This is a genomic window from Flagellimonas profundi (assembly GCF_017313275.1).
Lineage (GTDB): Bacteria > Bacteroidota > Bacteroidia > Flavobacteriales > Flavobacteriaceae > Flagellimonas > Flagellimonas profundi.
Genome location: NZ_JAFLNM010000003.1, coordinates 219,261 through 276,931 on the forward strand (window position 1 = coordinate 219,261; position 57,671 = coordinate 276,931).

Sequence of the window (57,671 nt, forward strand, 5' to 3'; positions counted from 1 at the left end):
TCCGAGAACGGAACCCCCACAACTTTTGATGCCAAGATCGCAACGGCCGTGGACAACACGGACGGAACATTCACCATCACAGACGACTTCGGGACTCAGGTCGACATCGACACCAACGAGACCGTGACAACCCTGACCGACGGGAACGACGGAACATTCACCTATTCGTCCGAGAACGGAACCCCCACAACTTTTGATGCCAAGATCGCAACGGCCGTGGACAACACGGACGGAACATTCACCATCACAGACGACTTCGGGACTCAGGTCGACATCGACACCAACGAGACAATTGTCAGTACAGATTCTGAAAATTCTATTACACAAGGGTCAGACGGGGGAGCTTATCTTAACACCACAGTAAAACCAATAACTTCGGTTATCACAGATACAACACCTGATAATTCAAATTATACAATCATATTAAATTCCGGAACATATCCTACTGGTGTAACATTATTGACAGATGGAACCTTACCAATTGGAAAAATAATTATCCTTAGAAATAATAGTGGAGGAGCAATTAATATTTCAGGATCTACAGCCGCATCTATTGCTAATGGTCAATCTCTTTGGGTACAATTTGATGGAACTATATGGCAGCAAATCAACTAATGAAAACCCTCCTCCACATAGCGTTTTTATTGTGGGTCAACTTTGCTGTGGCCCAAACGGGGCTCTTCAACAATGGTAACCTGCAAATGCACAACAATGCCAACTTGGGGCTGCACACCGACTTTATCAACAATGCCAGTTTTGAACAGACCTCGGGATTGGTCGGATTTTACGGTAACGGTGTCATAATCGTCTCCGGAAGTTTTTCACCGACCTTGTGGGATACGGAAATCATGAACAGCAGCAATGTGTTTTTACAAAACCCTGTACTGGTCCAGAACAACGTAAATTTTATCGATGGTGATTTTTTGACCCCAGCAAACAACCAAGCAGTATACCTTAACTTTATGGGCCAAGGCTTTTTCACCGGCGAAAGCAACGCATCCAAGATCACGGGGTTTGCTGCAGTGAACGACCGGGATGTGTTTTCGTTTCCCGTGGGGGACCAACAACAACTGAGGCCTTTGACATTGCTTTCGCAAAGCACCACACCATTGGCCATCTGCGCCTATTTTTTTGAGGACCCATCCAATCCATCTTCCATCTTGGAAGGTTTTGATACGGACGAGAAAGAACAAGAGATCGGTTCGGTATCCGATCGTGAATTTTGGATTATTCAGAGCGATGTACCAGCCCAAGTTACCATATCCTGGAACCCGCGCAGCGGTCTGGCCGCCATACCCAATGCTACGCCCGAATCCATTATTGTGGTCGGATGGAGCAAAACAGACAACGAATGGGTAATTATTGGCAATTCGGCCTTTAGCGGCGACCTTACCCAAGGATTTATTACTTCGGAAACTTTTTTACCAAGCGATTATGCTGCCATTACCTTTGGTACCATCCCGCTGCCTAGTGATACCTTTGCCGTGAACAATCCCACTTTGGGCAATTATTTTTTGAGTCCGAATGGGGATGGAACCAACGATTTTTGGATTATTGACGGCTTGGAAGAATCGCCCAACAACAGTGTCCGCATTTTTAACCGTTATGGACAAAAGGTGTTTGAGCAGGTCAATTACACCAACGAGTTTAGGGGAATCGCCAACACCGGAACCCTGATCACAAACCAAAGTGCGGGATTACCCGAGGGGGTCTACTTTTACCTTGTTACCATGGACGACCTGGAGCTGGAATATTCCGGTTTTTTGTTCTTGGACCGATAGCATTAAGTGGAGTTCTTCCCTAAATTTTCAAATTCAAGAATTAAAAATACTTCTTAACTTGGGACAAAAATTTGTTTCATGAAAAGAAGGACTTTTATCAAAACTGCTTCTGTGTCGGGCCTGGCCTGTACCATCCCCCCTATTTTCCCCAACCTTTACGATCTTGATTATTCAACAGCCGAACTTATGGGCAAAGCTGATATCGAACTTTTTGGGGAAGGCATCAATCTGAGGGAAGAAGCATACGAATCCTTCTTGGCCATGAAAAAAGCAGCCTATTCAGATGGTTTTGATATTAAACTGGTATCCAGTTTCCGTGATTTTTATCATCAGGAACGCATTTGGGAGCGCAAATACCTAAGTTTTACGGAGGATGAAGGACTGACTCCTTTAGAGGCCATAGATAAAATCATTGAATATTCCACGATACCCGGAACGAGCAGACATCATTGGGGCACCGACATTGATATTATCGATGCAAACCCAAAAGTCTCCGGAGATGTGCTTGAGGCCGAAAAATTTGAAGCAGGCGGTCCTTATGAAGGTTTAAAACTGTGGTTGGATGAAAATTCCGAGAAGTACGGGTTTTATTTGGTTTATACCGATAACTCTAGACGCAGAGGCTTTAAATACGAACCATGGCACTACAGCTATGCGCCAATCTCCATTCCCATGTTAACCGCATACCGAAAGCTCAATATGCTAAAGCTTTTACAAAAGGAACAATTTTTAGGGATTGAATACTTTACCAATGGCTTTGTAAAGACCTACTTGCAAGACAATATTTTGGATATCAACCCGGTACTGCTATAGCGTTATTTTGTATCTTCAACTATATAGAACACTAACCCATGAGACGAGGAAGTTGGAGAGTACGTATCCTTATAGGTTTGGCCATCGTTGCCTTCGCTTTTGTTCGTAGGTGCAGTAACCAAGAGGAAAATCCATATACGGGCAGGACCCAAAACATAAACATGACCGCGGAACAGGAAATTGCCATTGGGTTGCAAAGCGCACCCGAAATGGCACAACAACACGGTGGTCTGTATCCCGACGAACGCATGCAAGCATTGGTGGATGCCGTGGGCAATAAATTGGTGCAAAAAAGTTTAGCTCGGGAGACTCCTTATCCATATGAATTTCATTTATTGGCCGATGACAAAACCATCAACGCATTTGCTTTGCCTGGAGGTCAAATCTTTATAACCTATGCACTCTTCTCCCAGCTGAACGAACCACAACTGGCCGGGGTTTTGGGCCACGAAATTGGTCATGTGATCGGTCGACACTCCGCGGAACGGATTGCAGAGAGTAATTTTTGGCAAACCCTTGCAACAGGGGCCTCCGTAGGAGGAGATATGGGAAATTTAGTCGCTGGAATAGGTCAGAACACCCTGCTTAAAAATGGCAGGGGCGACGAATTGGAAAGTGATGAATTAGGGGTTTTATTTATGATTCAGTCCGGGTACGACCCCTATGAAATGATAGCGGTGATGGAAATTCTAAAGGCCGCAGCAGGCCCGAACAGAGTTCCCGAGTTTCAGAGCACACACCCCGACCCTGAGAACAGAATAGATAAAATCAAAGAAGCCATCCAACAATATTCAGGTCGATAGAATTGACTGTTTATCGATTAAACAAGGCATTTGACTTTATTTCTGTACCTTTGGACTAACCCCGAATCCTACTAGTTCCCTTAATCTTTTTATGCGGTAAAAAGAGAGAACATATGGGAACACTATTACATTTTAAAAATCTCTATTTAGAGGCATTTGACGATTGCAAACCTAGCTTTGTAGTACTCTTTTTAAAAGGGTATTCCATATTTTGTGCGGTTATGTTTTTTATGGCCGTATATGGATTTTTATACAGAGCTTTTACGGGCTTTGAATTCTAAGCTACGAGACACACTCTTTTGCAAGGACACTAAATATGTAAATGAGCAAAAAGGCCCATCCTTTCGGATGGGCCTTTTTCGTTAGACGAATAAACTCCTTTCTATTTTTTCATAGCTGATTTTAGCACCGCCATTGCATCTTTGGCATGGGAAAGTTCGGCATATTTCATCGCCGTCATACCGCCATCACAACGTTTTTTAAGGTCCGCACCATTATCGATAAGTACTTTCAAGACCTCGGCCTTGTTATATCGTGCGGCATAATGGATAGGTGCCTTACCTAGGGATTTTTGGTTGACATCCTCTCCAAGTTCAATGAATTTTTTAACGGTATCCACATCGCCCTGCATTACTGCTTTACAAAAAGCGCTAAGGTCATCCGGTGAAACCATTTCAATGGTTGCTTCTGTTTCGATGGTTTTCAGCTCGTTTGCAGAAATACCGCTTAGGGCCAACATGGATACAGCGGCCACTGTGAAGATTGTTTTTTTCATGATGATTGTTTTTGATTAATGAAATTACTTGTTATAAAAATAGACTTCTTAAAACAGTCAATGTTACATTATTAACAGTTAAATAACTAAATTTTAACAAGTATTCAATTTTAACTTAAAATTATTAACAACTTCATAATTAGAATTTTAACAAAAAACTAGGGCATCCAACCAGATCACTTTATTTTTGTAGTACAATATGTTACTATGAGCAAAAAGGTTATTCTTATGATTTTGGATGGCTGGGGAAAATCTCCAGATCCAAATGTTTCGGCAATTGAAAAAGCCAATACCCCATTTATTGATTCACTTTACACCAAATATCCCGATGCAGATTTGCACACCGATGGCATGAACGTTGGTCTGCCGGAAGGGCAAATGGGAAACAGTGAGGTCGGCCATATGAACCTTGGCGCCGGTAGAATTGTATACCAAGACCTTGCTAAAATCAATAAAGCCGTAAAAGAAGACACCTTAAAGAACGAGAAAGTACTCCAAGAGGCATTTGAATATGCCAAAGCCAATAACAAACCTGTCCACTTTTTGGGATTGGTCAGTGATGGTGGGGTGCACAGTCACATAGATCATCTCAAGGCATTGATCAAAGCCGCTGATGATAGTGGCGTGGAAAATTCTTTTGTGCACGCCTTTACCGACGGTCGTGATGTGGACCCTAAAAGTGGAAAAGGCTTTTTGGTAGATCTGGACAACTACTGTACGGACAAAAAGACCCAATTGGCCACTGTAATCGGCAGATACTACGCCATGGATCGTGACAAAAGATGGGAGCGTGTTAAGATGGCATACGATGTCATCGTGAACGCCGAAGGTGATAAAACCCAAAATATCGGCGAGGCGATGCAAAAAAGTTATGATGACGGCGTTACCGACGAGTTCATTAAACCATTGGTATTGACTGATTCGAACAATGAGCCCGTTGCCAAGGTCAAGGATGGTGACGTCATTATATTTTTCAATTTCAGGACCGACCGTGGCCGTGAATTGACCCAAGCTCTGAGCCAACAGGACTTTCATGAGCAGAATATGCACAAACTGGATCTGTACTATGTTACCATGACCAATTATGATGATTCCTTCAAGGGCATCAAAATCATATTCAACAAAGAAAATATAAAAGATACATTGGGCGAGACCCTTGCCAAAAACGGTAAAAAGCAAATACGAATCGCAGAAACCGAAAAATATCCGCACGTTACCTTTTTCTTTAATGGAGGTCGAGAGGAACCTTTTGAAGGAGAACAGCGCATTCTGTGCCCATCGCCCAAAGTGGCCACTTACGATCTTCAGCCAGAGATGAGCGCTTACGATATCCGGGATGCCATTATTCCCGAATTGAAAAAAGGAGATGCCGACTTTGTATGCCTCAATTTTGCAAACCCCGATATGGTTGGACATACCGGTGTCATGGAAGCCGCAATCAAAGCTTGTGAAACCGTCGATGAATGCGCAAAAGATGTCATCACCGCTGGATTGGAAAATGGATATTCCACCATTGTAATTGCAGACCATGGCAACTGCGACACCATGATAAACCCCGATGGCAGCCCTAACACAGCGCATACCACCAACCCCGTTCCACTTATTTTGGTTGACAATGATATCAAGGAGGTAAAAAGTGGTGTTTTAGGAGATATTGCACCTACCATTCTTAAATTATTGGGTGTTCCACAACCTGATCTTATGACGCAAAAACCATTGGTTTAAGCCAAATGTGCCTAAATCCATAGAATCAATTTATCTTTGCAGCTATGATTAAAGTAAAGACAGCTGAGGAAATTGAGTTGATGCGTGAAAGCGCTTTGGTTGTATCCAAAACTTTGGGAATGTTGGCCAAAGAAATCAAGCCTGGGGCCAATCCATTGAAGTTGGATAAGATGGCCGAGGAATTTATTCGTGAACAAGGAGCAGTACCTGGCTTTTTGGGTATGTACGACTTTCCAAATACTTTAAACTGGAGTCCGAACGCACAAGTGGTGCACGGTATACCTGGGAACGAACCTTTAAAGGACGGTGATATTGTTTCAGTCGATTGCGGGGCCATTAAAAATGGATTCCATGGTGACCATGCTTACACCTTTGAAGTTGGTGAAGTGGCAGAAGAAACCAAACAATTGCTTAAGGTGACCAAAGAATCGCTTTATATAGGTATTCGAGAGTTCAAATTGGGCAATCGTGTGGGTGATGTCGGCTATGCCATTCAAAAATACACAGAAGACCATGGATATGGCGTGGTACGTGAATTGGTGGGCCACGGTTTGGGCAGGGAACTTCATGAAGACCCTCAAATGCCCAATTATGGTAAAAGAGGCCGAGGCAAAAAGTTTGTCAACGGTATGGTGGTAGCTATTGAGCCCATGATCAATATGGGCACCAAACGAATAAAACAGCTAAGGGATGGCTGGACCATACTCACTGCCGATGGCAAGCCAAGCGCCCACTTTGAGCACGATGTGGCACTTGTGGACGGAAAACCCGAACTCTTGTCCACTTTCCAATATATTTATGAGGCTTTGGGAATCAAAAGCGACGAAGAAGATGAGTTCCGTAGCAAGAAGTTGGTGCTTTAGTGATCAGTAATTTTTATATTGACACAAATTTCACCAATTACTCAGATAAATGTCCCAAATCATTTATAAAAATGAGTCCTACTTTGTTATCGGTTTATGCATGGATATCCATAATGAACTTGGTAAAGGATTCAGCGAAGTAGTGTATAGCGATGCTCTAGAAATTGAACTAAAATCAAATGGCGTTCCATTTAAAAAAGAAGTCAAATTCGATATCATCTACAAAGGAAAGAAATTAAAGCATCATTATTATGCTGATTATTTAGTGGATGACAAAATTATCCTAGAACTTAAGGCAGTTGAAAAAATCAGTAGCAGTCATGTGAAACAAACATTGAACTACTTGGCCGCATCAAAGATGAAGTTAGGATTAATCATAAATTTTGGCGAAGATAGTTTATCCTATAAAAGAGTAATATTGTAGATCAATTGGTAAATATTCGTGTAATCCGTGTCAAAAATATTCAAATTCTTTCTTAATCTAATCCCCCGACCTATACTGATCCGATTAAGTTATTGGGTAAGACCTGCGATTGCCTTTTCCCTAAAAGGAAACAAATTTACGGACCCGATAGATGGAAAATCCTTTAGAAGCTTTTTACCCTACGGTTATGAGGATCCAAGAGAGAACGTACTCTCCCCCTCTACCCTATCACTGGAACGGCACCGGCTGTTGTGGCTATATTTAAAAAATGAAACCGGGTTCTTTGAACAGCCTTTAAAATTGCTCCACTTTGCCCCGGAACAGGCCTTCTACAATCGTTTTAAAAAGTTGGACAATTTGGAATACACCACCACCGACCTCAATTCGCCCTTGGCAGATGTAAAAGCGGATATTTGTAAACTACCCTTTCAGGACAATACATTTGACGTGATTTTGTGCAACCATGTTTTGGAACATATCCCCAATGACACCAAGGCCATGCAAGAGCTTTATCGAGTAATGAAACCAGGTGGATGGGGCATATTTCAGATACCACAGGATTTGAAAAGGGGAAAAACATTCGAGGATGACTCCATTACCGACAGAAAGGAACGCGCCCGCATTTTTGGTCAGTACGACCATGTCCGCATTTATGGCAGGGATTATTTTGACAAGCTTCGCAGTGTTGGCTTTACGGTTGAAGAAGTAGATTACACCAACACACTTTCAAAGGAAATGGTGGAAAAATATCGCTTGGCCCAAGGTGAAATCATCCCCTTGGCAAAAAAAATGATCAGTTTTTGATCAAAGCTTCAAAACCTGGCGTAAAAAACTCTTGGGTCGCCCCATTTTCATCCAAATAAATAATATAGGCTTCCAGCTCATCATGGTCCTGAAGCACTTGTTTGGAATCCTCCAAATCCATCGCCATAAAGGTTGTTGCAAAAGCATCGGCCACGGCACAAGTTTTTGCTACTACACTTGTTGCCAAAACATTGGAATTTTTGGTGTACCCCGTTTTGGGGTTGATGGTATGGACATACTTCTCTCCTGTTTCTGGATCTACCCTAAATTTTCTGTAGTTTCCTGATGAGGCCATGGCCATATCCTTCAAGGTAACAATCTGTTTGAGTTGGCGACCTGTTTCCACTTGGGGATCGTCAATTCCAACGGTCCATTGCTTTCCAGAATCCAGATTGGTGCCTTTGGCCAATACTTCGCCTCCCACTTCCACCAAGTAGTTTTGAATCCCCTTTGCGTCCAACATTGCACCTAATCGGTCTATGGCATAACCTTTGGCTACGGCATTAAAATCAAATCGGATAGATGGGTATGCTTTAGATATTGTATGATCAGCATTCAGTTGTACTTTTTCCCATCCCACATAACGCAACAAACTATCAACACGAAGGCTATCGAGCTCAATTTGTTCTCCCGGTCCAAACCCCCATGCATTGGCCAAAACGCCAATAGTGGGATCAAAATAACCCTTAGAGGCTTTATGAACTTCACTTGAAACATCAAATACCTCTTTGAACATATCATCCACCACAACGGTAGAATCCCCCTCGTTGATCTTGGAGATATCGGAAGAAGGAATATAAGTGGACATGGACTGGTTGAGCACTTGAAAAACGGAATCTATTTCTTTTTGGTAGTCCAACTCCTCATCGGCAATGTAAATAATGGAATATGTGGTACCCAGGGCATTGCCCCATGTTTGGTTTTTAACTTGTTCTTTCGGAGCACAGTGCAAAAACAATACAACCAATCCCAACAATAATGCTTTGTTATTCATTTATATTTCTATTAAACCTTGATAATCCACTACGTATTCTTCATCCAGGTACAATGGCTCTGTTCTATCCGCCACATTGGAAAGACCGACTCCAGCAAAATAGGTCCGAGCCTCAAATTTCTCGGCATGATTCTTTACAGTTCGCATTAATTCTTCATCGTACTCTCTTGGATTTAGGGGAAATTCCACATTCCGCACCACAATAAAGTGGAGCACTTTTTCCTTGAGACATACATACTGTGGGTTTTTTTTGAGCTTGCTGTTGATGGCCATAAACTCAAAACCATCGGCCTCCAGCTCGCGACCCACAATATTCATGGCCAAGTTGTGCAGTTCCTGTTCTGTTAGTTCTCTTCGCATAAGTAACAAAAAAACCGATGCAGGAGCATCGGTTTGGTTTTATTGATACCTCTCGACACTGCTCGAGGTGATTTTATTTTTGGTTTTTATCCTCCAAAGTCATCAAACCTGATGTTCTCATCTGGAATACCAAAGTCTTCTCCCATTTTTTGAACCGCCTTGTTCATCAATGGTGGACCACAAAAATAGAGTTCAATATCCTCTGGCGTTTCGTGATGGTTCAAATAGTTGTCGATTACACAATTGTGAATAAAACCAACAAAACCATCACCCTCTTCATCATTGATATCTTTCTTCACCTTCCAATTGTCCTCTTCCAATGGCTCGGAAAGTGCCATGTAGAACTTAAAGTTAGGGAATTCCTTCTCCAATTGTTTAAAGTGGTCAATATAGAAGAGCTCTCTCTTGGAACGTCCACCGTACCAATAAGTAACTTTTCTATCGGTCTTCAATGTTTTGAACAAGTGGTACAAGTGGGAACGCATCGGGGCCATTCCGGCACCACCACCTACGTAAAGCATTTCTGCATCGGACTCGTTGATAAAGAATTCACCGAATGGTCCAGAAATAGTTACCGGGTCACCTTCTTTTAAACTAAAAATATAGGAAGAAGCAATACCTGGATTTACGTCCATCCATCCATTTTTGGAACGATCCCATGGTGGGGTCGCAATACGAACGTTCAACATAATCTCTCTTCCTTCTGCTGGGTAAGAGGCCATCGAATAGGCTCTTTCAACAGTTTCAGGGTTTTTCATGACCAATGGCCACAAGTTGAATTTATCCCACTCCGCTTGGAACTTGTCAGGGGTTTCGTGCTCTTCTGGGTGAGCGGTAATATCAATATCGGAATATTTTATCTCGCAAGGTGGAATCTCAATTTGGATATAACCACCTGCCTTATAGTTCATTTCTTCTGGAATTTCCACCACAAACTCTTTAATAAAAGAGGCGACGTTGTAATTACGCACCACTTTGGCATCCCATTTTTTGATACCAAACACCTCTTCTGGAATGGTGATTTCCATATCCTGTTTTACCTTAACCTGACAGGCCAAGCGTGCCCCTTCTTGCAGTTCCTTTTTTGAGAAGTGGGGAGTTTCTGTAGGCAATGCCTCTCCTCCTCCGGATAGTACGTGGCATTCACATTGGATACAGGTTCCACCACCACCACAAGCGGATGGCAAGAATATTTTTTGATTACCTAACGTTGACAACAAAGACCCTCCGGAACCAACTTCCAATTCCTTTTCACCATTAATAGTGATGGTTACAGGTCCTGATGGGGACAGTTTTTCTTTAGTGAACAGCAATAATGCCACCAACACTAACAACAAAACAAGAAATGCAACTACAGTAATTAAGATAGTACCTCCGGTACTTGCGGCTAATATCATCTTCTTCTATTTGTTTATGGCTTCGTTATAAGAGATTGCCTTTTCCTTATCCTCAATCTCTTTCTTGATTTCTTTTTCTTCCTGGTTTTCAACGGTAGTGTTCTGAGTATCCTCTGGTGGTTCGTTGTCTCCTGTGAGCATACCACCAAAACTTTGGAACCCGATTCCCATTAAACCTGTGATTATAAAAGTAATTCCCAGACCACGCAATGGTGCGGGAACATTGGAATATCTGATTTTCTCCCTAATGGCAGCTATGGCCAAAATGGCCAAGAACCATCCTATACCAGAGCTAATCCCATAATTTAAGGCCAGTCCAATGTTTGGGATTTCCCTTGTCTGCATAAATAGCGAACCACCAAGGATTGCACAGTTTACCGCGATCAAAGGCAAGAAAATACCCAATGAGTTGTATAGGGATGGGGAAAATTTTTCAACTACGATTTCTACCAATTGTACCATTGTTGCAATGGTGGCAATAAATAGAATAAAGGATAGGAAGCTAAGGTCGTAATCTGCATACTCCGGCCCTAACCAAACCAAAGCTCCATCTTGTAATAAATACTTATCCAATAACCAGTTCAACGGCACGGTAACACCCAAAACGAATATTACGGCAGCTCCCAAACCTACAGCGGTAGAAACTTTTTTGGATACGGCCAAATAGGAACACATTCCCAAAAAGACCGCAAACACCATATTGTCTACGAAGATTGATCTAAAAAATAGTTCTAAATGCTCTAACATGCTTCCTTAGTTTATGCTTCTTCAATTAATGCTCTGTTTCTGGAGCGTTGTACCCAAATGATGATTCCCACAACGATCAATGCTGCTGGAGGAATAATCATAAAGCCATTGTTCTCATATCCGATGGAGTACAATCCTGTTTTGCTTACAGGGTCTCCCAATACTTTCATTCCGAAAAGAGTACCTGAACCCAATAGTTCCCTAAAGAAACCTACAATTACAAGGATTACTCCATATCCCAATGCATTACCTATACCATCCAAGAAAGATTTCCAAGGACCATTGCCCAAGGCAAAAGCTTCAAATCGTCCCATGATGATACAGTTTGTAATGATCAATCCAACGAATACCGAAAGCGTTTTACTTAATTCATAAGCAAAGGCCTTCAATACTTGATCCACAATAATTACCAAAGAGGCAACGACGACCAACTGTACAATAATTCGGATCTTAGCGGGTATAATATTACGTATAAGCGATATGACCACGTTACCCACACCCAACACGAACAATACAGATATTGCCATAACCACAGAGGCTTTAAGCTCTGCAGTAATCGCCAATGCCGAACAGATACCCAATACCTGAATGGTAATAGGGTTGTTGTCCGCTAACGGGTCTTTTATCAGATTTGCATCTTTTTTTGATAGTAGCGCCATATTAATTGGATCTAATAGTTTGTAAATAAGGTTTGTAGAGTTTCAGGCTTTCTTTAATCATTGCGGTAACACCGTTACCTGTAATTGTAGCTCCTGCCAAAGCATCTACTTGATTATCTTCTTTATCGCTGTTCAAAGGATCATTGTTTCCTTTTGCCACCTCTACCCCTACATAAGAATTATCGTCCATAATGGATTCTCCTTTAAAGTCATCCATAAAAAAACGTTGCTTGATGTTGGCTCCCAGACCGGGAGTTTCTCCACGGTGATCAAAATAAACTCCTTTGATCTCCATGTTCTCGCCTACGGACATATATCCCCAAATAGCATCCCAAAGACCTTTACCGTACATTGGAATGATGTAGAATTTTTCACCGTCCTTTTCCCCGATCAACAATGGAAGCTCTGCTTTTTCACCACTTTTGGCCTTGGCCAATGCCTTTTCCACATTGATCAAGTAAGCATTCTCCTTCTCAACCGCCTCAGTTCCTTCCAAGACCAACTGTTGCGTTATATATTGAGAGAATTCATCCTCTACTTGGGTAGTGGGAACAAAGGAAACATCTCCATCCCCTTCATTTTCGTTTACTCCCATGGCATAAAGAATATTCTGTTGCTTTTCAAAGCGTTCATTCTCATCAATCATTGGCTTAAGGCCAGATGCAACGAATGCCAATAACGACCCTACAACAATAACCATAAGGACTGCAAAGATTACAGTGTAGCTATTTTTTTCTGTATTGACTGCCATAATTAAGCTGTTTCCGTTTTTAATTCAACCTCATCCGAAGATTTTGGATAGATGGTTGCTGTCTTAAATCGTTTCAATCTCTTTTTGATGTTACCTCTCACTACGTAGTGGTCAATGGTAGGTGCAAATACGTTCATTAGCAAGATTGCCAAGAAAACACCTTCTGGATATCCCGGGTTGAACACCCTGATCATTACCGAAAGGAATCCGATAAAGAAACCGTAGTACCATTTACCTTTATTGGTCTGGGAACCTGTTACAGGGTCAGTGGCCATAAATACGATACCGAAGGCCAAACCTCCCACCAACAAGTGCTGCCAGTAAGGGAAACTCATTAACGCATAGAACTTACTGTATTCCGGCAACCAACCAGCATCTATTATACCATTGAATATGAGTCCCATGGCCAATGCACCAATAACGGCGCTCACCATAATTCTCCAAGAGGCTATTTTTGAGAAAATCAAGAAGAGTCCTCCCAATATAATTAACAAGGTAGATGTTTCGCCAACAGAGCCTGGAATAAACCCAAAGAACATATCGGCCAGTGAATAACTGTAATCTGAACCCTGAGCCAGTGAACCTAGCACAGTTTCACCAGAAATGGCATCTGCAGTTCCAGCTCTTTCCACCGCTTCGTGCACCCATACCTTATCTCCACTCATCCAGGTAGGGTAAGCAAAGAACAAGAATGCACGGATTGTCAGTGCTGGATTCAATATATTCATTCCCGTACCACCAAAAACTTCTTTACCGATCACAACACCAAAGGCTACAGCTATTGCCAACATCCAAAGTGGCGTATCTACAGGGATGATCAAGGGAACCAACATTCCCGTCACCAAATATCCTTCCTCGACCTCATGGCCTTTGATCACGGCGAACAAGAATTCGATACCCAATCCAATTCCATAAGAAACAATGACCAATGGCAGTACCGTTGTAATCCCCACCAAGAAGTTATCCCAAGTCAAGAAATCATTGAAAAGGGAAAAACTCTCAGGAAATCCATTGATTGCAGAGTAATGCTGATAACCTGCATTGAACATACCGAACAACAAACATGGCACCAAGGCCAAAATTACCGTGTTCATGGTACGCTTAAGATCATCCGCACCCCTCACATGCGAACCTGAGTGCGTTGTTTCATTAGGTGTATAAAGAAAAGTATGCAGCGCATTGAAGGCCGGAGCCATTTTTTTGCCCTGATACTTAAGTTTTAACTGATGTAATTTTTCTTTCATGCCCATATTATCCAAGTTCTTTTTGCAACAAATCCAATCCTTCCCTGATTATTTGTTGGTGTGGTTGTTTTGATATGCATATGAATTCTGTCAATGAGAAATCCTCGGGAGCCACTTCATAAAGACCCAATTGCTCCATTTCATCCAAATCTTTTACCATACATGCCTTCAACAATTGAAGCGGGTAAATATCCATTGGAAAAACCTCTTCGTATTGACCGGTTACCACAAATGCTCTATGTTCACCATTGGTATTGGTATCGAGGTCGTATTTCTTTTTAGGCTGCAACCAAGAAAACGTCAATGCCCTGGTTGTTGAAATTTTATTGAATACAGGTTTGTTCCATCCGAAGAACTCATAATCGTCGCCCTCTGGAATGGCAGTAACCGTATTGTTATAAAAACCAAGATGTCCTTCAGTGTTCGTCTTGGTCCCAGTAAGCACATCTCCATTGATTAATCTAAACCTATCCACTTTTACGCCACTTGCATACAAAAAAGTAGAGATTTCGGCACCGATTTTGGTCTTGTAATACTTTGGATCCTTTATCACCGAACCGGCCAATGCAACAATTCTTTCTGCATTGAACTTACCTGTCAACAACAGCTCACCCAACATTACAAGGTCCTGTGGAGACAAGGTCCATACCACTTCACCCTTATTTACAGGATCGATCTTGTTGATCTGGGTGCCCACCAAACCGGCTGGATGCGGACCAGATATCCTGTGAAGCTCAACCCCCTTAAGGTCCCTAAGCGGAGACATACTCGATTTCTCGATTGTCACATGGATTTTACCGGGTGTCATTTTACCCAATGCGATTACAGCCGCTTGAATCTCCTGCTCCTTATCCTTTAAAATAAAGTCAGGGTCTGCTGCCAAAGGTGCTGTAGCATAGCCCGAAATAAAAATAGCTTTTGGGGTTGCATTTGGGTCAGCGATCACATCATAAGGTCTTTGCTTGATGAAAGGCCATCCACCACACTGCAAGAGGTAGGATTTAATGGCTTCTCCATCTGCCGTATCCAAATCCGGCACCTTATTTATTGCGTAATCTTGTTCTTTATCCGCAAGGATCTTTAACGTTAAAATTTTTCTTCTTGCCCCCCTAACAATTTCGACAAGTTCGCCACTCACAGGAGAAACAAAGTGCATAGCCTCATTGTTCTTGTTATAAAAGAGAGCTTCGCCCGCTTTTACCTCTTCCCCTTGTTTTATCAACATTTTTGGAGTGATTCCGTGGAAATCATCTAGGTTCAGGGCATACACGTTACTGGTAACGGCTTTGGAAATAGTCTGCTCTGCAGCCCCTACGAGGTTGATGTTCAACCCCTTTCTAATCCGGATGTCTTTAGACATATTGTTGTAGACCTTTTGTTATCAAAATCGGACGCAAAAATAGCACTAAAAGGATTGTTTTCATAATAATTAACCATAAAATTGGGATTATGGCGAGCTTAATTCAATAGGCATACTTTTTGTTTACCTTTACCTTAAATTTATACTATTGACGCGCTTTACCTACATTCTGCTCTCATTAAGTTTCGTTGCCACCTCATCTTTTGGACAGGTTTTGCAAGAAGTAAACCCTCCCAATAATATAAAAACAGTGGTTTTTAAAGGTCCAACTGAAGACCAATTTCCCGTAGTGCAACTTGGGGAATCAATGACCCTGGAGTTTGATGACCTAACTGCCAACGAACAGGATTACTACTATAAAATTATCCATTGCGATTACGACTGGACCCCTTCCCAACTACTAAAATCCCAATACCTATCGGGAGCGGACAACCAGAGAATAATAGATTACGAAAACAGCTACACCACCCTGCAGCCCTACTCCAATTACAGATTATCAATTCCGAACGAAAATGTTAAACTAAAAGTTACGGGCAACTACATCCTGGAAATTTACAATAGTTATGGTGACCTTCAATTCTCCAGAAGGTTTGTTGTATTCAGGGATGCAGTTTCCGTTGCCGGCACCGTAAAAAGATCTCGTGACTTCAATTTTATAAACACCAAACAGGTTGTTCAGTTCAATATAAATACGGCCGGCTTTAACGTAGTCAACCCTAAAAAAGAAGTTAAAGTGGCCATTATCCAAAATCATCAATGGCCTACAGCGCTTTACAACATCAAACCTCAATTCACCATTGGAAGGGAACTCGTGTACAAATACAATGAAGAAACCAGTTTTTTTGGAGGAAACGAATACCTGAACTTTGACACCAAGGACCTTCGCTCACCTACGTTTGCCATAGCGAATATAGAAATGAGAGATGTGTACCACCACTACCTATTTACCAGTGAATACAGGTACGACAAAGCCTACACATATTTCCCGGACATTAATGGGGATTTTGTGGTAAGGACCCTCCAAGGAGAAGATGTATCCAGAGAGGCAGAATATTCCAAAGTCCATTTTAGCCTCCCATATTCCAATATGATCGGCCTGGACAATGTATATGTTATTGGCAAGTTCAACAACTACGCATTGGAAGAAGAAAACAAAATGATCTTTAATGAAGAAACCGGAAAATTCGAAACGACCCTAATGATCAAACAAGGTTTCTATAATTATAAATATATTGTACAAAAGGAAGATAGGACCATCGAGCCCAATCTTGTGAGCGGAAACTTCCACTTTACCGAAAACAACTATTTGATTCTGGTCTACTACAGGGATTTCGGGGACATGTACGACAGTATAATAGGTATAGGCTCCGTTAACTCCAGAAATATCAGCAATTAATTATCTTTAGACCTAAATCCTGAAAAAAGGTATGGGGAAAAAAGATGGTTTGATTACCAAAGGTCGCTACGAGCTCAAGTTTAGAGGCGTAAAATGTCTAAACTGTGGCCACCCTTTGGACATTAGTGACAAATACTGCCCTAATTGCTCCCAAGCCAATAGCACCAAGAAACTAACACTAAGAGATTTTTTTGATGAGTTTTTCTCCAGTCTTATCAATTACGACTCCAAACTGCTAAAAACATTATACGCATTACTGTTAAGGCCGGGAAGAATCACCAAGGATTATGTGAACGGAAAAAGAATAACCTACACCAACCCGTTTCGGTTTTTATTGAGCTTGGCCTTTTTATACTTTTTAATGTTCACTTACAACAACCGTTTTTCCAATTTGGATGAGGCAGCCAAAAATTTCAACGGCACCATATACAACGGTCCCATTGGCTTTGACCTAGGCTCTGGCAATTTGGAGGTGGATAGTGTAGCCCTGAAAGAACAATCTAAAAACGCCATGAAAAAGTGGGATTCGTTAAAAAAGGTGAATCCCGATATTTTGGCAGGCTTCCAAAAGTTCGATTCCATTAAAAATGATGACTCCGAAATGTCATCACAATTAAAATATCTGGATTCCCTGGGCGTATTGATGGAGGGGGCAAATGAAAAGAAAAAACAAAAAGATTCTTTTATAAATGCCGACCCCGTGGGGTATTATAAGAGTATTGAAAAGGAATCGGGCATGGGTGCATTTTCAAAAAAAGCTCAATTTTTTGGGACGTACATTAAAAAAGACACCTTATACAACTTTGAACAAGCCCAAGCCAAGTATAATATTGAAGGGACCACGACCAATAAAATGGCTTTCAATTTTTCCAACAGTGTCTGGAAGGTAATGAGCCAACCTGGCACGTGGCTCAACGATACCATATCCAAGCTCCCCTTCGTCATATTTTTCTTTTTGCCAGTGTTCACAGTGTTCATTTCACTGGTTTACATCAGAAATAACTATACCTACACCGATCATCTTATTTTTAGCTTTCACAATCAGTCACTCTTATTTATATTGCTCATCCTTAGCTTAACGGTGGATGCAATATTCGACACGAGCAGCGCGGGGATTTTCTTGCTCATATTTGGCTTCTACCTATATAAGGCGATGCGAAAATTTTATGGACAGGGAAGGTTTAAAACAATTATGAAATACATCTTTCTGAACACAATTTTTATGATCCTGGCATTTCTCACGATCATAGTAACGTTTACGGGAAGTGTCTTTACCTATTAATGGATATGTTTACACAGGTAACAAAAGGAATTAAAGTATCGGTGAGCACCTCTTTTGAAGGTACTTTCTTTAAAAACTACAAAGTGCACTATGCGTTCGGCTACACCATAACCATAGAGAACCAAAGCAAGGATACCGTACAACTTACTGCAAGGCACTGGGATGTGTTCGACGCCCTCAAAGAGATGGAAACCGTTGACGGAGAAGGCGTAATTGGCCGCAAACCTGTGATAAAGCCCGGCAAATCCCATACCTACAGTTCGGGTTGCTTGTTGGCTTCGCCAGTCGGTGCCATGCGCGGACATTACAATATGGTCAACTTCACCAATGCAGAGGAATTTAAGGTGGAAATTCCAACATTCAAGTTTATGGCACCCTTCGCCATAAACTAAGCCACATCATTTTATATTCCTTGTAGGTTTCACTACCTTTGATAGAATTGTTAATCTTTAAAAATATTTCTATGGGAAAAGGATTTTTTCAAGTTCCGACCGCATACAACGAGCCTGTTTTGAGCTATGCTCCGGGTTCCCCAGAACGAGAAGAAGTACTAAAACAATACAAAGCGTTTTATAACGATAAAGTGGATGTACCACTTTACATCGGAAGCGAAGAGATAAAGACCGGCAACACCAAGCCCATGTCTCCCCCACATGACCACAAACATATTGTTGGACACTATCATTTGGCGGAAAAAAAACATGTGGAAAAAGCCATTTCCAATTGTTTGGAGGCAAGGGATGCCTGGGCCAACTTAACTTGGGAGCAACGCGCGGCCATTTTCTTGAAAGCTGCTGAACTTATTGCCGGGCCATACCGTGCAAAAATGAACGCTGCCACCATGATCGCCCAATCCAAAAATATTTATCAGGCCGAGATTGATTCAGCCTGTGAGATTGTGGACTTTTTGCGTTTCAACGTCGAGTATATGTCCCAAATTTATGGCGAGCAGCCAGAATCCTCCGAAGGAGTATGGAACCGCGTGGAATATCGTCCGCTAGAAGGTTTTGTATACGCCATTACCCCTTTCAACTTTACCGCCATTGCAGGAAACCTTCCTGCCAGTGCCGCTATGATGGGCAACGTGGTGGTATGGAAACCAAGCGATAGCCAAGTCTATTCAGCAAAAGTTATTGTGGACGTATTTAAGGAAGCTGGTCTTCCCGATGGTGTCATCAATGTGGTTTATGGAGATCCCGTTATGATTTCGGACACCATATTGGCCAGCCCTGATTTCTCCGGTATACACTTTACCGGTTCTACCAATGTATTTAAGAACCTTTGGAAACAAATAGGAAACAACATCCATAACTACAAAACATATCCACGAATTGTAGGTGAAACCGGGGGCAAGGACTTCATTATTGCGCACCCGACGGCTAAACCGCAACAAGTGGCCACTGCCATAAGCCGAGGTGCTTTTGAGTTCCAAGGCCAAAAATGTAGTGCAGCATCCAGGGTGTACCTACCAAAATCAACAGCTGATGAAATTTTGGAATTGGTCAAGAAGGACATTGCCTCTTTTAATAAGCCAGGTTCTCCTGAGGATATGAGCAATTTTATCACGGCTGTGATTCATGAAGGCGCTTTTGACAAGTTGGCCAAGTATATTGACCAGGCAAAATCAGATGATGACGCTGAAGTGATCGCCGGAGGTAATTACGATAAATCCAAAGGATATTTTATAGAGCCTACCGTAATTTTGACCACTAATCCAAAGTATGAGACCATGTACACCGAACTCTTTGGCCCCGTGGTTACCATTTATGTATACGAGGACAAAGATTGGAGTGAAACCTTAAAGTTAGTGGATGGAACATCCGAATACGGGCTTACCGGAGCTGTGCTTTCCGCAGATCGCTACGCGATTGATGAAGCGACAAAAGCATTGCAAAATTCTGCTGGTAACTTCTACATCAACGATAAGCCAACAGGAGCCGTTGTAGGGCAACAGCCTTTTGGTGGGGCAAGAGCCTCTGGAACCAACGACAAGGCAGGCTCCATGCAAAACCTATTGCGTTGGGTATCGCCAAGATTGATCAAGGAAACTTTTGTAACACCTGAAGATTATAGATATTCATTTTTGGGATAAACCCAAAATCACCTATTTTAAAGGCCGTCATCTAATAATGACGGCTTTTTTTATTAATCTAACTTTTTTAAACATGCCCAGACCCTATATTTTAGCCGAGACCAACTGGAAACATCTGAAGGACGAATCTTTTGACCTGGCCATTTTGCCCTGGGGCGCGACCGAGGCCCACAATTACCATTTACCTTATGCTACCGATGTTATTGAAGGAACGTCCATTGCAGAGGAATCGGCCAGGATCGCCTGGGAACAAGGGGGCAAAGTTGTAGTACTGCCAACGATTCCCTTTGGAGTCAACACAGGACAATCGGACATATATATGGACATGAACCTGAATCCGAGCACCCAATTTGCCATATTAAAGGACCTGATTACCGTATTGGACCGTCAAGGCATCAAAAAGTTTATGATCCTGAACAGTCATGGTGGGAACAACTGGAAGGCCATAGTAAGAGAACTTGGATTGCTTTTCCCTGAGATGTTCCTCTGCGTTACCAATTGGTTTACATTAGGTAGTGAATCGGGTGTTTTTGATTTTCCAGGTGACCATGCCGGTGAGATGGAAACCAGTCTAATTCTGCATTTGACCCCCGAATTGGTATTGCCCACACAGGATTGGGGCGAGGGCAAAGAATTTAAAAACAAAATCAAAGCTTTTTCCGAAGGATGGGCCTGGACCGAGCGACCTTGGTCCAAAATAACGGAAGACACAGGAGTTGGCGATCCAAGAAAAGCCACCAAGGAAAAGGGCGAGGTATTTTTTAATTTGGTCTGTGCCAAAATGGGACAACTCTTTATAGATATTGCCGAAGCGGACATGGACGAACTATACAAATGAACCCTAAGCGCAACAAGAACAACAAGAACAACAAGAACAACAAGAACAACAAGAACAACAAGAACAACAAGAACAACAAGAACAACAAGTTAATCAAACATAAAACAACTAAAAAGGCAATCTCCCCACAATTTATATGTAAATTTAACGTTAACTAATTGTAAACTAAATGTAATATAATTATATTTACTATGTTAAATCCATTAGTTATGACAGCACGAATCAATGCATGGTGGAGATTGATGATTAAAAAATATCAGCAATTATGGAAATTTGCCAAGGACTACGCCAGAAAGTGTAGATTGGTCTATAAGCGCATGTACAGTATATAATTTAACCCTTATACTTCTGGGGCAAATACACTACTTTTTTTGTCTCGAAGAAATCCTCCTCAAAATACTCGTTTAAATCAAATACCTGGACGGTTTCGTAACCTTTCAGTTCTTCCGTAAGATCCCCTCCTTTTAGGTAGAGTATGCCGTTTTTACGCTGATGGGCAGATTCTTTTTTGATTTTTCCCTTTGTCCAATGTACAAATGTGGGCATTGCAGCAACAGCACGGCTTACAATAAAATCGAACTGCCCGGGAATATCTTCAACACGGGAGTGATGGGTCTCCACATTTTGTAGCCCCAAACCTTCGACCACCTCATTCACCACTTTTATTTTTTTTCCGATGGCATCTACAAGGGTAAATTTTACGTTTGGAAACAAGATGGCCAATGGAATGCCCGGAAAACCTCCGCCGGTTCCAACATCCAAAATTTCCGAACCTTCATTGAATACTTGTATTTGTGCAATACCCAGAGAATGAAGAACATGGCGTAGATACAACTCATCGATATCCTTTCTGGAAACCACATTGATTTTTTGGTTCCAGTCTTTGTACAACACTTCCAACTTTTCAAACTGTGCCTTTTGTTCTTCGTTGAGCGTCGTAAAATATTTATAGATAAGTTCGGCTTTCATGTTACAAACATTATTTTTACAAAGCTAATACTTTTGACGACCTTAACACCGTTCTAACAAAACCTTGGTAACTCTGAAGAAGCATTTTAGTTATCTTTGTAAAAACTTTTTTTATGAATAAGAATACCGTCCGGTTTTCAAGAAGAGATTCCGCACAATTTTTCAGAACACTGAACAAGAGAGTAAACGAATACTTTAAAGAAAACAACCTTAAGAAGACCGGGAACTGGAAACTTCACTTAAAAACCATTGTGATGTTTGCCATTTTTTTGACCCCTTACTTTTTAATCTTAACCCTTAATTTGCCTTTTTGGGGCTACTTGCTACTTTCCATTACCATGGGCGTAGGAATGGCCGGAGTGGGTATGAACGTGATGCACGACGGGAACCATGGTGCATACTCCAACAAAAAATGGGTGAACAAGCTTATGGGAAGCAGCATCTATATCTTGGCTGGAAATGTTTACAACTGGCAAGTCCAGCACAATGTACTGCACCACACCTATACTAACATTCACGAGCACGATGAAGACATGGAAGCTGGAAGAATCTTAAGATTCTCCAAGCATGCAGAGTGGAGAAAACATCATAAGTTCCAACATTACTATTCCATTTTCCTATACGGTCTATTGACTTTCAATTGGGCCATTACAACGGATTTCCAACAGATGTACCGTTACATGAAAAGAAAATTGAGCTACGGAAAACTACCGAACCGAGTAATCAATTGGAGTACCTTGGTCATAACCAAAATCATTTATTTGACCATTTGGATTGTACTGCCCTTAATTTTTGTTGATATTGCTTGGTGGCAAGTGCTTCTTGGTTTCTTTATCATGCACTATGTGGCTGGGGTAATCCTAAGTGTGGTATTTCAATTGGCACACATTGTGGACCATGCCGAAACACCATTACCTGACGAAGAAGGGAACATGAAGAACACCTGGGCCATCCACCAATTGTTTACTACAGTGAATTTTGGTACCAAAAACCGAATTGTAAACTGGTTTACCGGCGGATTGAATCATCAGGTAGAACACCATATTTTCCCTAACATCAGTCACATTCATTACACAAATATTTCGAAAATTGTGAAACAGACTGCTCAGGAGTTCAATTTACCTTATCACGAGTATAAAACTACCAGAAAAGCTATAATTTCGCACTTCAAACACTTAAAGGAGCTGGGCAAAAAACCAGCGCTTCAGTATCAGTAAAAAAGAAGTACCAATGAGCAACCATCTATCTGACAGGATCAAGAATATGTCCACGTCAGCAACCCTGGCCATGGCCGCCAAAGCACGGGAATTAAGAAATGAAGGAAAGGATATTATCGGTTTGAGCTTGGGGGAACCCGATTTCAACATTCCTGATTTCATCAAAGAGTCCGCTAAGCAGGCCATTGACGATAATTATAGCAGCTATACTCCTGTTGATGGGTATGCAGATTTAAAAACTGCCATCTCCAACAAGTTTAAAAGAGACAACAATCTTGATTATGGATTAAACCAGATCGTGGTTTCCACTGGAGCGAAACAATCGCTCTTCAATGTGGCCATGGTAGTTCTTAACCCTGGTGATGAAGTCATCCTTCCCGCACCTTATTGGGTAAGCTATAGCGACATCGTAAAACTGGCCGAAGGCGTTCCCGTGGAGGTTCTTACTCAAATCGACACAGATTTTAAAATGACACCCGAGCAATTGGAAGCGGCCATTACGCCAAAAACCAAAATGCTTTGGTTCAGTTCTCCTTGCAACCCCAGTGGATCGGTATACAGCAAGGAAGAATTGGAAGGTTTGGCTGAAGTACTTAAAAAACACCCCGATATTTATGTGGTTTCGGATGAAATTTACGAGCACATCAATTTTGCAGGCGGACATGTTAGTATAGCTGGTATTGATGGCATGTACGATAGAACCATCACCGTAAACGGAGTATCAAAAGCTTTCGCCATGACGGGATGGCGTATCGGTTACATCGGCGCCCCTGAATGGATCGCCAAAGGATGTACCAAATTACAGGGCCAGGTTACCAGTGGCGCCAATGCCATTGCACAACGTGCCGTTATCACTGCTTTGGAGGCTCCTGTGAGCAAAATCAAGTTCATGATCGATAAGTTCCACGAAAGAAGAGACCTCGTTCTAGGACTTTTGGGAGAAATAGAAGGGTTTAACCTGAACGTACCAGAAGGTGCATTTTATGTATTCCCCGATATCTCGGCATTCTTTGGAAAAACATTGAACGGCGTTACCATCAACAATGCATCCGATTTTTCTCTTTACTTATTGGAGCATGCCAATGTTGCCACAGTTACAGGCGAAGCATTTGGAAATCCAAATTGTATCCGTATATCCTACGCAGCATCAGAAAAAGATTTGAAAGAAGCCATTTCAAGAATAAAGGCCGTTCTTTAATTTATAAACAGGTCATGCTGAATTTATTTTCAGCATCTCTTATTCATATAAAAACCTCTTGGAGTTAACTTCAGGAGGTTTTTTTTACGTCTTTCTCCAGAAATAAGGAGTTAGTACAATCAGTACGGTAAAGAGTTCCAAACGTCCCAAGAGCATCAAAAAGCTACACCACCACTTTCCTGCATCAGGAAGGCTGTTGTAATTGCTGACAGGGTTCAAACTGCCTAAGGCCGGACCAACATTTCCCAAAGACGAGGCAGCCCCTCCTACTGCAGACACAAAATCCAAGCCCAAAAATCCCAACACCAAGGAGCCAATAATAAAGAGCAACATGTACAGCACAAAAAAGGCCACTACATTATAAACAATATGCTCAGTTACTGTTTTTTGATTGTAGCGAACGGGTATTACAGCGTTGGGATGCAGTGTTCTTTTAAATTCCAGAATACCATTTTTGATAATCAACAGGTGGCGCATGACCTTGATTCCTCCCGCCGTTGAACCAGCTGAACCTCCGAGGAACATCAAACCAAAAAAGAAAACGGTTAAAAATGGTGTCCAAGAGGTAAAATCCGCAGAAACAAAGCCTGTTGTAGTTACTACTGCTATGACCTGAAATAAAGTATGCCGAAAGGCACTTTCCGCCTCGCCCAATACCATTGGATGAAAATCTGACATAGGTACATCCGCCCTAAAATACACTCCTAAGGCTGCAATAATGGCAAATACCGCTATAAACCCAAAGTAATATTTAAACTCTTCATCTTTAAAAACACGTTTTACCCGCCCTGTCAAGGCAAAATAACTGAGCACGAAATTACTTCCGGCCAAAAACATGAAAAGAATGATGATATATTGGATCAAAGGTTGATCGTTCCAAAAGGCCAGACTTGCATTCTTTGTGGAGAACCCTCCTGTTGACATGGTGGCCAATGCATGATTGATGGCATCAAAAAGCGACATGCCCGCAAACTTCAACAATAAGGTTTCCAGAACGGTATATCCAAAATAGATGAGCCACAGTCTTTTCGCGGTATCCGTAATCCTAGGATGCAGTTTATCCCCGCCCGGACCTGGTGCCTCGGCAGCAAACAACTGCATGCCCCCAATCCCCAAAAGAGGTAAAATAGCTATAGCCAGCACAATGATTCCCATACCACCAATCCAGTGGGTTAGGCTTCTCCAGAGCAGCACCCCCTCGGGAAGCGACTCAATATCGTCTAAAATCGAAGCTCCAGTAGTGGTATAACCTGACATGGTTTCGAAAAAAGCATCTGTGATCGAGGGAATTGCACCTGAAAAAAGGTAGGGCAACATTCCAGAAATGGACATGACGATCCATCCGAAGGTAACTACGATATACCCCTCTTTCTTTTTGACCTCCTTTTTATGCCCTCTGGTGTAGAACATGGCCATCATACCAAAAAGCATGGTCACAATGGCAGCCAACATAATATCCATTGTGGCACCATCTTTATAAATACCGCTGGCAAGTGCCGCCAAAAGCATGAAAGACCCATTGCAAAGCAATAGAAGCCCCATGATGTGGATGATGATTCTGGTATTCAGCTTCATTATAGGAATAGCTTTTCAATCCGTGGAATGGCTTTGGGCAAACAGCAGACCACTACCTTATCCCCTTCGGCAATCCTAAAATCACCAAGGGCAATAATCCCCTCTCCATTTCGGATAACCCCACCAATACTTGCCTCTCTTGGAAAGTTCAGTTCACGTATGATCTCTCCGTTCACCAATGAGGATGCTTTTACCTCAAATTCCAAAATCTCGGCATTCAAATTGTTCAATCGGGTAAGGGCAAGAACCTCCCCTTTGCGGATGTACCTGAATATGCTATTTGCTGCAAGGAGTTTTTTATTGATCAGGGTATCCACCCCGATGGAATGTGACAATTGGAAATAGTCCATATTCTCCACCAAGGCGATGGTCTTTTTGATTTTTTTGTTTTTTGCGACCAAACAGGACATGATGTTGGTCTCGGAGTTCCCTGTTACCGCGATAAAAGCGTCCATGGACTCCAAATTTTCCTCATCCAAAAGCTCCACGTTTCTACCATCTCCATTTATGACAAGCGCATGTGGCAGTTCATCGGCAATATCGAAAGCCTTTTCCTTGTTCTTTTCAATAAGTTTTACATTGAACTTTTTATTGCAAAGGTCTCGGGCTGTTTTGTACCCGACCTTACTTCCTCCTAGGATCATCACATTTTTGATGTCCTGCTTTTGCATACCGGAAAGCTTGTAAAGTTCTTCGACCCCTTTGTCGGAAGTAATGAAGTATACCTGATCACCTTCTTTAAATACGGTATCTCCTCTGGGAATCAAGGTAAATTGAGTTCCCGTGCGCTGTAACGCGATGGGCATAAAGTTTAGTTCCGGAAATATTCTCGCGGCCTCTTTTACCATCTTTCCCACAAAAGGTGCGGTCTTGGGCAGGATTACACCGAACATGGTCAACAGTCCTTCTTCAAATTGATAGGTGTCATTAAAGGCCGATTGATTAAGCATCAACTGTATTTCCATAGCTGCCAGGCGTTCAGGGGAAATAAGCTCATCAATACCCAACTCGTCAAACTTTATAAGCTCCCGATTGTCCATAAACTCTGTATTGGAAATTCGGGCCATGGTACGTTTACATCCCAATTGTTTGGCAAGAACACATAGGGTTAAATTGGTTGTTTCCGAAGCGGTAACCCCGATTACAAGATCGGAACCGGCCACTTGGGCATCCTGTAACACCTGAATGGATGTAGCATCGCCGCGGAGCACCCGGATATCCAAATGGTTATCTGCATAGGACAGTCTTTCCTTGTCGGTATCGATCAAAGTGATATCCTGAGCTTCGTAAGACAGTAATTTTGCCAAATGAAATCCAACTTCACCAGCACCTGCAATTATGATTCTCATTGATTAGAATAGGATGTGTTCTTAAATAATTTCAATTTGCACGCTACAAATGATACTAAGAATAGGTATGCCATATGTAAACTACATACTTTTAACCAAATAGAGGAAATAAATCCTCTTAGAGGCCAAAATTACACAAATATTTTTGTCTACATCCCTTTACCTAAGTTGTATATTTGCCAGCAAATTAAAGCGATGTCGAAAAAGGTAACGCCCTACAAAGAATCCGAACTCGGGAAGAAAGAACAGGTAAAACAGATGTTCGATACTATTTCTGGAAATTATGATGGCCTCAACCGCGTGATTTCCTTTGGAACCGATGTTAAATGGCGTAAGCGCATTGTAGCTTTTTTAAAGGACAAGTCCCCGAATTCCATTTTGGATATAGCTACGGGCACTGGCGACCTCGCCATTGCCATGATAAAAACAGGGGCCGAAAAAATAGTGGGGCTCGACCTATCCCCTGGTATGCTTGAAGTGGGCAAGAAAAAAGTATCTAACAAAAACTTGCAAAGCACCATAGAAATGGTTGTTGGGGACAGCGAAAACCTCCCATTTGAGGAGAATTCTTTTGATGCCATTACCGTTGCCTTTGGCGTTCGTAATTTTGAGAATCTGGAAAAAGGTCTGGAAGAAATCTATAGGGTCTTGAAACCGGGAGGTCATTTTGTGGTGCTTGAAACCTCTGTTCCCACCAAAACCCCTTTTAAACAAGGCTATAAAATCTACACCAAGCATATAATGCCGACCATTGGAAAACTGTTTTCAAAGGACAGGTCCGCCTATACCTATTTAAGTGAATCGGCATCAGTTTTCCCCCATGGGGAGGCTTTCAACAATATTTTGAAGAAAATTGGGTTTATAGGTGTAGAGAACAAACCACAGACCATGGGTGTAGCATCCATTTATGTCGCTTCAAAATAGATTAATGAAAAATCTCCTTATCCTTTTTGGACTGATTGTATTGTCGAACAACTTCGCAAACGCCCAGTTTGGTGGAGAACCCATTCTAAATCTTCAAAACGAGGACAAGAAATTTTTGAACTGGGGATATTATCTCGGATTTAACCAGTATGATTTTCAATTTGAATACAAAGAAGATATTGGCAGAGACATTTTGGTGGATAAAAGTTTTGGCTTTAATGTGGGTTTGATCGGTGAACTCAGAATCAATGAGTTTTTGGATGCCCGTTTTGAGCCCGGCTTGCTGTACACTTCGAGAACTTTGGGCTTTCCAGGTTTCACTTCCGAAGCAGAAGCTATTCGGGAGGTCCGTTCAACCTATATCCGCTTTCCACTATTGATCAAAGCCAGCACACGTAGAATTGGAAACTGGAAACCTTTTATTGTTGGAGGGGTCTACACATCTATTAATCTAGGTAGCCAAGAAGACAGCTTGGATGACAATAGCAGTGGACAATTTAGGATGAAACAAAATGTTTACGGCTACGAACTGGGATTCGGAATTGATTTTTATACAGAATACTTCAAGTTCACACCATCAATACGCGGTGTTTTTGCCCTTACGGATGAATTGGTTCCGGATGCCGACCCCAACAGCCCTTGGACTGGAAACATCAATGCGATGCGAACCAGAGGCATCTTCATCAATTTTACTTTTGAATAAACTACCCTCTTCGTATTTCGTTAAGTAGAATAGCTGTGGCAGTAGCCACATTAAGACTTTCGGTCGTTGAACCTCCATATTGGGGAATGGAAATTTTTTCCGTAATAAATGCCCCCACTTCTTTAGAAATCCCATTGGCTTCGTTGCCCATTATCAATATGCCCTTATCTGGAAAATCCTTGCTGTGAACCGATTCACCATCCATATAAGCTCCATATACAGAAAGACTTGCCTTGTTCAGGAATTCCTTCAAATCAACATAAGAAATCTGGACCCTGGCTATGGACCCCATTGTGGCCTGCAGGACTTTGGGATTATAACAATCCACGGTATCCGTTGAGCAAATGAGTTGTTTTATCCCAAACCAATCACAAAGTCGAATGATGGTTCCCAAATTGCCGGGATCCCGGACCGCATCCAAAGCTACCACCCAGTCATTGGCAGCACCACTATGGGGTTCAATCATATAAAAAACACCCAACACACCATTGGGATGTGTTAGGCTACTCATTTGTTTCAACTCCTTTTTGGACACCAATAAAGCTTCTTTGAATTTTCCCATAGACCCAGGATCATCCACAAAAACCTGAAATGGTTTAACTCCCGCCAATAACAATTCATTCACCACCTTTTCTCCTTCGACCACGAAGAGTCCGTGTTGAGATCGGTACTTTTTTTGCTTTAGGCTAACAACTAGTTTAATTTGGTTTTTTGTAACCATCAAAATCGTGTATTTTTGGCGTCTATGAGGGGTTCTTTAGGTCTAATGTGCAACTGGGCAAAAATAGGATTATTGTTGCTTTTGCTAAGCATTTCGGGTTGCAATACCTTAAAAAAAGTTGGGGAGGATGAATTATTGCTCACTAAAAACTCCATTTTGGTCAACAATGAAAAAGTTGGCGACAGCGAAATCAAGGGACTTATCACCCAAAAACCCAACAGCAGCGTTTTGGGCTACCCATTAAAGTTAAACCTTTACAACCTTGCCAAGGAAAACCCCGATTCATCTTTTCAAGATTGGTTGCACCGAAAAGAAAAAAGGGAAAAACGACTCAATAACCTACTTTCCGAAAAGCAGGTCAACAGACTGAGCGAGTCGTTCCTGGTAAAAGGATACAGCGAATTTTTAAAAAGAATCGGTGAGCCTCCAGTAATAATCGATACGGCCGAAACCAATGAATCCATAAATAATCTAAAAGCTTACTATAATACAAAGGGTTACTTTAACAATACAGGCTCCTACCAAATCATAGATGGCAAAAAGAAAAGGGCCAAGATTGAATATAACATAACCCTAAACAAACCATATATCATAGATACGATCCAAAAAAATATCACCTCTCCGGAATTGGATTCGATCTATAAAAAAGCTTCCAGACAAAGTCTTGTAAAAAAAGGAGAACAGTTCGATTTGGAGAAATTTACCTTGGAACGCGAACGCTTGACCACACTTTTCAGGAATTCTGGGGTTTATAATTTTCAGGAAAGCTCCATCAACTACGATATATTGAGGGACACAACGGTTGCTAGCAACGATAATTTGATGGATGTCCAATTAAATATCAAAAAGTTCAGGAGTACAAGCGACACTACGGACACCGGTACCCCATACAAGGTAGCTCGGCACAAAAAAATCAATATTTATGCCGATTACAACATCAACGGTGCCACCGACACCTTACAAAAGGTGGAATATGAAAACTACAATATTTATTATAACAACAAACTCAGGTACAAACCCAAAGCTCTTGCCGATGCCATTTTCTTTGAAAAAGATAGTGTTTATAGGGATTTGGACAGGATACGTACCTACAGGCAGATCACCAACCTGAACACCTTTAAATACCCCAATATTGATTTTACCCCCGACTCCACACAGACAGGATTGGAAACAAATATTTATTTGGCGGCAAAACCCAAATATTCGCTTAACCTCAATTTTGATGTAACCCACTCCAACATTCAGCAAGTAGGTACTGCCTTCAGTGCTTCGGTAATTACACGAAATGTATTTGGAGGTGCGGAGACACTGAATGTAAGTGCCAGGGGATCCATTGGATTGTTGAGTGATGCCTCCCTGTCCAATGAAACCTTTACCTCTGAGCTTGGTGGAGATATCAACATTACGTTTCCTAGAATATGGTTGCCGTTCAACACCGAAAGGATAATTCCTTACTATATGTTACCACAAAGTAGGTTATCGGCCGGTACCAATTTTCAACGAAACATTGGTTTGGACAAACAATCCCTTAATTCCATACTATCCTACAACTGGTCCCCCTCCGACCGCCTTAAAAATAATATTGAATTAGTGAATGTGGAGTATGTTCGAAACGTGAACCCTGATAATTTTTACAACGTATACCGAAACACTTTTTCCAATTTGGACAATATAGCTGATGAGTTCCAGGACGACCCCCAATACGCATCCTATTTTGAACCCATACAAGACGAAGGTGAAGACCCGCAACTAGATATTCCAACCGGAGCCAATGATTTTGCCCGTGCTGTTCTGAACGGCTCCATACAGGTAAGTGAAGCGCAATTTGACCAAGTAAACAGTATTGAGGAAAGGCGAAGAAGACTTACTGAGAACAACCTGATCTTTGCGACCAACTATACACATACCAAAAACAGCAAATCAGGGATAAACGATCTGGATTTTTATCAGTATCGTATAAAACTGGAAAGCGCTGGGGGCATGCTCTCCGTTATCAACAATATTTTACCTTTTAACAAAAACCCCGATGGGCAGAATCTAGTTTTCGGTGTTCCCTATTCCCAATATGTGAAAACCGAATTCGATTATATCAGGCATTGGGAAATCGGGGGCTCCCAAGTTATTGCCTTCAGAAGTTTCTCGGGCTTGGCCATTCCATATGGCAATTCCGACAATATACCTTTTGTTCGCAGTTATTTTGCCGGGGGGTCCAATGACAACCGTGCTTGGAATGCTTACGAACTGGGGCCCGGTAGAACCGATAATGTCAATGATTTTAACGAAGCCAATTTAAAACTGTCCCTAAACCTCGAATACCGATTCCCGATTGCAGGGGATGTAAAAGGGGCTCTTTTTGCAGATGCCGGCAATATCTGGAACGTGTTCGACAATGAAACCAACCCAGAAGCCATCTTTAGCGGTTTTTCATCGTTAAAGGATATTGCATTGGGCACCGGGGTTGGGCTACGGTACGATTTCACCTATTTCGTTTTTAGGTTGGATGTAGGCTTCAAGACCTATAATCCCGCTAAAGTTGGATCAGATCGGTGGTTCGATGGTTACAACTTCAAAAGAGCCGTCTTCAACATAGGGATCAATTATCCTTTCTAGAGCAAATATTTTATTACTTTTGTCTCCTATTTAACTCGAAACCAATATAACTATGTCCCACAATATAAAGCCCGGTGTTGCAACCGGTGATGAAGTACAAGCAATTTTCAATCATGCCAAAGAAAATGGATACGCGCTTCCGGCGGTAAACGTAATCGGTTCGGACAGTATCAACGCCGTAATGGAAACCGCCGCCACATTGAATTCTCCTGTAATTATTCAATTTTCGAATGGAGGAGCACAGTTCAATGCAGGTAAAGGACTTTCAAACGATGGCCAAAAAGCTGCAATTCTTGGAGCTGTTGCCGGTGCAAAGCACGTTCACCAATTGGCTGAGGCCTATGGTGCAACCGTAATCCTTCATACAGACCATTGCGCTAAAAAATTATTGCCTTGGATCGATGGGCTATTGGATGCCAGTGAAGAGCACTACAAAGAAACAGGGAAATCTCTGTTCAGTTCCCACATGATCGACCTTTCCGAAGAGCCGATCGAAGAAAACATTGAAATCTGCAAAGGATACCTAGAGCGCATGAGCAAAATGGACATGACTTTGGAGATTGAATTGGGAATCACAGGAGGTGAAGAAGACGGTGTGGACAACACCGATGTTGATGATTCCAAATTGTACACTCAGCCAGAAGAAGTGGCCTTTGCTTACGAAGAACTTTCTAAAGTAAGCCCAAAATTCACCATCGCCGCGGCGTTTGGTAACGTACACGGGGTTTACAAACCTGGTAACGTAAAATTGACTCCAAAAATCCTTAAAAACTCTCAAGAGTTTATCACCGAAAAATACGGAGTTGAACACAATCATATCGATTTTGTATTCCACGGAGGTTCCGGTTCCACTTTGGAGGAAATTAGAGAAGCCATTGGTTACGGGGTAATCAAAATGAACATCGATACCGATTTGCAGTATGCCTTCTTGGAAGGTGTTAGGGATTACATCCAAGGCAAGGCCGATTACCTTCAAACACAGATTGGAAACCCTGATGGTGACGACCAACCCAACAAAAAATTCTACGATCCACGAGTTTGGCTCAGAGAAGGTGAAAAAACTTTCATCGCTCGTTTGAAAAAAGCCTTCGAGGATTTGAACAACGTTAATACTTTGTAAGCCTTTGTCTAACTAAATATTGATTGCATGTCGTCTTGGTTTAAAAGAAAGGAAAAAGGAATACAAACAGCTACTGAGGAGAAAAAAGATACCCCCAAGGGATTATGGTATAAATCTCCTACTGGCAAAATTGTTGAGGCCGAAGATCTGGCCAAAAACTTCTATGTAAGTCCAGAAGATGATTATCACGTTCGCATCGGTAGCAAAGAATATTTTGAGATTCTTTTTGATGATAACAAGTTCCGTGAACTTGACACAAAAATGACTTCCAAAGATCCCCTAAAGTTCGAGGACACCAAAAAATATTCAGACCGTTTAAAAGCAGCCCAGAAAAAAACAGGATTAAAAGATGCCGTGAGGACTGCCGTTGGCAAATCACAAGGGAAGGACATTGTGGTTGCCTGTATGGATTTTGCCTTTATCGGAGGTTCCATGGGAAGTGTGGTAGGTGAAAAAATATCGCGCGCTATCGATGTGGCCAAAAGGAAGAAGATTCCATTTGTCATGATTTCCAAATCAGGTGGAGCACGTATGATGGAGGCTGCCCTATCGTTGATGCAGCTAGCAAAAACCTCTGCGAAATTGGCCCAATTGGCAGATGCGAAAATACCTTACATTTCGTTGTGTACGGACCCCACCACGGGAGGAACAACAGCCTCGTACGCCATGTTGGGAGACATCAACATAGCTGAGCCGGGCGCATTGATCGGGTTTGCGGGTCCTAGAGTTGTAAAAGACACAACAGGAAAAGATCTTCCTGAAGGTTTCCAAACATCCGAGTTCCTTAAGGAACATGGTTTCTTGGATTTCATCACCCATCGTAGGGATTTGAAGAAAAAAATCAATCTATATATAGATTTGATCACCAATCAACCTGTAAGAAATTAATAAAAGCCCCTGTATATTTGGGGCTTTTTTGTTTTATCTATCTGAATCCATGGATTGAACTGGCTTAAATGTTTATTTAATAAGCACATTAATTTCAAATAAAAGCATATCTTTGCACGCTGATTGAAGGTCAATCAATACATAAAAATCATTTAAATAATATTGGAATGTATTTAACAAAAGAAGTAAAAGCCGAAATTTTCAAGAAACACGGCGGCTCTGAGAGCAACACTGGTTCTACGGAAGGGCAAATTGCATTGTTCACACACCGTATCAACCATTTGACAGGACACCTTAAAAGGAACCACAAAGATTATAACACTGAGCGTTCTTTGGTGGCATTGGTAGGTAAAAGACGTAGTCTTTTGGATTACCTAAAGAAAAAAGATATTGCAAAATACCGTTCCTTAATCAAGGAATTGAATATTAGAAAATAAAAAACATAAGGGGAGGCTTAGGCTTCCCCTTTGTTTTGGTTGAACTTGTTTCAACAACAAAAAGTCCCGGTTAATAACAGGGCAAACACAAAAAGCTACAAATAGTTTTTCATTGGTCAAGTGCCCCTAGGCACACACAACAACAACACAACCCGACCGCCCGGATGGCGGTAGACCAAATGTTTAACAACCCTTCTTAAAAAGTAGGGTAAGATTATTTTTATGATTCCAAAGACATTCAAAGAGGTCATAGACCTTGGTGACGGTAGGGAGATTTCTATCGAAACCGGAAAACTGGCAAAGCAGGCCCATGGCTCTGTTGTTGTCCAATCTGGCAAGTGTATGCTATTGTGTACGGTTGTCTCCAATTACAAAGCTGCGGATGTGGACTTTTTACCACTTACCGTGGATTATCGTGAAAAATTTGCGGCTGCCGGGCGTTATCCAGGTGGTTTCTTTAAAAGAGAAGCAAGACCAAGTGACGGAGAGGTATTGACCATGCGTTTGGTGGACAGGGTATTGAGACCTTTGTTCCCAAAAGATTATCACTCCGAGACACAGGTAATGATTCAGCTAATGTCGCACGACGAAGATGTTATGCCTGATGCCATGGCCGGATTGGCTGCTTCCGCTGCCATTCAACTTTCGGATTTCCCATTCGAATGCGCCATATCCGAAGTTCGTGTAGGTAGGGTAAACGGCGAGTTGATCATCAACCCGACCAGAGCACAACTTAAAGAGTCCGACATCGACATGATGATCGGTGCCTCTGCAGATTCTGTGATGATGGTTGAAGGTGAAATGGACGAAATTTCCGAGGAGGAAATGGTAGAAGCCATCAAATTTGCCCACGAAGCCATTAAAGTACAATGTGCCGCCCAGGTAAAATTGGCCGAAGCTTTCGGTAAAAAAGAAGTTCGTGAGTACGAAACTGAAGCTGAAGATGAAGATCTTCAGAAAAAAATACACGACATGGCCTACGATAAGGTCTATGAAGTGGCCAAAGCTGGTTCATCCAAGAAAGAACGTGGTGAAGCATTTGCTGCTATCAAAGAAGAAATCAAAGCATCTTTCTCCGAAGAAGAGTTGGAAGAAATTGGTGATTTGGTTTCCAAATACTATCACAAAGCCGAAAAAGAAGCTGTTAGAAACCTTACTTTGGAAGAAGGGCTTCGTTTGGACGGCCGTAAAACTACAGATGTAAGACCAATTTGGTGTGAAACCGATTATTTACCATCCGTACACGGTTCTGCCATATTTACACGTGGTGAAACACAAGCTTTGGCAACCGTTACTTTGGGTACATCCAGAGAAGCTAACCAAATAGACATGCCATCTTACGAAGGTGAAGAAACATTCTATTTGCACTATAACTTCCCTCCTTTCTCAACAGGTGAAGCACGACCAATTCGTGGTACATCCCGTAGAGAAATTGGACACGGTAACTTGGCACAACGTGCTCTTAAAGGGATGATTCCAGAAGATTGTCCGTATACCGTTCGTGTAGTTTCCGAAGTGTTGGAATCCAACGGTTCCTCCTCCATGGCTACTGTATGTTCCGGTACTATGGCATTGATGGATGCTGGTGTTCAGTTGAAAAAACCTGTATCCGGTATTGCCATGGGATTGATCACGGATACAGAAACTGGTAAATATGCCGTACTATCCGATATCTTGGGTGATGAAGACCACTTGGGAGACATGGACTTTAAGGTGACAGGTACCGAAGACGGTATTACCGCTTGCCAAATGGATATTAAAGTAAAAGGACTTTCGTACGAAATCTTGGTAAAAGCCCTAATGCAGGCCAAAGACGGTAGAATGCACATTTTGGGCAAACTTACCGACACCATTGCCGAGCCAAGAGAAGAAGTTAAATCTTACGCACCGAAAATTGTGACCAGAATCATTCCTGGTGAATACATTGGTGCACTTATTGGAAAAGGTGGTGAAGTTATTCAAGAGCTTCAGAAAACAACCAACACTACCATTGTAATCAACGAAGACCCGGATACCGAAGAAGGTATCGTGGAAATTCTTGGAACAGATCAGGATGGTATCGATGCCGTATTGGCCAAAATCGATGCTTTGATGTTCAAACCTGAGGTTGGAAGTGTTTATGAGGTCAAAGTGATCAAAATGCTGGACTTTGGAGCAGTGGTGGAATACACCGAGGCACCGGGGAACGAAGTATTGCTTCACGTATCCGAATTGGCATGGGAACGTACAGAAAATGTATCCGATGTAGTGAACATGGGTGATGTTTTTGATGTGAAATATTTCGGTATCGACCCAAGGACCAAAAAGGAGAAGGTATCAAGAAAAGCCTTGTTGCCAAAACCTGAAGGTTACAAAGAACGTCCACCTAGAAATGATAGAGGTGACCGTAGAGGTGGTGGCGACCGCAGAGGTGGCAACCGCGACAGAAAACCAAGAAGGGATTAGTTTCAGCACAATCCTGAACCATAAAAACAACCCCGGGGTAAATACCTCGGGGTTTTGTTTTTTTAAAAAAATGTAACCAAAATGTAACTTTTTGGTTTTTTGAACGTATAACCTAATGAGCTCCGGTTCACAAATTTAATTTGAAGGGATTTTTTAGATGAGACAGTTAAAGATTACAAAACAGGTTACCAATAGGGAAACCGCTTCGTTGGACAAGTATTTGCAGGAAATCGGCAAGGTGGATTTGATCACCGCCGATGAAGAGGTGGAGTTGGCACAGCGTATTAAAGCGGGAGACCAAGTAGCCTTGGAAAAATTAACTAAAGCCAACCTTAGGTTCGTGGTTTCTGTGGCAAAACAGTACCAAAACCAAGGATTGACACTTCCTGATTTGATCAATGAAGGAAACTTGGGGCTGATCAAAGCCGCACAGCGTTTTGATGAAACCCGTGGATTTAAATTTATTTCTTACGCCGTTTGGTGGATTCGTCAATCCATTCTACAAGCATTGGCAGAGCAATCCCGTATTGTTCGTTTGCCCTTGAACAAGATTGGATCCATCAACAAAATCAACAAAACATTTGCTTTCTTGGAACAAGCACACGAGCGTCCACCATCCGCAGAGGAAATTGCCAAAGAATTGGACATGACAGTGGAAGACGTGAAGCAATCCTTGAAAAACTCAGGCCGCCACGTATCCATGGATGCTCCATTGATCGATGGTGAAGATTCCAACCTTTACGATGTATTGCGCAGTGGTGAATCTCCAAACCCGGACAAGGAACTTTTGCACGATTCCCTTCGCACCGAAATCGAGCGTGCATTGGAAACCCTTACCCCTCGTGAGGCAGATGTAATCAGACTTTACTTTGGTTTGGCAGGACAACACTCCATGACCTTGGAAGAAATCGGTGAAACTTTTGATTTGACCAGAGAAAGAGTTCGTCAGATTAAAGAAAAAGCAATCCGTAGGTTAAAACATACCTCCAGAAGTAAGATTTTGAAAACATATTTGGGGTAAAGTGTGAAAAACACCCTATAAATTACAGTTAAACTATCCTTAAATTTGATTTTTGGCAAGAAAGTTGTAATTTAGTAAGATATAACAGTTTATCATGACTGTTCGTTTTTTGATTGATGAATAAACTCCGGCTGATTACCGGAGTTTTTTTCGTTTAAGGATGGCTGTAATTGGCTAACTTTGTAACATGAACAAATCAATGATCGCTCCTTCGCTTTTGGCATCCGACTTTGCCAATCTTCAACAAGAAATAGAAATGGTGAACCAAAGTGATGCCGATTGGTTTCATTTGGATGTTATGGATGGTGTTTTTGTTCCGAACATTTCCTTTGGAATGCCAGTCATACAAGCTATTGCCAAACATGCCAAAAAACCATTGGACGCACACTTGATGATTGTTGATCCGGACAGATATATCAAAACATTTGCTGATTTGGGGGTAAATCATTTGACCGTTCATTATGAGGCATGTCCACATTTGCACAGAACCTTACAAGCCATTAAAGCAGAAGGAATGAAAGCTGGAGTGGCCATTACCCCTCACACCTCCGTGAGATTATTGGAAGACACTATCCAAGATATCGACATTGTTATCGTAATGAGCGTTAACCCAGGGTTTGGGGGACAATCCTTTATCGAGAATACCTATCAAAAAGTGGCCGACCTAAAAGAATTGATCAACCGCAAAAACACGAACACCTTAATTGAAATTGACGGGGGCGTAAATGCGGAAAATGCAAAGAAACTGATCGAGACTGGAGCGGATGTTCTGGTTGCGGGCAGTTTTATATTTAAGAGTGCCAACCCGATCGAAACCATTAAAAAATTAAAAGAAGAAATAGCGTAATGCAGCAATTTGATGTTGTCATCATTGGAGGCGGTCCTATCGGAATAGCATGTGGCCTAGAAGCCAAAAAACAGGGTATTTCCTATATCATTATAGAAAAAGGACCCATTGTGAATTCCTTGTTTAACTATCCTGTGAACATGCAGTTCTTCTCTTCTTCCGAAAAGCTGGAGATAGATGAGATACCGTTCATTAGCAAGGAGGCCAAACCCAAACGCAACGAAGCATTGGAATATTACCGAAGGATCGTGACCTCAAACAAGCTCAATATCCATCTTTTTGAAAAGGTATTGGATACCGAAAAACAGGGAGAAGTGTTTTTGGTCAAGACCGATAAAGATGAGTACCAAGCCAAAAATGTAGTTGTGGCGACCGGATTTTACGACCTCCCAAACAACATGGAGGTTCCTGGTGAGGATTTGCCCAAAGTATCCCATTACTACAACGACCCACACTTTTATGCAAGTCAAAAATTGGTGGTTGTAGGTGCCAGTAACTCCGCCATAGATGCCGCTTTGGAATGTTGGCGAAAGGGTGCAGAGGTAACCCTTGTTATTCGAGGTCCGGAAGTGGGTCCCCGCGTAAAATATTGGGTACGCCCCGATATCATCAACCGTATTGAGGAAGGGAGTATTAAAGCGTACTACAATTCCACTGTAAAGGAGATAAAACCGCATGAAATTATCATCAATTCACCGGAAGGGGAAGTTACTTTGGAAAATGATTTTGTGTTGGCCTTGACAGGATATCGTCCCAATTTCGCCTTTTTGGAAAAACTGGGCATCACTTTGTCCGACGACCCAAAAAGACTCCCTACCTACGACCCTGAGACCATGGAGACCAATATTGATGGGCTATTTCTGGCAGGTGTCATTTGCGGGGGCATGGAAACCCACAAATGGTTCATAGAAAACTCACGTATCCATGCGCCAATTATCATGAATGCCATCAAGAAGAAAATGGGAGTGGCAGAGGAAAAATCTTGATTTGAGTTAACATTTGTCGCTTTTACAGAAGGGCTTCCCTACATATATGGTTATATTTAAAGGAATCCGAAAAAGTTTTCAAATGAGCACCATTACAAGTTCCACACAAAATTTATTTAGGGTCATACTCGGACTACTGATGATGATGGCCGGTATTGGACACCTTACCTTTCAACGGGAGGAGTTTCAGGCCCAAGTGCCCCGATGGTTGCCTACAAGCGAAGCCTTTATGGATTTTGTTGTGGTAGCTTCGGGCGTTGTTGAGATACTTTTGGGACTCATAGTGGTCTTTTTGGTCAAACATAAGGTGAAAGCAGGCATTGCACTGGCCATTTTCTATGTGTTGATATTCCCTGGAAACATTTCACAATACACCAACGGAATCGACGCTTTTGGACTGGACACCGATCTTAAAAGATTCATCCGTCTGTTTTTTCAGCCCGTATTGATACTTTGGGCATTATGGTCCACCGGAGCATTAAAACATCTTATGAACAAACAAAAATAGCAGCTATGGAATTTTACAAGTTTAAAGCGGAACGATTGGACGGTACACATGAGTCCATGGAAAAATATAAAGGTAAAACCATTGTGGTTGTCAATACCGCCAGTAAGTGCGGATTGACACCCCAATATGAAGGTCTGGAAAATCTTTATAAAACTTACAAAGATCAAGGATTGGTCATTTTAGGATTTCCATGCAATCAATTTGGAAATCAAGAACCTGGTAGCGCCGAAGATATCCAAGAGTTTTGCCAAGTGAATTATGGGGTCTCTTTCCCCATGTTTGCCAAAATCGACGTCAATGGAAGCGATGCCCACCCTATTTTCAAGTATTTGAAATCGGAATTGAGCGGCCTATTGGGTGGAAAAATCAAATGGAACTTTACCAAATTCGTGATTGATAAAACAGGAAAGCCCGTAAAACGATTTGCGCCGACTACAGAACCCAGCTCTATGGAAAATTATATTCAGGGTATCCTTTGAAAAATCTCCTAAAACTTCAATTGTGCCTGCAAGGCCCCAGTTTCCTTGAGCATCGCCCGACCATCCCTAAAACTTAAATAAGTATGGCCTGCTTTTTTATTGGCTATACTGATGTTGCACAACATGCCCCAATGGCGGGCAACTTCCCGCCATGCCCAAAACAAGGAATGTTTGGGGTCATAAATATGAGTAGCCTCCCCTCCTGCCCCGTTCACTTCAATAATGCTGAAGTTCTTTCCTTGGCACAACTCCTCGAATGTATGGTAAAGCACATCCAATCGGCCATAATAAAAACCTTTCATTTGGGAACAAACCCCATCAATGGTTTGCCCCAACTCCTCATTGATGTTGTGGCTTATATCCACAAACTTGGCTCCTCGGGTATGGCTTCCGTAAGGCACCAAGATAAATTGCTCTCCCTTTTCCAAAACCTTTTGAAGCCCTTTGCCAAACTTCTGTTCCAGCACTTTTAACTGTAAGTGGCTTCGAGGATTCTTTTTGATAAGCTCTAACATGGTATGCTCACCGTCGCCTGTGATGGATAAAAATTCCTTGGATACAACTCCTGTTATCTTGCCATGTGTTTCATTGGGCTGGCGAACATAAAAAATACCCACCTCTTTTTGATACGGAATCAGTTCTTGCACCAAAAAATGGGAAGGACTCCAATCCACATAGTCCCGAAACTCATCCTTGTTGTGAATCTTTTCCACCCCAAAGGCCTTCATCCCAATATTCGGTTTGGCAATAAATGGGAAACTCATCCCTTGTTCCAACACACGTTCCAACGCCGATTGAGGGGACTCATCTTTATCAATAAATAGTGTTTTGGGAATAAACCGATCGGGAATCATATTATAAATATCCATTTTGGATATCATGGCCATACCTCCATTTTTCATTCCCGGATTGGCAGCGTTAAAAAAGAAAAAGGAACGCGCCTTAATGGAATAGTACAACCACACAGGAAACATGGGATAATAAATCAGCCAAAACGGCCAATATTCCCAATGGGTAATTCGATGCCATATTAGTTTTAGCGAATCCATGGCAATTAAAAAGTAAGTTGGCTAGGTGAAAAAGGCACCTCAAAAAATTTGTCGTTCAACAAATCCAAGTGGCGCATCACAATTTCCTCACTATCCAAAATGGCTTGGGTTACACTGAAAGTTTTTAGACCCGAATCCCGATCAATTATAAATCCGTTTTCAAAATCGTCATAATTATTAGAGTGAAAGTTGACCACCTCATTCGCAGATATTTGGGAATTTTCATCAATAAATCTCTGAAAAAGCTTTCTTCGGTGTTCAATTATCTCATCTTTATAAAGCGTAGCGGAAGACCAAATATGGTTTTTTGTTGCATCCAACGGTCTATAATATTTCTGATGGCCGTCCCATCTAAACTCCAGCAAGCTACCATTGAACAACACCAAGGTGAAAGGTTCTATGTGAAGGAGTGGCATTTCCTGAAGCAAATGATAAGGTTGTTCGGATGCGATTACATCCAAAAGCACCAAGCCCCGGCTACGGGCATAATTTCCAGTTGATGCGTGGTTCACGAAACCACCATTAAGAAGCACCGCCACCGAACCATTTTCGTTCAGGGCAAACCAAGTGCCGCCCGCTTTTGGATCCTTTGGAAAAAGCACCTTGACCGAACCTATGGTTTCCTCTTGTGGCTGCAAGGCCAAAGGTCTTGAAATATGTTCATCGCGGTTGGAGGTAATTAGTCGCCGACTCCCTGAAGATATAAAACTTACTGTGCACATGCCTTTCGGTATTGTAGGGTAGATGGTGCCACCCCAAAAGATTCCGGAATTTCTTGTTCTGAAAAATGCTTAATGCCCACTTTGATCAATGCCTGATGATGAATCGTATGCTCCAAATTATACATGACTTCCCTAAAATAATTGGAATCCATACAGTTTTCCTCTCCCGCCAACTCATAACTGATTTTGATGGCCTTATTCGGTTTTTTCAAATGCTCTTGAATGTATGTCAACCGATCCAGTGCATAATTCAAATCCTGTTCGATCTTTAGATTGCGTTCCCTACGATCATAGGAAACATCCGAAAGCTCGTATCCATGTATCAAACAAAGATATAGCTCTATAATATGCCGGGTGTGCTGCCCAATAGTGGCATTGGACAATATATGACATGATTGGGAATAACAATCTTTGGGCAGGTCGGCCAACACCTGCTTAAACTGCTCCAAAGTTTGCAAGGAAGAATTGAACATGATGTTTAGTTATTGGTTGTTTTATTCGTTTTTTGATGAATTTGAGTATAAGATAGAAAGAATATTCAATTCTTTATTTTCTCCCAATTTTTATCCGCTTGGGAAACTAAATTGTTGGGAGATGAGTTAAGCCAAAAATCCAAAGTGTTATTTTTCCCCCTGTTGTAAAATAGGTAAAGTTTTCCTTTTCTTATTTCATAGGTTTCGGGGTCCACATTTACCTTTTTACCGTTTATGGCCACAGCATACGCACAATAGCCTCCGTATTTGGGCACATAAGCAGATGGGTCATCCTTAAACGTATCCAAATTTTCCTGGTTATGAAACTTGAACATGGCTCCATCATAAATTGTAGAAAACTCCTTTTTTCCCTCCATTGGAACCCCAACAAAATACGATACCACATCATAACCGTTAACGGCGTACCCGTTCTTCGTATTGTAATCGGTGTTTTGGGCTAAACCACATGTTCCCATTACCAAAAAAAGAACCACTAAAATTTTATTCATAACACTCGGTTTACTATCCTCAGGCGTTCAAACAATTGCCCGAACAGATTAGTTTAGTCACGAAGAATGTGGATTCCTTTCAATATTTTTTGCCTTTCATCGAGGAATTTTCCAATTACGTCTAAACATTGTCAGTTACGGGTTTTATGGCGTACTAATCAACTACCTTGACCGTTAGAAAATTAAATTAGAAATCAGGATTTCACTTTCCCAAAGAGTGGTTCCTATCTAATAATACCTACTTAATGCGCTATTTAGTCCCCCATACATTATATAATAGGATAAGTATCCTTTTATTTCTGATTATATCCACCGTTTTCAACGCACAATCCCAGGAAAACATCAATGATGAGGATGTTGTTTCGTTACGTCCAATAACTTCGGTTTTACTGGCAGGGCAAAAAGACTATCGTTTTGAAGAAGTCAGGAACAATCCCAAGCTGGAGTTTGTTCCATTGACAAGTTTAAAGGAAAATCTGGGATTTTCAAGTGACAACTATTGGCTGACCTTTTCCTTGCAAAACACAACGAACCAATACAAACAATACTATTTGGAAACCGCACGCCCCATAACGGATGTGGTAAACCTATTTCTTGTTGATGACACCAATACCGTTGAAAAACAATATAGCGGCGATAAAATTCCCTTTTCCAAAAAAACGGTACAGCACAGAAAATCCATTTTTGATATAGGGCTTAGGCCAGGTCAAAAAATACAGGCCTACATCCACCTAAAAAGTGATGGCGAAGTAGTAATGTTTCCCATGAAACTTTATCAAGAGGCGAGTTTTTTAAACCTTACCTATAAAGAGCAGGTATTTTATGGCTTCTTTTATGGTATTTTGATTCTGGCTTGCATCATATACCTATTTTTCTTTTTCGCCCTAAAGGACAAGGCATTTATTTACTATGCGCTCTATGTGCTCTTTATAGCATTGATGCAATTTTCTTTGGATGGATTTTTTCATCAATATTTTACGCCGCAAGGTGGTTGGCTTTCAGACAGATCGGTTTTACTCACCGCATTTGTTTCGCTCTTTTTCTTTGGAAAATATGGGGATACTTTTCTTAACCTAAAGAAAAACAGTCCGTTTTTACATAATGCGAACAAAATAATGGGCCTGGCCATAGCCATTGGTGTTTTGCTTTTGGCCATACCATCCAATTTTGAGTATTGCTATCCTATGGCCAATGCAATCGGAATTTTGGTGCTGGTTCACATGATAGCCTCATTGGCCGTAATGAAGTTCAAAAAACAAAAGGTAGATATCTTCTTTGTAATCGGTATTTCCTTTTTGGTGCTAGGTTTTGTGGTTTTTATCCTGAACAATTTCAATACCATAGAAAACTCCTTTTTTACGAGCAACGGCACCAAATTCGGAATCGGTTTTGAGATCATATTCCTATCCATATCCATGAGCAATAGGATTCGAAATCTTCGGATGGAAAATGAGCAAAACCAAATGCTTGCACTACAGCGTGCAGAGGATATGAACGAAATAAAATCGTCCTTTTTATCCAATATCAGCCATGAGCTTCGAACGCCCCTCAACTTGATCATGGGCGTAGCTACCTCATTACAGGAAAATAAAGAGGAAGAAAATCTAGATGAAAAGTGTAAGATGCTTCTAAGTTCCTCAAAAAACTTATTGGGCTACATTGAGGATATATTGGACTTTACCGTGATTGAAAAAGGAGACCAAGAATTAAAAGAAGTCCCTTTTGATTTAAATGCTACGCTACAAAAGATTCTGAAATTACAGGAAAAGAAAGCAACGACAAAAGGCTTGGCTTTTAATACATTAATCTCAGATGATTTACCGGCCAGAATTGTTGGGGACAAAGCAAAATTGGCACAGATTCTCAACCATCTTTTGGACAACGCCGTAAAGTTCACTAATAAAGGAAGTGTAGCTATTGAAGTAGTCTGCAATAAAAAAGGTGACCGAGCTAAAATAGACTTCAGGATTAAAGACACGGGTATTGGTATTTCGGAAGAAAAAATGAGTACGATATTTGAGTCCTTTACCAAAAAGTCCTTTAGGGACAAGCGTGAGTTCAGCGGTTTAGGCTTGGGTCTTTACATCGTCAAAACCTACGTTGATCTCCAAAAAGGAACGATAAACCTTAAAAACAACCCAAAACAGGGCACTATTTGTGAGCTGAGCTTAGGCTTTGAGATTGATGAAGATAAAGCATCTGTTCCAGACAAATCCCAAGCATCGATTTCCAAGGTACAAATGGAAACCGGAAACATTCTGTATGTCGAGGACAACAAAATGAACCAGACCGTTGTAAAACTTTTATTTAAAAAGAATTGGACCAAGGCCAACCTGACCATCGCGAATAATGGAAAAGAGGCACTGGAAATAATGAAAGAAAAAACATTTGATATGATTCTAATGGATCTTCAAATGCCAGAAATGGACGGTTTTGAAACAACTTCCATGATTAGAAGTGGCAAGGCCAACTGCGATACACAAATTCCAATTATCGTGCTTACAGCCGACAACACCAGTCAAACCAGAAAAAAAATATTTGAACTGGGGGCAAACGATCTGGTTACCAAACCTGTTAACGGTCCACTACTTTTCTCCAAAATGAACAAAAACGCAACTATCAAAGCTATTGGCAAAGTTGCTTAGAGTTTAAACCAAAAAAGCACGCTGCAATAGCGTGCTTTTTTGGTTTAACTGTGACCGCGGAAGGATTCGAACCCTCAACCCTCAGAGCCGAAATCTGATATTCTATCCAGTTGAACTACGCGGCCGTCTTATTATTTTAAGAACTCAATTTATCTTTTACAATAGTGGAAATGGTCTTTCCATCGGCCTGTCCGGCCAATTCTTTGGAAACAATGCCCATTACCTTGCCCATGTCCTGCATACCGGTAGCTCCCACAGAATCAATGGTCATTACAACCACTTTTTCAATTTCCTCTTCGGTAAGCTGTTCGGGCAAAAACTTTTCTATTACGGCAACTTGGGCCAATTCTGGCTCCGCCAAATCCTCCCTGTCTTGTTCCTTGTAGATCACAGCGCTATCCTTGCGCTGTTTCACCAATTTTTGAACCAATTTAATCTCGTCTTCTTCCGATAGCCCAGCTCCACCGCCTTTATCGGTCTTTGCCAATAAAATGGCAGACTTCACAGCTCGCAAAGCTTCCAGGGTAACGGTGTCCTTTGCCTTCATTGCGGCCTTCATTTCTGTCATCACCTTTTCTTGCAAACCCATGTGTTCCAATTTAGTTCGCGAAGATAAAAAATAAACCCGAAAGTTTTTCCACTTCCGGGTTTATGGTTTCCATTAAAATGGAGTTAATTTAAACACTACTAATCAACATTATCGTGCAAAAAAGAGTTGTTGGACCGCAACTGTAGATCGTCGTTGCTGTCTTCTCCCAAGGTAGTCCTGGATACTCTCTGTTCTTTTGGAACATCATTCAGGTCCACCCCTTGGCGCTTATAAGCAGGCTCCTTTTCAATGTCGTCTATACTGTTCCTATTGTTCTGGAACTTATAATTAAAGTTTTTCAACTTTCTCCTACGTTCATCGGCACGATCTTTTAAGATATCGCTGATGGAACTGTTCATGGGGTCAAGACTACTAATGGTTTCTTCATTTTCACCTGAGCCCTTATTTTCACTTTTTTCTTCAACCTCTACTGTTTTCTTCTCAAAAACAAGCTCATTCTCCACCATTTTTGGTTCATGGGTTTCTGCTTTTGATTTGGCTCCGGTCAACTTTTCCTCCAACTCCATGTACTCTTCAAGGTCGTATCTGGTCTCCCCCTCTTTCTTGTATTCCAAAACAGGTTTTACCTCCACATAATCGTTCACTTCTACATCCCCTAAACCATCATCGTCCAAATTAAAGGTTACCGTATGCTCTTTCTCATCTTCACCTTCTTTGTCTTGGCTGTTTAGCGGCATATCAAAGCTTAATGTGAACTGGTCCTCATTGCTTTTTGACGGCACTTCCTCTGCATCAACTACATCTATATTGTTGATCACGTTTTTGGCTTCAATGATCACAAAGTCATCTTCCACTTGTTCAGCAAGCACTTCTTCATAGAATACGTTAAAGTTTCTGATGTAACTGGTTGTTGGGATCAAGTCTGGGTCCTTTGCCTTCATTTTAGGGGCATTTTGCTCTTGCTCCTCCTCCATATCCAAGGTGTGTTTTACCACTTGTGCTTCCGGTTCGGGAGTTGATTCTGGCTCAGGCTCGGGCTCGGGGGCCGTAGTTTTTTCAATTTTAACCTCCTGTACCGATGTGGCCTCTGGTGTTAAATCCTGCTCAGCGGTTTGCTCATCTTCCAAGGTGTAAAAAACCTTTTTGGACTCCGTATTTACAATATTGTCCTGTTGGTCCACATTAAAGCCCGTGGCGATAACTGTTACGGCAATGGCTTCGCCCAAGCTTTCGTCTTCACCGACACCCATAATAATATTGGCTCCATGACCTGCTTCAATCTGGATATGATCATTGATCTCACCGATTTCATCGATGGTAATTTCCTGAGAACCTGAAACAATGAGCAACAATACGTTTTTGGCGCCGTTGATCTTGTTATCGTTCAACAATGGCGAATCCAACGCTTTCATAATGGCCTCGGTGGCCCTTGCTGAACCTGATGCGGCAGCAGACCCCATGATGGCCGTACCACTATTGGAAAGTACGGTCTTTGCATCCCTAAGGTCAATATTTTGTGTGTAGTGATGGGTTATTACCTCTGCGATACCCCTAGCCGCAGTGGCCAAAACTTCATCTGCTTTAGAGAAACCGGCCTTAAACCCAAGATTACCGTATACTTCTCTAAGTTTGTTGTTGTTGATAACGATCAAGGAATCCACGTTGGCACGCAATTTCTCAATCCCCATTTGCGCCTGTTTGTTACGCATGGCCCCCTCGAACTGGAACGGCATGGTAACGATACCAACCGTAAGAACATCCATTTCCTTGGCGAGCTTTGCGAGTACAGGGGCAGCACCTGTACCGGTTCCACCACCCATTCCAGCAGTAATGAAAGCCATTTTGGTATTGTGCTCCAACATAGCCTTTAAATCGTCCATACTCTCCAAAGCGGCCTGTTCACCAATTTCTGGGTTGGCTCCAGCTCCCAATCCTTCGGTGAGGGATACCCCTAATTGAATCTTATTGGGAACGGCACTGTTTTGCAATGCCTGTGCATCGGTGTTGCAGATCACAAAATCCACTCCGTTGATACCGGCCTGGAACATGTGATTGATGGCATTGCTGCCACCGCCTCCTACTCCGATAACTTTAATTACGTTGCTTTTGTTCTTGGGCAAATCAAAAGCGATGTTGTCAAATTCAGTGTTCTTACTCATGACAGTTGTGTTTCTCTATTGGGGTTATTATTCTGCATTGTCCAAAAAGTCCTTCAACTTTTCTGACCATTTGTCAAAAATGGATTTTCTCTCCGTATGGGTAGCGGCTGCACTTGCTTTGGCACCCATATCGTTTTCTTGGCCAACCAAAACCTCTTCTTCATGCGCCTCCTCTTGGTGCGCTATCCGGTCTTTCTTTTTGGCCTCCAAGGAATTCATCAGCAATCCAACAGCTGTAGCGTACAATGGGCTCGCCACTTCCTCGTCCGAGTCTCCGGCAAGGTGCTCATTGGGGTAACCGATTCTTGTGTCCATACCGGTAATGTATTCCACCAATTGCTTTAAATGTTTCAATTGGCTACCACCACCCGTAAGTACAATTCCTGCGATCAATTTTTTCTTTTGTTCTTCGTGTCCGTAGTTTTTGATCTCCACATATACCTGCTCCACAATCTCCACAACACGGGCGTGGATAATTTTGGAAAGGTTTTTCAATGTGATTTCTTTGGGCTCACGGCCTCTTAGTCCAGGAATGGAAACGATTTCATTGTCCTTGTTCTCTCCTGGCCAAGCGGAACCAAATTTTATCTTCAATAGTTCGGCCTGCTTCTCAATAATGGAGCAGCCTTCTTTAATATCCTCGGTAATTACGTTACCTCCGAACGGGATTACGGAAGTGTGGCGGATAATTCCATCCTTAAAAATGGCAAGATCTGTGGTTCCACCACCTATGTCAATCAAGGCGACACCTGCTTCTTTTTCTTCTTGGCTCAAAACCGCATCTGCTGAGGCCAAAGGTTCCAACGTAATGTTCCCTAGATCCAAACCTGCACTTTTGATACACCTTCCAATATTTTTAATGGACGATACCTGCCCTACTACTACATGGAAATTGGCTTCCAACCGTCCACCGTACATACCAACGGGCTCTTTTATTTCGGATTGACCGTCCACTTTGTACTCCTGTGGCAATACATGGATGATCTCCTCCCCGGGAAGCATTACCAGTTTATACACTTGGTTGCACAATTTGTCCAGATCCTCGTTGTCTATGACTTCCTCAGAATTTGGCCTAGTGATATAATCGCTATGGTGCAGGCTTCGGATGTGCTGTCCTGCAATACCCACGACAACGGAACCAATTTTGAGTCCCGAATTTAATTCGGCCTGTTCCACCGCTTGTTGAATGGATGATATGGTCTGTGTGATATTGTTGACCACTCCACGGTGAACACCCAAACTTTTTGATCGTCCGGTGCCCAAAATTTCAATTTTTCCATACTCATTTTCCCTACCGATGATGGCTACGATCTTGGTAGTTCCAATATCCAATCCAACTGAATAATTACCTTGTTCCATAATTTAAATTTTGGTGCAAACCACTTGATTGTTGAATTCCAAACTAACTGTTACATAATCTTCCAAGGAATTGTCCTTGGCCGCCTTTGCATAAAAGGCCATAAAATTTTTGAACTTCTTGTTCAAATTGTCCACTCCGCCCAAGTTCACCACAAAATTTTCCATGCGGAACTTGAGCTGATATTTTCCTTCGTCCTCAATATGTATCCCAATGACATTCTTTCTCAGAAAATCATCATGGTTGATATAGTCCAAAATCACATAGGCATCCTCAAGGGTTTTACCTGTAATTTTCCCTGTGATTATGGGAACCCTTGCCGAATGATGTTTTGACAACGGCATGCGTTCGCCCTGATCATCCAAATAAAATCTGGAGACACCCTCTATTCTTCCAATTGGCTTTCGCTGAACTATCTTGGATACAAGTTCCCCGTTTACAGTAAGATAGACCTGGGCATTTTTGACCATATCATTGGATAGTATAATCTCCTCCATGGTATTCAAAACTAACTGTTCTTTGAGCGTGTTCTCGAGGGGTCCGTATTTTTGTATTAACAATTTATTAACCGCATCCTCAGTTAAATACAAATTATCTTCACCAACGAATTTTATAGTGACATCATTCACCTTTTTCTTTTGGTTTCTTTGATCGGCAAAACCGTAAAGCGCAACTACGGTTACCGACAAAAATGCCAGTTTTATGTGATCCCAATTAATGCGCATAACTCAATTCTTTTTTGATTTTCGGTACTTCCAGTCCAATATCCCCTGCACCAAGAGCAACCAATACTCCTGATTTGCAGTTCTTTACCTCTTTCAATAATGCTGATTTAGAAATCAGTTTTTTATTTGGGTTCTCTATTTTTTCCAAAAGCCATTGGGAGGTGACCCCTTCGATGGGCTCTTCCCTGGCAGGGTAAATGTCCAGCAAGATGATTTCATCAAAATCAGAAAGACTTGTTGCAAAATCATCCGCAAAATCTTGTGTACGCGAGAATAGGTGTGGCTGAAAAATCACCGTCACCTTTTGCCCTGGATGCATTTCACGAATTGCCTGATACACTGCACTGATCTCTGTCGGATGATGGGCATAATCATCGATAAACACAAAATCCTTTTCCTTGATTTGGTAGGAAAACCTACGCTGAACACCCTTAAAAGTCCCCAAAGCTTTGGCAAGGCGGTGTGGTGGGCAGCCAGTTTGCACCGCCATCGCAAAAGCAGCTAATCCATTGAGCAAATTGTGCCTTCCAGGTTTGTGGAACTGCACGTTCTTGATAATCTCAGAAGGCGTTACGAGATCAAATATGTAGGCTCCATGTTCAATTTCTATATTTTCTATACAGTAATCGGCACCATCATCAATACCAAAGGTGGTTCCCTCCAAAGGAAGCCCTTTGCGTACAAATAACTTTCCCCCAGGTTTGATTCGATCCACAAATTCATTGAACGAATGCTCCAATTCTTCTTTTGTGCCATAAATATCCAAATGATCGGCATCCATCGATGTGATGCAAGCAACTGTTGGCGTTAATCGTAAAAACGAACGATCGAACTCATCTGCCTCCACTACCGAATATTCTGTACCGTCCAATACAAAGTTGCTATCAAAGTCTTCGGAAATACCTCCTAAAAACGCAGTCATCGGCAATTCGCATTCCTTGAGTAGATGTGCCAAAATACAGGTCGTGGTAGTTTTACCATGTGTACCTGCAACGGCCAAACAGAATGAATCTTTGGTTATAATTCCGAGAACTTCGGAACGCTTTTTTATTGCAAATCCTTGGTGCTTGTAATATTGAAGTTCCGCATGTGTGGACGGTACTGCTGGGGTATAAACCACTAAGGTGTTTGGATGTTTGAAGGTGTCGGAGATCAAATCAACATTATCTTCAAAATGCACAGAAATACCCTTTTCCATCAAGTCGTCGGTGATAGGAGTCGGCGTGCGATCATAACCTGCCACCTCCTTGCCCACAAATTTGAAATAGCGTGCCAGGGCAGACATACCGATGCCTCCAATGCCAATAAAATAAACGCTATGAATATCCTTCAAATTCACTTCAACAACTTTTCAATTTCATCCACAATATGTTCCGTGGCCTTGGGCATGGCCATTTTTTTGATGTTTTTCCCCAATTTTGCCTGGGTCTCTTCTGATTCCATTAATTCAGAAAAACTATGTTCAAATTCAGCATCCAACTCATCTTCCCGCAGCATAATGGCTGCATCTTTGGCTACCAACGCCTTCGCATTTTGCGTTTGATGATCCTCTGCCACATTGGGCGATGGAATAAAAATCACAGGTTTACCCACCAAACAGAGTTCGGAGACCGATCCTGCACCCGCTCTTGAGATGATTACATCCGCAGCTGCGTAGGCAAAATCCATTCGGTTGACAAAGGCCAACACCTTGATCGTATCCGACTCGTATTTTTTGTATTCTTCATGATACAGTTTGCCACATTGCCAAAGCACTTGCAACCCTTGATTTTTGAAAAAGTCAAGCTCCTTTTCAATCAACTGGTTGATTCTTCGGGCACCAAGGCTACCTCCTAGTACTAAAACCGTTTTTTTGTCACCATCGAGCCCAAAAAAAGCAGCTGCTTCCTGTTTTCCTTCCTTTATCGTTACCAAATCGGTTCGGATGGGGTTTCCAGTTTTCACGATCTTTTCTTTCGGAAAAAAGCGCTCCATGCCATCATAGGCCACGCAAATCTTCTCTGCTTTTCCCGCCAATAGCTTGTTGGTGATTCCCGCAAAGGAATTCTGTTCTTGCAGCACGCAGGGGACACCAGCGCTTTCGGCCATCCGCAACAATGGTCCACTTGCAAAACCTCCTGTACCAATGGCCACATGGGGCTTGAACTGTTTCACTATTTTGCGCGCTTCTAACAAACTACTTATCAGTTTAAATGGAAACATGAGATTTTTCAATGTCAGCTTCCGTTGTATTCCACTTATCCACAAGCCCTTTATTTCATATCCTGCTTGCGGTACTTTTTCCATTTCCATTTTATCCTTTGCTCCCACGAACAAAAACTGTGCATCTGGATATCTCCTCTTCAACTCGTTCGCAATGGCCACGGCCGGATAAATATGTCCTCCCGTTCCTCCTCCAGAAAGTATAAACCTATATCTGTCCACTTAACACTTCTAAAGGGTTTGTTTCATCTATTCCATGGGATTGCTCCTCTAAATTTTCTTTTTTATTGCTGGCACTCAACACAATTCCAATGGCCATACAGGTCATCCAAATAGATGTCCCGCCCATACTGATCAATGGCAAAGGCTGACCCGTAACCGGAAACAATTGTACCACAACGGCCATATTGATGAACGCCTGAAACACAATGGGCAGCCCGACCCCTATCACCAATAATTTTGAAAACACAGTTTTAGACGAATGTGCCACGACCACGATACGGAACAGCAGGAGTAGATAGAAAAAGAGCAAAGCTCCGCCTCCCAGCAATCCATACTCTTCAATAATAATGGCAAAAATGAAATCGGATGTACTCTGGGACAACATGTTCTTCATTACACTCTTTCCCGCTCCTTTGCCCACAACGCCCCCTTCGGCAACTGCAATTTGGGCCAGGGTCAATTGATGCAGGTCATCCTTATCGGCTTGCTCAGGGTGAATAAAGGTCTCTATTCTCGATTTCCAGGTTCCGGCACGTTGTGGCAAAACCTCAGGTGCTTTGAACAGCACAAATAGAAACATGCCCGCCAGCACGATTCCAGTCCCCGCCATGGCGAACAAATATTTTAAAGGATATCCGCCCAAAAAACACAACACCAAAGCCATAAAACTGATAATGGCCGCCGTTGAGAAGTTTTCGGGCAAAATCAAGAGCACCACCAAAGCCACAGGCAACCATAAAGGCAGAATACTTTCTTTGAAGGTTATCTTAACATCTTTGATCTTCGTCAGATACCTGGCAATCCAAATCATTAAAACAACCGCAGCCAATGTCGATGTCTGGAAATTGACCCCGACCAATGGAATTTTTATCCAACGGTTTGCCGTTACCCCACCAATCCGTGTTTCCACTGTCAAAGTGTAAATCAATAATAGGATAACGATGGGCATGGCAATAATGGAAAGCCCTTTGAAATAATGCGTAGGTATCCTGTGGACGGCATAGATTATACCGAAGCCCAAAAACAGCAGCACAGCATGTTTTACCAAATGTCCCAAAGTGGTCCCGTCACCGTTAACATAGACCAAATTGGTACTGGCACTGTACACCGGCAAAAATGAGAAAAGTGCCAACAGGGCCACTACGCCCCAAATAGCTTTATCACCTTTCAGATTTTTGAAAATTGCCAACACGTTTTACAGGTTTTTTATCGCGTTTTTAAATTGATCTCCTCTATCTTCATAATTTTTGAAAAGGTCGAAACTTGCACAGGCCGGGGACAGCAAAACAGCATCTCCTCGCTCTGCAACTTTGTAGGCCACCTTTACGGCCTCTTCCATGGAATAGGTCTCCACCATAAGGTCGATTACGTTCCCAAAAGCATCTATCAACTTGGAGTTGTCCACTCCCAGGCAAATGATAGCCTTCACCTTTTCCCGCACCAGTGGCATCAACTCGGAATAATCGTTTCCCTTATCCACTCCACCGGCAATCCAAATTATCGGCTTTTTGATACCGTCAAGGGCATAAAAAGTCGCATTAACATTGGTTGCCTTGGAGTCGTTGATGTACTCCACATGGTTTATTTTCAACACATTCTCCAGTCTGTGGGGCACGCCCTGAAAAGACTGAATACTCTGGCGAATTGTCTCTTTTCTGACCTTAACCAGCATGGCTGCCATGCTTGCCGCCATTGTGTTTTTTACGTTGTGCTGACCTTCCAAGGCCAAAATATCTTCACTCATTTCCAAGGTTTTATTTTCTAATTTTATTGTTATCGTTTTATCTTTCAACCAAGCTCCCTCTTTCAATTCCCGCTTTAGCGAAAAGGGCAATAATTTGGATTGAACTGGGTGTTTTTTCAACCAATCCTGAATCACTTCATCATCGGCATCATAAATCAGATAATCATCTTCATCCTGATTCATAGCGATTCTGAATTTGGATGCGATATAGTTTTCAAATTTGTACTCATACCTATCCAAATGATCGGGCGTTATGTTGGTGATCATCGCGATGTGTGGTTTAAAATCCACAATACCATCTAACTGAAAGCTGCTGATCTCCAGGACATAGTGCTCAAAGTCTTGTTCGGCCACCATTTTAGCATAGCTATCACCAATGTTTCCAGCCATACCTACGTTCAGCCCACCATCTTTTAAAATATGGTAGGTCAACATGGTTGTCGTTGTTTTTCCATTACTGCCCGTGATTCCAATAAGGGTTGCATCTGTATATTTTGACGCGAACTCTATCTCCGAAATCACTGGAACACCTTTTTGGACCAGTGTTTTGACTAAAGGCACGTTATCTGGAATACCCGGACTCTTCATCACCACATCGGCATTCAAAATCTTGGCTTCGGTATGTTCACCAGACTCCCATTCAATCTCAAAATGTTCAAGAACTTTTTTATATTTCTCCTTTATTTCGCCCTTATCCGAAACAAAGACCTCAAATCCTTTTTGCTGACCTAAAATGGCGGTTCCAACGCCACTTTCCCCTCCTCCAAGTATCACCAAGCGGCCCATTTTTATCGAATTTTAAGTGTAACAATGCTGATAATGGCCAGCATGATTCCTATAATCCAAAAACGGGTTACTATTTTACTCTCGTGATATGATTTTTTCTGATAATGATGGTGTAATGGAGCCATCAAAAATATACGCTTCCCTTCGCCATATTTTTTCTTGGTGTGCTTAAAATAACCCACTTGCAACATCACCGACAGTGACTCTGCAAAGAAGATTCCGCATAAAATCGGGATCAACAATTCTTTTCTTACGATAATGGCAATTACCGCGATAACGCCACCAATGGTCAAACTACCTGTATCTCCCATAAATACCTGGGCAGGGTAGGTGTTGTACCATAAAAATCCGACCAGTGCCCCTACAAAAGCGGCAATGAAAACCACCAATTCACCAACCCTGGGCAAGTAGAAAATATCCAGGTAGTCCGAGAATTCAATATTGCCCGACACCCAAGCAAAAATTCCCAAGGTCAGGACAATTATGGCCGACGAACCAGCCGCGAGACCGTCTATCCCGTCGGTTAAATTGGCGCCGTTCGATACGGCGGTGACGATAAGGATTACAACGGGTATAAAAATGAGCCATGCATAGTCTTCCGCACCTTCACCGATCCACGAGATAAAATCTGCATAATCGAGTTCGTTGTTCTTAAAAAAGGGCACATTGGTTCGGACAGCTTTGGTCTCCTCACCAAACACTCTTTCTACTTTAAAATTTTCGGTAATCGTTGATGTATCCTTCTCCTTGATGGTCACCGCTGGATGAAAGTATAGGGTAATGCCAACAATCAATCCAAGTCCTACCTGCCCCATTACCTTAAATCTACCTTTGAGACCCTCTTTATCCTTCTTGAAGATTTTGATGTAATCGTCGATAAAGCCGATAATTCCCATCCAAACAGTGGTAACGATCAAAAGAATTACATAAATATTTTTGATGTCTGCGAAAAGAATGACGGGCAACAAGGTGGACATTATGATGATCAAACCTCCCATAGTGGGTGTCCCAGCTTTTTGCTTTTGCCCTTCCAGACCAAGGTCGCGGATACTTTCACCAATCTGTTTTTTCTGTAGAAACAGAATAATTCGCTTTCCGTAGACCATGGCGATCAATAGGGACAACAATACGGACATTGCCGCTCTGAAGGTGAGGAACTGAAAAAGTCCGGCACCTGGCAGTTGGTATTGCTTCTCTAAATATTCGAATAAGTAGTATAACATGGACTACACTATTTTTTTAGGCTCTCCAGAGCTTCTTTTACTTCTTTAAAATCATCAAAATCCACCCTGACACCATTGGTCTCCTGATAGGTCTCATGGCCTTTTCCCGCCACGAGAATTATATCGTTGGCCACAGCAAGTTTACATGCTGTTTTTATGGCCTGTTTTCTATTTTCGATGGACAATACCTTTCGAACATT

At 42.0% G+C, this 57,671-nt stretch carries 58 protein-coding genes and 1 tRNA gene (1 of these 59 only partly in view); 31 read left to right on the top strand and 28 right to left on the bottom strand.

From position 1 onward, the window contains the following. From J0654_RS14420 to J0654_RS18405, 5 genes are all read left to right on the top strand, one after another. Window positions 1-615, top strand: a 615-nt coding sequence (locus J0654_RS14420; RefSeq protein WP_207029816.1) for a hypothetical protein, incomplete at its 5' end; no start/stop codon positions are given. Next, window positions 615-1,781, top strand: coding sequence for a gliding motility-associated C-terminal domain-containing protein (locus tag J0654_RS14425; RefSeq protein ID WP_207029817.1), 1,167 nt, complete (start codon window positions 615-617; stop codon window positions 1,779-1,781). The genes J0654_RS14420 and J0654_RS14425, both read left to right, overlap by 1 nt. Before the next feature lie 78 nt (window positions 1,782-1,859). After that, a complete protein-coding gene (locus J0654_RS14430; RefSeq protein WP_207029818.1) occupies window positions 1,860-2,594 on the top strand; it encodes a M15 family metallopeptidase in 735 nt (244 codons plus the stop codon). 38 nt (window positions 2,595-2,632) lie between these two features. Next, entirely contained in the window at window positions 2,633-3,397 is a 765-nt protein-coding gene (locus tag J0654_RS14435) for a M48 family metalloprotease (RefSeq protein ID WP_207029819.1), read from the top strand. Window positions 3,398-3,510: 113 nt separating this feature from the next. Then, a complete protein-coding gene (locus J0654_RS18405; RefSeq protein ID WP_207071957.1) occupies window positions 3,511-3,678 on the top strand; it encodes a DUF6747 family protein in 168 nt (55 codons plus the stop codon). A 101-nt stretch (window positions 3,679-3,779) separates the two neighbouring features. Here the strand turns inward: J0654_RS18405 and J0654_RS14440 are convergent, their stop codons facing one another. Further along, a complete protein-coding gene (locus tag J0654_RS14440; protein ID WP_207029820.1) occupies window positions 3,780-4,172 on the bottom strand; it encodes an ankyrin repeat domain-containing protein in 393 nt (130 codons plus the stop codon). Window positions 4,173-4,379: 207 nt separating this feature from the next. On the opposite strand from J0654_RS14440, the gene gpmI reads away from it, so the two are divergent. Genes gpmI through J0654_RS14460 form a run of 4 tightly spaced genes read left to right on the top strand, consistent with a single transcriptional unit; the run spans window position 4,380 to window position 7,988 of the window. After that, window positions 4,380-5,897, top strand: coding sequence for a 2,3-bisphosphoglycerate-independent phosphoglycerate mutase (gene gpmI / locus J0654_RS14445; RefSeq protein WP_207029821.1), 1,518 nt, complete (start codon window positions 4,380-4,382; stop codon window positions 5,895-5,897). A 44-nt stretch (window positions 5,898-5,941) separates the two neighbouring features. After that, window positions 5,942-6,760: a type I methionyl aminopeptidase gene (gene map / locus J0654_RS14450; RefSeq protein ID WP_207029822.1), complete on the top strand. Its 819-nt coding sequence runs from the start codon at window positions 5,942-5,944 to the stop codon at window positions 6,758-6,760. Between the two features lie 49 nt (window positions 6,761-6,809). Continuing rightward, on the top strand, window positions 6,810-7,184 hold the full coding sequence (locus J0654_RS14455; protein WP_207029823.1) for a GxxExxY protein: 375 nt from the start codon (window positions 6,810-6,812) through the stop codon (window positions 7,182-7,184). 27 nt (window positions 7,185-7,211) lie between these two features. Then, complete coding sequence (locus J0654_RS14460; RefSeq protein WP_207029824.1) at window positions 7,212-7,988, top strand: class I SAM-dependent methyltransferase; 777 nt, start codon at window positions 7,212-7,214, stop codon at window positions 7,986-7,988. Here J0654_RS14460 and J0654_RS14465 read toward each other — a convergent pair. From J0654_RS14465 to J0654_RS14500, 8 genes are all read right to left on the bottom strand, one after another. Beyond that, window positions 7,978-8,982: an FAD:protein FMN transferase gene (locus J0654_RS14465; protein ID WP_207029825.1), complete on the bottom strand. Its 1,005-nt coding sequence runs from the start codon at window positions 8,980-8,982 to the stop codon at window positions 7,978-7,980. The genes J0654_RS14460 and J0654_RS14465 overlap by 11 nt on opposite strands. Then, complete coding sequence (locus tag J0654_RS14470) at window positions 8,983-9,342, bottom strand: Na(+)-translocating NADH-quinone reductase subunit F (protein WP_207029826.1); 360 nt, start codon at window positions 9,340-9,342, stop codon at window positions 8,983-8,985. 86 nt (window positions 9,343-9,428) lie between these two features. Next, window positions 9,429-10,739, bottom strand: a complete 1,311-nt coding sequence (nqrF, locus tag J0654_RS14475; RefSeq protein ID WP_207029827.1) for an NADH:ubiquinone reductase (Na(+)-transporting) subunit F — start codon at window positions 10,737-10,739, stop codon at window positions 9,429-9,431. A gap of 6 nt (window positions 10,740-10,745) precedes the next feature. Continuing rightward, window positions 10,746-11,486, bottom strand: coding sequence for an NADH:ubiquinone reductase (Na(+)-transporting) subunit E (nqrE, locus tag J0654_RS14480; protein WP_207029828.1), 741 nt, complete (start codon window positions 11,484-11,486; stop codon window positions 10,746-10,748). A gap of 11 nt (window positions 11,487-11,497) precedes the next feature. Then, window positions 11,498-12,145: an NADH:ubiquinone reductase (Na(+)-transporting) subunit D gene (locus tag J0654_RS14485; protein ID WP_207029829.1), complete on the bottom strand. Its 648-nt coding sequence runs from the start codon at window positions 12,143-12,145 to the stop codon at window positions 11,498-11,500. Between the two features lies 1 nt (window position 12,146). Continuing rightward, complete coding sequence (locus J0654_RS14490) at window positions 12,147-12,896, bottom strand: Na(+)-translocating NADH-quinone reductase subunit C (RefSeq protein ID WP_207029830.1); 750 nt, start codon at window positions 12,894-12,896, stop codon at window positions 12,147-12,149. Window positions 12,897-12,898: 2 nt separating this feature from the next. Continuing rightward, entirely contained in the window at window positions 12,899-14,146 is a 1,248-nt protein-coding gene (locus J0654_RS14495) for an NADH:ubiquinone reductase (Na(+)-transporting) subunit B (protein WP_207029831.1), read from the bottom strand. A 1-nt stretch (window position 14,147) separates the two neighbouring features. Further along, window positions 14,148-15,500: a Na(+)-translocating NADH-quinone reductase subunit A gene (locus J0654_RS14500; RefSeq protein WP_207029832.1), complete on the bottom strand. Its 1,353-nt coding sequence runs from the start codon at window positions 15,498-15,500 to the stop codon at window positions 14,148-14,150. A 148-nt stretch (window positions 15,501-15,648) separates the two neighbouring features. On the opposite strand from J0654_RS14500, the gene J0654_RS14505 reads away from it, so the two are divergent. The 7 genes from J0654_RS14505 (at window position 15,649) to J0654_RS18380 (ending at window position 21,440) form a co-directional block, all read left to right on the top strand. Beyond that, on the top strand, window positions 15,649-16,896 hold the full coding sequence (locus J0654_RS14505; protein ID WP_207029833.1) for a type IX secretion system plug protein: 1,248 nt from the start codon (window positions 15,649-15,651) through the stop codon (window positions 16,894-16,896). Between the two features lie 31 nt (window positions 16,897-16,927). Beyond that, window positions 16,928-18,178, top strand: coding sequence for a DUF3667 domain-containing protein (locus J0654_RS14510; RefSeq protein WP_207029834.1), 1,251 nt, complete (start codon window positions 16,928-16,930; stop codon window positions 18,176-18,178). A 5-nt stretch (window positions 18,179-18,183) separates the two neighbouring features. Next, a complete protein-coding gene (gene apaG / locus J0654_RS14515; protein ID WP_207029835.1) occupies window positions 18,184-18,570 on the top strand; it encodes a Co2+/Mg2+ efflux protein ApaG in 387 nt (128 codons plus the stop codon). A 71-nt stretch (window positions 18,571-18,641) separates the two neighbouring features. Beyond that, on the top strand, window positions 18,642-20,270 hold the full coding sequence (pruA, locus tag J0654_RS14520) for an L-glutamate gamma-semialdehyde dehydrogenase (RefSeq protein ID WP_207029836.1): 1,629 nt from the start codon (window positions 18,642-18,644) through the stop codon (window positions 20,268-20,270). Window positions 20,271-20,343: 73 nt separating this feature from the next. Continuing rightward, window positions 20,344-21,108, top strand: coding sequence for a creatininase family protein (locus J0654_RS14525; protein ID WP_207029837.1), 765 nt, complete (start codon window positions 20,344-20,346; stop codon window positions 21,106-21,108). After that, complete coding sequence (locus J0654_RS14530) at window positions 21,105-21,266, top strand: hypothetical protein (RefSeq protein WP_207029838.1); 162 nt, start codon at window positions 21,105-21,107, stop codon at window positions 21,264-21,266. The genes J0654_RS14525 and J0654_RS14530 overlap by 4 nt, the downstream gene beginning before the upstream one ends. A gap of 51 nt (window positions 21,267-21,317) precedes the next feature. Continuing rightward, window positions 21,318-21,440: a hypothetical protein gene (locus J0654_RS18380; RefSeq protein WP_262896931.1), complete on the top strand. Its 123-nt coding sequence runs from the start codon at window positions 21,318-21,320 to the stop codon at window positions 21,438-21,440. Window position 21,441: 1 nt separating this feature from the next. Here J0654_RS18380 and rsmG read toward each other — a convergent pair whose 3' ends face one another. Next, on the bottom strand, window positions 21,442-22,077 hold the full coding sequence (gene rsmG, locus J0654_RS14535; protein ID WP_207029839.1) for a 16S rRNA (guanine(527)-N(7))-methyltransferase RsmG: 636 nt from the start codon (window positions 22,075-22,077) through the stop codon (window positions 21,442-21,444). Between the two features lie 113 nt (window positions 22,078-22,190). On the opposite strand from rsmG, the gene J0654_RS14540 reads away from it, so the two are divergent. Together J0654_RS14540 and J0654_RS14545 are read left to right on the top strand one after the other, a co-directional pair. After that, the gene (locus tag J0654_RS14540) at window positions 22,191-23,294 is read left to right on the top strand and encodes a fatty acid desaturase family protein (RefSeq protein ID WP_207029840.1); all 1,104 of its coding nucleotides are present in this window, start codon (window positions 22,191-22,193) and stop codon (window positions 23,292-23,294) included. 13 nt (window positions 23,295-23,307) lie between these two features. Next, window positions 23,308-24,492, top strand: coding sequence for a pyridoxal phosphate-dependent aminotransferase (locus J0654_RS14545; protein WP_207029841.1), 1,185 nt, complete (start codon window positions 23,308-23,310; stop codon window positions 24,490-24,492). Between the two features lie 84 nt (window positions 24,493-24,576). Here the strand turns inward: J0654_RS14545 and J0654_RS14550 are convergent, their stop codons facing one another. Both J0654_RS14550 and trkA read right to left on the bottom strand, forming a co-directional pair. Continuing rightward, window positions 24,577-26,067 (bottom strand): TrkH family potassium uptake protein, encoded by a 1,491-nt coding sequence (locus J0654_RS14550; RefSeq protein WP_207029842.1) that lies wholly within the window; start codon window positions 26,065-26,067, stop codon window positions 24,577-24,579. Beyond that, the gene (trkA, locus tag J0654_RS14555) at window positions 26,067-27,416 is read right to left on the bottom strand and encodes a Trk system potassium transporter TrkA (protein ID WP_207029843.1); all 1,350 of its coding nucleotides are present in this window, start codon (window positions 27,414-27,416) and stop codon (window positions 26,067-26,069) included. The genes J0654_RS14550 and trkA overlap by 1 nt, the downstream gene beginning before the upstream one ends. Before the next feature lie 195 nt (window positions 27,417-27,611). Here trkA and ubiE point away from each other — a divergent pair, with 195 nt between their 5' ends. Both ubiE and porT read left to right on the top strand, forming a co-directional pair. Next, complete coding sequence (ubiE, locus tag J0654_RS14560) at window positions 27,612-28,340, top strand: bifunctional demethylmenaquinone methyltransferase/2-methoxy-6-polyprenyl-1,4-benzoquinol methylase UbiE (RefSeq protein ID WP_207029844.1); 729 nt, start codon at window positions 27,612-27,614, stop codon at window positions 28,338-28,340. A gap of 4 nt (window positions 28,341-28,344) precedes the next feature. After that, a complete protein-coding gene (gene porT, locus J0654_RS14565) occupies window positions 28,345-29,043 on the top strand; it encodes a type IX secretion/gliding motility protein PorT/SprT (RefSeq protein ID WP_207029845.1) in 699 nt (232 codons plus the stop codon). Between the two features lies 1 nt (window position 29,044). Here the strand turns inward: porT and J0654_RS14570 are convergent, their stop codons facing one another. Further along, the gene (locus J0654_RS14570) at window positions 29,045-29,764 is read right to left on the bottom strand and encodes a TrmH family RNA methyltransferase (protein WP_207029995.1); all 720 of its coding nucleotides are present in this window, start codon (window positions 29,762-29,764) and stop codon (window positions 29,045-29,047) included. A 24-nt stretch (window positions 29,765-29,788) separates the two neighbouring features. On the opposite strand from J0654_RS14570, the gene tamL reads away from it, so the two are divergent. The 10 genes from tamL to J0654_RS14620 all read left to right on the top strand — a co-directional run bounded on the left by tamL (window position 29,789) and on the right by J0654_RS14620 (window position 41,105). After that, a complete protein-coding gene (gene tamL / locus J0654_RS14575) occupies window positions 29,789-32,374 on the top strand; it encodes a translocation and assembly module lipoprotein TamL (protein ID WP_207029994.1) in 2,586 nt (861 codons plus the stop codon). A gap of 52 nt (window positions 32,375-32,426) precedes the next feature. Beyond that, the gene (gene fbaA / locus J0654_RS14580; RefSeq protein ID WP_207029846.1) at window positions 32,427-33,494 is read left to right on the top strand and encodes a class II fructose-bisphosphate aldolase; all 1,068 of its coding nucleotides are present in this window, start codon (window positions 32,427-32,429) and stop codon (window positions 33,492-33,494) included. 27 nt (window positions 33,495-33,521) lie between these two features. Further along, window positions 33,522-34,382: an acetyl-CoA carboxylase, carboxyltransferase subunit beta gene (gene accD / locus J0654_RS14585; protein WP_207029847.1), complete on the top strand. Its 861-nt coding sequence runs from the start codon at window positions 33,522-33,524 to the stop codon at window positions 34,380-34,382. Between the two features lie 167 nt (window positions 34,383-34,549). Continuing rightward, window positions 34,550-34,819, top strand: a complete 270-nt coding sequence (rpsO, locus tag J0654_RS14590; RefSeq protein WP_207029848.1) for a 30S ribosomal protein S15 — start codon at window positions 34,550-34,552, stop codon at window positions 34,817-34,819. 222 nt (window positions 34,820-35,041) lie between these two features. Continuing rightward, window positions 35,042-37,264, top strand: coding sequence for a polyribonucleotide nucleotidyltransferase (locus J0654_RS14595; protein WP_207029849.1), 2,223 nt, complete (start codon window positions 35,042-35,044; stop codon window positions 37,262-37,264). Window positions 37,265-37,421: 157 nt separating this feature from the next. After that, window positions 37,422-38,285, top strand: coding sequence for a sigma-70 family RNA polymerase sigma factor (locus J0654_RS14600; RefSeq protein ID WP_100817395.1), 864 nt, complete (start codon window positions 37,422-37,424; stop codon window positions 38,283-38,285). Between the two features lie 187 nt (window positions 38,286-38,472). Next, on the top strand, window positions 38,473-39,132 hold the full coding sequence (gene rpe, locus J0654_RS14605; protein WP_207029850.1) for a ribulose-phosphate 3-epimerase: 660 nt from the start codon (window positions 38,473-38,475) through the stop codon (window positions 39,130-39,132). Continuing rightward, window positions 39,132-40,118, top strand: coding sequence for a YpdA family putative bacillithiol disulfide reductase (locus J0654_RS14610; protein ID WP_207029851.1), 987 nt, complete (start codon window positions 39,132-39,134; stop codon window positions 40,116-40,118). Before rpe ends, J0654_RS14610 begins: the two co-directional genes overlap by 1 nt. Before the next feature lie 82 nt (window positions 40,119-40,200). Further along, window positions 40,201-40,626: a DoxX family protein gene (locus J0654_RS14615; RefSeq protein ID WP_207029852.1), complete on the top strand. Its 426-nt coding sequence runs from the start codon at window positions 40,201-40,203 to the stop codon at window positions 40,624-40,626. A 5-nt stretch (window positions 40,627-40,631) separates the two neighbouring features. Beyond that, window positions 40,632-41,105 (top strand): glutathione peroxidase, encoded by a 474-nt coding sequence (locus J0654_RS14620; protein ID WP_207029853.1) that lies wholly within the window; start codon window positions 40,632-40,634, stop codon window positions 41,103-41,105. Window positions 41,106-41,113: 8 nt separating this feature from the next. Here J0654_RS14620 and J0654_RS14625 read toward each other — a convergent pair whose 3' ends face one another. The 4 genes from J0654_RS14625 to J0654_RS14640 all read right to left on the bottom strand — a co-directional run bounded on the left by J0654_RS14625 (window position 41,114) and on the right by J0654_RS14640 (window position 43,858). Then, complete coding sequence (locus J0654_RS14625; RefSeq protein WP_207029854.1) at window positions 41,114-42,154, bottom strand: ATP-grasp domain-containing protein; 1,041 nt, start codon at window positions 42,152-42,154, stop codon at window positions 41,114-41,116. A 5-nt stretch (window positions 42,155-42,159) separates the two neighbouring features. Next, a complete protein-coding gene (locus J0654_RS14630) occupies window positions 42,160-42,876 on the bottom strand; it encodes an NRDE family protein (RefSeq protein ID WP_207029855.1) in 717 nt (238 codons plus the stop codon). Beyond that, a complete protein-coding gene (locus tag J0654_RS14635) occupies window positions 42,864-43,349 on the bottom strand; it encodes a DinB family protein (protein ID WP_207029856.1) in 486 nt (161 codons plus the stop codon). Before J0654_RS14635 ends, J0654_RS14630 begins: the two co-directional genes overlap by 13 nt. 65 nt (window positions 43,350-43,414) lie before the next feature. Beyond that, entirely contained in the window at window positions 43,415-43,858 is a 444-nt protein-coding gene (locus tag J0654_RS14640; RefSeq protein WP_207029857.1) for a YHS domain-containing (seleno)protein, read from the bottom strand. Between the two features lie 245 nt (window positions 43,859-44,103). On the opposite strand from J0654_RS14640, the gene J0654_RS14645 reads away from it, so the two are divergent. After that, window positions 44,104-46,503, top strand: coding sequence for a hybrid sensor histidine kinase/response regulator (locus tag J0654_RS14645; protein ID WP_207029858.1), 2,400 nt, complete (start codon window positions 44,104-44,106; stop codon window positions 46,501-46,503). A 51-nt stretch (window positions 46,504-46,554) separates the two neighbouring features. Here the strand turns inward: J0654_RS14645 and J0654_RS14650 are convergent. From J0654_RS14650 to J0654_RS14700, 11 genes are all read right to left on the bottom strand, one after another. Beyond that, window positions 46,555-46,628 (bottom strand) — tRNA-Arg (locus J0654_RS14650). Between the two features lie 11 nt (window positions 46,629-46,639). Continuing rightward, window positions 46,640-47,092, bottom strand: coding sequence for a GatB/YqeY domain-containing protein (locus tag J0654_RS14655; protein ID WP_207029859.1), 453 nt, complete (start codon window positions 47,090-47,092; stop codon window positions 46,640-46,642). Window positions 47,093-47,190: 98 nt separating this feature from the next. Beyond that, the gene (gene ftsZ / locus J0654_RS14660; RefSeq protein WP_207029860.1) at window positions 47,191-49,212 is read right to left on the bottom strand and encodes a cell division protein FtsZ; all 2,022 of its coding nucleotides are present in this window, start codon (window positions 49,210-49,212) and stop codon (window positions 47,191-47,193) included. 27 nt (window positions 49,213-49,239) lie between these two features. Continuing rightward, window positions 49,240-50,571, bottom strand: coding sequence for a cell division protein FtsA (ftsA, locus tag J0654_RS14665; protein ID WP_207029861.1), 1,332 nt, complete (start codon window positions 50,569-50,571; stop codon window positions 49,240-49,242). Window positions 50,572-50,574: 3 nt separating this feature from the next. Next, window positions 50,575-51,294 (bottom strand): cell division protein FtsQ/DivIB, encoded by a 720-nt coding sequence (locus tag J0654_RS14670; protein WP_207029862.1) that lies wholly within the window; start codon window positions 51,292-51,294, stop codon window positions 50,575-50,577. After that, window positions 51,284-52,633, bottom strand: a complete 1,350-nt coding sequence (gene murC / locus J0654_RS14675) for a UDP-N-acetylmuramate--L-alanine ligase (RefSeq protein ID WP_207029863.1) — start codon at window positions 52,631-52,633, stop codon at window positions 51,284-51,286. The genes J0654_RS14670 and murC overlap by 11 nt, the downstream gene beginning before the upstream one ends. Continuing rightward, window positions 52,630-53,718 (bottom strand): undecaprenyldiphospho-muramoylpentapeptide beta-N-acetylglucosaminyltransferase, encoded by a 1,089-nt coding sequence (murG, locus tag J0654_RS14680; protein ID WP_207029864.1) that lies wholly within the window; start codon window positions 53,716-53,718, stop codon window positions 52,630-52,632. The genes murC and murG overlap by 4 nt, the downstream gene beginning before the upstream one ends. Next, on the bottom strand, window positions 53,705-54,910 hold the full coding sequence (locus J0654_RS14685) for an FtsW/RodA/SpoVE family cell cycle protein (RefSeq protein ID WP_207029865.1): 1,206 nt from the start codon (window positions 54,908-54,910) through the stop codon (window positions 53,705-53,707). Before J0654_RS14685 ends, murG begins: the two co-directional genes overlap by 14 nt. 3 nt (window positions 54,911-54,913) lie before the next feature. Further along, window positions 54,914-56,248 carry a UDP-N-acetylmuramoyl-L-alanine--D-glutamate ligase gene (gene murD / locus J0654_RS14690; RefSeq protein WP_207029866.1) on the bottom strand — a complete coding sequence of 445 codons (1,335 nt, stop codon included), beginning with the start codon at window positions 56,246-56,248 and terminating at the stop codon, window positions 54,914-54,916. A 2-nt stretch (window positions 56,249-56,250) separates the two neighbouring features. Beyond that, window positions 56,251-57,471, bottom strand: a complete 1,221-nt coding sequence (mraY, locus tag J0654_RS14695; protein ID WP_207029867.1) for a phospho-N-acetylmuramoyl-pentapeptide-transferase — start codon at window positions 57,469-57,471, stop codon at window positions 56,251-56,253. 8 nt (window positions 57,472-57,479) lie between these two features. Then, window positions 57,480-57,671 carry the final stretch of a UDP-N-acetylmuramoyl-L-alanyl-D-glutamate--2,6-diaminopimelate ligase gene (locus J0654_RS14700; RefSeq protein ID WP_207029868.1) on the bottom strand. 1,272 nt of this gene lie beyond the right edge of the window, so the window shows 192 of its 1,464 coding nt (coding positions 1,273-1,464); its start codon lies off the right edge, out of view; its stop codon occupies window positions 57,480-57,482.

Bases quoted from the DNA above. Each gene is read 5' to 3' on its own strand.
- nqrF (WP_207029827.1), bottom strand. From the start codon at position 10,739: ATGATATTAGCCGCAAGTACCGGAGGTACTATCTTAATTACTGTAGTT.
- J0654_RS14620 (WP_207029853.1), top strand. From the start codon at position 40,632: ATGGAATTTTACAAGTTTAAAGCGGAACGATTGGACGGTACACATGAG.
- accD (WP_207029847.1), top strand. From the start codon at position 33,522: ATGTCGTCTTGGTTTAAAAGAAAGGAAAAAGGAATACAAACAGCTACT.
- trkA (WP_207029843.1), bottom strand. From the start codon at position 27,416: ATGAGAATCATAATTGCAGGTGCTGGTGAAGTTGGATTTCATTTGGCA.
- rpsO (WP_207029848.1), top strand. From the start codon at position 34,550: ATGTATTTAACAAAAGAAGTAAAAGCCGAAATTTTCAAGAAACACGGC.
- J0654_RS18405 (WP_207071957.1), top strand. From the start codon at position 3,511: ATGGGAACACTATTACATTTTAAAAATCTCTATTTAGAGGCATTTGAC.
- J0654_RS14625 (WP_207029854.1), bottom strand. From the start codon at position 42,154: ATGGATTCGCTAAAACTAATATGGCATCGAATTACCCATTGGGAATAT.
- J0654_RS14500 (WP_207029832.1), bottom strand. From the start codon at position 15,500: ATGTCTAAAGACATCCGGATTAGAAAGGGGTTGAACATCAACCTCGTA.
- J0654_RS14600 (WP_100817395.1), top strand. From the start codon at position 37,422: ATGAGACAGTTAAAGATTACAAAACAGGTTACCAATAGGGAAACCGCT.
- J0654_RS14545 (WP_207029841.1), top strand. From the start codon at position 23,308: ATGAGCAACCATCTATCTGACAGGATCAAGAATATGTCCACGTCAGCA.
- J0654_RS14470 (WP_207029826.1), bottom strand. From the start codon at position 9,342: ATGCGAAGAGAACTAACAGAACAGGAACTGCACAACTTGGCCATGAAT.
- J0654_RS14510 (WP_207029834.1), top strand. From the start codon at position 16,928: ATGGGGAAAAAAGATGGTTTGATTACCAAAGGTCGCTACGAGCTCAAG.
- J0654_RS14430 (WP_207029818.1), top strand. From the start codon at position 1,860: ATGAAAAGAAGGACTTTTATCAAAACTGCTTCTGTGTCGGGCCTGGCC.
- J0654_RS14655 (WP_207029859.1), bottom strand. From the start codon at position 47,092: ATGGGTTTGCAAGAAAAGGTGATGACAGAAATGAAGGCCGCAATGAAG.
- J0654_RS14485 (WP_207029829.1), bottom strand. From the start codon at position 12,145: ATGGCGCTACTATCAAAAAAAGATGCAAATCTGATAAAAGACCCGTTA.
- J0654_RS14530 (WP_207029838.1), top strand. From the start codon at position 21,105: ATGAACCCTAAGCGCAACAAGAACAACAAGAACAACAAGAACAACAAG.
- J0654_RS14465 (WP_207029825.1), bottom strand. From the start codon at position 8,982: ATGAATAACAAAGCATTATTGTTGGGATTGGTTGTATTGTTTTTGCAC.
- gpmI (WP_207029821.1), top strand. From the start codon at position 4,380: ATGAGCAAAAAGGTTATTCTTATGATTTTGGATGGCTGGGGAAAATCT.
- mraY (WP_207029867.1), bottom strand. From the start codon at position 57,471: ATGTTATACTACTTATTCGAATATTTAGAGAAGCAATACCAACTGCCA.
- J0654_RS14490 (WP_207029830.1), bottom strand. From the start codon at position 12,896: ATGGCAGTCAATACAGAAAAAAATAGCTACACTGTAATCTTTGCAGTC.
- J0654_RS18380 (WP_262896931.1), top strand. From the start codon at position 21,318: ATGACAGCACGAATCAATGCATGGTGGAGATTGATGATTAAAAAATAT.
- nqrE (WP_207029828.1), bottom strand. From the start codon at position 11,486: ATGTTAGAGCATTTAGAACTATTTTTTAGATCAATCTTCGTAGACAAT.
- J0654_RS14630 (WP_207029855.1), bottom strand. From the start codon at position 42,876: ATGTGCACAGTAAGTTTTATATCTTCAGGGAGTCGGCGACTAATTACC.
- rpe (WP_207029850.1), top strand. From the start codon at position 38,473: ATGAACAAATCAATGATCGCTCCTTCGCTTTTGGCATCCGACTTTGCC.
- tamL (WP_207029994.1), top strand. From the start codon at position 29,789: ATGAGGGGTTCTTTAGGTCTAATGTGCAACTGGGCAAAAATAGGATTA.
- J0654_RS14440 (WP_207029820.1), bottom strand. From the start codon at position 4,172: ATGAAAAAAACAATCTTCACAGTGGCCGCTGTATCCATGTTGGCCCTA.
- J0654_RS14635 (WP_207029856.1), bottom strand. From the start codon at position 43,349: ATGTTCAATTCTTCCTTGCAAACTTTGGAGCAGTTTAAGCAGGTGTTG.
- rsmG (WP_207029839.1), bottom strand. From the start codon at position 22,077: ATGAAAGCCGAACTTATCTATAAATATTTTACGACGCTCAACGAAGAA.
- ftsA (WP_207029861.1), bottom strand. From the start codon at position 50,571: ATGGAACAAGGTAATTATTCAGTTGGATTGGATATTGGAACTACCAAG.
- J0654_RS14615 (WP_207029852.1), top strand. From the start codon at position 40,201: ATGAGCACCATTACAAGTTCCACACAAAATTTATTTAGGGTCATACTC.
- murD (WP_207029866.1), bottom strand. From the start codon at position 56,248: ATGGGCCGCTTGGTGATACTTGGAGGAGGGGAAAGTGGCGTTGGAACC.
- fbaA (WP_207029846.1), top strand. From the start codon at position 32,427: ATGTCCCACAATATAAAGCCCGGTGTTGCAACCGGTGATGAAGTACAA.
- J0654_RS14640 (WP_207029857.1), bottom strand. From the start codon at position 43,858: ATGAATAAAATTTTAGTGGTTCTTTTTTTGGTAATGGGAACATGTGGT.
- J0654_RS14670 (WP_207029862.1), bottom strand. From the start codon at position 51,294: ATGCGCATTAATTGGGATCACATAAAACTGGCATTTTTGTCGGTAACC.
- J0654_RS14425 (WP_207029817.1), top strand. From the start codon at position 615: ATGAAAACCCTCCTCCACATAGCGTTTTTATTGTGGGTCAACTTTGCT.
- J0654_RS14525 (WP_207029837.1), top strand. From the start codon at position 20,344: ATGCCCAGACCCTATATTTTAGCCGAGACCAACTGGAAACATCTGAAG.
- map (WP_207029822.1), top strand. From the start codon at position 5,942: ATGATTAAAGTAAAGACAGCTGAGGAAATTGAGTTGATGCGTGAAAGC.
- ubiE (WP_207029844.1), top strand. From the start codon at position 27,612: ATGTCGAAAAAGGTAACGCCCTACAAAGAATCCGAACTCGGGAAGAAA.
- apaG (WP_207029835.1), top strand. From the start codon at position 18,184: ATGTTTACACAGGTAACAAAAGGAATTAAAGTATCGGTGAGCACCTCT.
- pruA (WP_207029836.1), top strand. From the start codon at position 18,642: ATGGGAAAAGGATTTTTTCAAGTTCCGACCGCATACAACGAGCCTGTT.
- J0654_RS14645 (WP_207029858.1), top strand. From the start codon at position 44,104: ATGCGCTATTTAGTCCCCCATACATTATATAATAGGATAAGTATCCTT.
- J0654_RS14540 (WP_207029840.1), top strand. From the start codon at position 22,191: ATGAATAAGAATACCGTCCGGTTTTCAAGAAGAGATTCCGCACAATTT.
- J0654_RS14570 (WP_207029995.1), bottom strand. From the start codon at position 29,764: ATGGTTACAAAAAACCAAATTAAACTAGTTGTTAGCCTAAAGCAAAAA.
- J0654_RS14435 (WP_207029819.1), top strand. From the start codon at position 2,633: ATGAGACGAGGAAGTTGGAGAGTACGTATCCTTATAGGTTTGGCCATC.
- J0654_RS14595 (WP_207029849.1), top strand. From the start codon at position 35,042: ATGATTCCAAAGACATTCAAAGAGGTCATAGACCTTGGTGACGGTAGG.
- porT (WP_207029845.1), top strand. From the start codon at position 28,345: ATGAAAAATCTCCTTATCCTTTTTGGACTGATTGTATTGTCGAACAAC.
- ftsZ (WP_207029860.1), bottom strand. From the start codon at position 49,212: ATGAGTAAGAACACTGAATTTGACAACATCGCTTTTGATTTGCCCAAG.
- J0654_RS14610 (WP_207029851.1), top strand. From the start codon at position 39,132: ATGCAGCAATTTGATGTTGTCATCATTGGAGGCGGTCCTATCGGAATA.
- J0654_RS14550 (WP_207029842.1), bottom strand. From the start codon at position 26,067: ATGAAGCTGAATACCAGAATCATCATCCACATCATGGGGCTTCTATTG.
- J0654_RS14495 (WP_207029831.1), bottom strand. From the start codon at position 14,146: ATGGGCATGAAAGAAAAATTACATCAGTTAAAACTTAAGTATCAGGGC.
- J0654_RS14455 (WP_207029823.1), top strand. From the start codon at position 6,810: ATGTCCCAAATCATTTATAAAAATGAGTCCTACTTTGTTATCGGTTTA.